48 protein-coding genes and 1 pseudogene are annotated in these 47,619 nt (G+C 72.7%); 26 read left to right on the top strand and 23 right to left on the bottom strand.

Going from position 1 to position 47,619, the window contains the following annotated elements:
- The 3 genes from ACFWPT_RS22605 to ACFWPT_RS22595 all read right to left on the bottom strand — a co-directional run.
- On the bottom strand, nucleotides 1-269 hold a 269-nt coding region (locus ACFWPT_RS22605), incomplete at its 3' end, for an ATP-binding cassette domain-containing protein (RefSeq protein ID WP_380483750.1).
- 194 nt (nucleotides 270-463) lie between these two features.
- On the bottom strand, nucleotides 464-2,608 hold the full coding sequence (locus ACFWPT_RS22600; protein ID WP_380483748.1) for a restriction endonuclease: 2,145 nt from the start codon (nucleotides 2,606-2,608) through the stop codon (nucleotides 464-466).
- Between the two features lie 136 nt (nucleotides 2,609-2,744).
- A complete protein-coding gene (locus tag ACFWPT_RS22595) occupies nucleotides 2,745-3,416 on the bottom strand; it encodes a maleylpyruvate isomerase N-terminal domain-containing protein (protein ID WP_380483746.1) in 672 nt (223 codons plus the stop codon).
- Nucleotides 3,417-3,504: 88 nt separating this feature from the next.
- Between ACFWPT_RS22595 and ACFWPT_RS22590 the strand changes: the two genes are divergently transcribed.
- Complete coding sequence (locus tag ACFWPT_RS22590) at nucleotides 3,505-4,443, top strand: DUF2797 domain-containing protein (RefSeq protein WP_380379003.1); 939 nt, start codon at nucleotides 3,505-3,507, stop codon at nucleotides 4,441-4,443.
- Nucleotides 4,444-4,491: 48 nt separating this feature from the next.
- On the opposite strand, the gene ACFWPT_RS22585 is transcribed toward ACFWPT_RS22590, so the two are convergent.
- The 4 genes from ACFWPT_RS22585 to ACFWPT_RS22570 all read right to left on the bottom strand — a co-directional run bounded on the left by ACFWPT_RS22585 (nucleotide 4,492) and on the right by ACFWPT_RS22570 (nucleotide 8,512).
- Nucleotides 4,492-4,794, bottom strand: a complete 303-nt coding sequence (locus tag ACFWPT_RS22585; RefSeq protein ID WP_380379004.1) for a hypothetical protein — start codon at nucleotides 4,792-4,794, stop codon at nucleotides 4,492-4,494.
- Between the two features lie 339 nt (nucleotides 4,795-5,133).
- Complete coding sequence (locus ACFWPT_RS22580) at nucleotides 5,134-5,871, bottom strand: succinate dehydrogenase/fumarate reductase iron-sulfur subunit (protein ID WP_363372913.1); 738 nt, start codon at nucleotides 5,869-5,871, stop codon at nucleotides 5,134-5,136.
- Nucleotides 5,868-7,811, bottom strand: a complete 1,944-nt coding sequence (locus ACFWPT_RS22575; RefSeq protein WP_380483744.1) for a fumarate reductase/succinate dehydrogenase flavoprotein subunit — start codon at nucleotides 7,809-7,811, stop codon at nucleotides 5,868-5,870. The genes ACFWPT_RS22580 and ACFWPT_RS22575 overlap by 4 nt, the downstream gene beginning before the upstream one ends.
- Nucleotides 7,808-8,512, bottom strand: a complete 705-nt coding sequence (locus ACFWPT_RS22570; protein WP_380379007.1) for a succinate dehydrogenase cytochrome b subunit — start codon at nucleotides 8,510-8,512, stop codon at nucleotides 7,808-7,810. The genes ACFWPT_RS22575 and ACFWPT_RS22570 overlap by 4 nt, the downstream gene beginning before the upstream one ends.
- Nucleotides 8,513-8,608: 96 nt before the next feature.
- Here ACFWPT_RS22570 and ACFWPT_RS22565 point away from each other — a divergent pair, with 96 nt between their 5' ends.
- The 3 genes from ACFWPT_RS22565 (at nucleotide 8,609) to ACFWPT_RS22555 (ending at nucleotide 11,040) form a co-directional block, all read left to right on the top strand.
- A complete protein-coding gene (locus ACFWPT_RS22565) occupies nucleotides 8,609-9,529 on the top strand; it encodes a LysR family transcriptional regulator (protein WP_380483742.1) in 921 nt (306 codons plus the stop codon).
- Nucleotides 9,530-9,691: 162 nt separating this feature from the next.
- Nucleotides 9,692-9,817 (top strand): hypothetical protein, encoded by a 126-nt coding sequence (locus ACFWPT_RS22560; RefSeq protein WP_380379010.1) that lies wholly within the window; start codon nucleotides 9,692-9,694, stop codon nucleotides 9,815-9,817.
- A 392-nt stretch (nucleotides 9,818-10,209) separates the two neighbouring features.
- On the top strand, nucleotides 10,210-11,040 hold the full coding sequence (locus ACFWPT_RS22555) for a glycosyltransferase family 2 protein (protein WP_380483755.1): 831 nt from the start codon (nucleotides 10,210-10,212) through the stop codon (nucleotides 11,038-11,040).
- A 646-nt stretch (nucleotides 11,041-11,686) separates the two neighbouring features.
- Here ACFWPT_RS22555 and ACFWPT_RS22550 read toward each other — a convergent pair.
- Entirely contained in the window at nucleotides 11,687-12,505 is an 819-nt protein-coding gene (locus tag ACFWPT_RS22550; RefSeq protein WP_380483740.1) for a class I SAM-dependent methyltransferase, read from the bottom strand.
- On the bottom strand, nucleotides 12,502-13,815 hold the full coding sequence (locus ACFWPT_RS22545; RefSeq protein WP_380483738.1) for a helix-turn-helix transcriptional regulator: 1,314 nt from the start codon (nucleotides 13,813-13,815) through the stop codon (nucleotides 12,502-12,504). The genes ACFWPT_RS22550 and ACFWPT_RS22545 overlap by 4 nt, the downstream gene beginning before the upstream one ends.
- A gap of 203 nt (nucleotides 13,816-14,018) precedes the next feature.
- Between ACFWPT_RS22545 and ACFWPT_RS22540 the strand changes: the two genes are divergently transcribed.
- The 6 genes and pseudogenes from ACFWPT_RS22540 to ACFWPT_RS22515 all read left to right on the top strand — a co-directional run.
- Nucleotides 14,019-14,513: an ATP-binding protein gene (locus ACFWPT_RS22540; RefSeq protein WP_380483736.1), complete on the top strand. Its 495-nt coding sequence runs from the start codon at nucleotides 14,019-14,021 to the stop codon at nucleotides 14,511-14,513.
- A gap of 178 nt (nucleotides 14,514-14,691) precedes the next feature.
- Nucleotides 14,692-14,832 (top strand): hypothetical protein, encoded by a 141-nt coding sequence (locus ACFWPT_RS22535; protein WP_380483734.1) that lies wholly within the window; start codon nucleotides 14,692-14,694, stop codon nucleotides 14,830-14,832.
- Between the two features lie 13 nt (nucleotides 14,833-14,845).
- On the top strand, nucleotides 14,846-16,033 hold the full coding sequence (locus ACFWPT_RS22530) for a cupin domain-containing protein (protein WP_380483731.1): 1,188 nt from the start codon (nucleotides 14,846-14,848) through the stop codon (nucleotides 16,031-16,033).
- Nucleotides 16,030-16,926 carry an aldo/keto reductase gene (locus ACFWPT_RS22525; RefSeq protein ID WP_380483729.1) on the top strand — a complete coding sequence of 299 codons (897 nt, stop codon included), beginning with the start codon at nucleotides 16,030-16,032 and terminating at the stop codon, nucleotides 16,924-16,926. The genes ACFWPT_RS22530 and ACFWPT_RS22525 overlap by 4 nt, the downstream gene beginning before the upstream one ends.
- Nucleotides 16,927-17,146: 220 nt before the next feature.
- Complete coding sequence (locus ACFWPT_RS22520; protein WP_380379023.1) at nucleotides 17,147-17,743, top strand: hypothetical protein; 597 nt, start codon at nucleotides 17,147-17,149, stop codon at nucleotides 17,741-17,743.
- A pseudogene (locus ACFWPT_RS22515) lies at nucleotides 17,740-18,114 on the top strand (GNAT family N-acetyltransferase); the annotation flags it as partial. The gene ACFWPT_RS22520 and the pseudogene ACFWPT_RS22515, both read left to right, overlap by 4 nt.
- Before the next feature lie 210 nt (nucleotides 18,115-18,324).
- Here the strand turns inward: ACFWPT_RS22515 and ACFWPT_RS22510 are convergent.
- The 3 genes from ACFWPT_RS22510 to gcl all read right to left on the bottom strand — a co-directional run bounded on the left by ACFWPT_RS22510 (nucleotide 18,325) and on the right by gcl (nucleotide 21,290).
- Nucleotides 18,325-18,813 carry a glutathione peroxidase gene (locus ACFWPT_RS22510; protein WP_363372928.1) on the bottom strand — a complete coding sequence of 163 codons (489 nt, stop codon included), beginning with the start codon at nucleotides 18,811-18,813 and terminating at the stop codon, nucleotides 18,325-18,327.
- An 83-nt stretch (nucleotides 18,814-18,896) separates the two neighbouring features.
- Complete coding sequence (locus tag ACFWPT_RS22505) at nucleotides 18,897-19,361, bottom strand: pyridoxamine 5'-phosphate oxidase family protein (RefSeq protein ID WP_380483727.1); 465 nt, start codon at nucleotides 19,359-19,361, stop codon at nucleotides 18,897-18,899.
- 147 nt (nucleotides 19,362-19,508) lie between these two features.
- Nucleotides 19,509-21,290, bottom strand: coding sequence for a glyoxylate carboligase (gene gcl / locus ACFWPT_RS22500; RefSeq protein ID WP_380379027.1), 1,782 nt, complete (start codon nucleotides 21,288-21,290; stop codon nucleotides 19,509-19,511).
- A gap of 821 nt (nucleotides 21,291-22,111) precedes the next feature.
- On the opposite strand from gcl, the gene ACFWPT_RS22495 reads away from it, so the two are divergent.
- Complete coding sequence (locus ACFWPT_RS22495) at nucleotides 22,112-23,596, top strand: SulP family inorganic anion transporter (RefSeq protein ID WP_380483753.1); 1,485 nt, start codon at nucleotides 22,112-22,114, stop codon at nucleotides 23,594-23,596.
- 128 nt (nucleotides 23,597-23,724) lie between these two features.
- Here the strand turns inward: ACFWPT_RS22495 and ACFWPT_RS22490 are convergent, their stop codons facing one another.
- Entirely contained in the window at nucleotides 23,725-24,210 is a 486-nt protein-coding gene (locus ACFWPT_RS22490) for a DoxX family protein (protein ID WP_380379028.1), read from the bottom strand.
- A 151-nt stretch (nucleotides 24,211-24,361) separates the two neighbouring features.
- On the opposite strand from ACFWPT_RS22490, the gene ACFWPT_RS22485 reads away from it, so the two are divergent.
- From ACFWPT_RS22485 to ACFWPT_RS22475, 3 genes are all read left to right on the top strand, one after another.
- Entirely contained in the window at nucleotides 24,362-24,943 is a 582-nt protein-coding gene (locus ACFWPT_RS22485) for a TetR/AcrR family transcriptional regulator (protein WP_380379030.1), read from the top strand.
- Nucleotides 24,944-25,060: 117 nt separating this feature from the next.
- Entirely contained in the window at nucleotides 25,061-26,518 is a 1,458-nt protein-coding gene (locus ACFWPT_RS22480; protein WP_380483725.1) for an MFS transporter, read from the top strand.
- The gene (locus ACFWPT_RS22475; RefSeq protein WP_380483723.1) at nucleotides 26,515-27,276 is read left to right on the top strand and encodes an SDR family NAD(P)-dependent oxidoreductase; all 762 of its coding nucleotides are present in this window, start codon (nucleotides 26,515-26,517) and stop codon (nucleotides 27,274-27,276) included. The genes ACFWPT_RS22480 and ACFWPT_RS22475 overlap by 4 nt, the downstream gene beginning before the upstream one ends.
- 103 nt (nucleotides 27,277-27,379) lie before the next feature.
- Here the strand turns inward: ACFWPT_RS22475 and ACFWPT_RS22470 are convergent, their stop codons facing one another.
- Complete coding sequence (locus ACFWPT_RS22470; RefSeq protein WP_380483721.1) at nucleotides 27,380-28,042, bottom strand: SMI1/KNR4 family protein; 663 nt, start codon at nucleotides 28,040-28,042, stop codon at nucleotides 27,380-27,382.
- Nucleotides 28,043-28,339: 297 nt separating this feature from the next.
- Here ACFWPT_RS22470 and ACFWPT_RS22465 point away from each other — a divergent pair, with 297 nt between their 5' ends.
- The 3 genes from ACFWPT_RS22465 to ACFWPT_RS22455 all read left to right on the top strand — a co-directional run bounded on the left by ACFWPT_RS22465 (nucleotide 28,340) and on the right by ACFWPT_RS22455 (nucleotide 31,622).
- Complete coding sequence (locus ACFWPT_RS22465) at nucleotides 28,340-29,260, top strand: carbohydrate ABC transporter permease (protein ID WP_063346087.1); 921 nt, start codon at nucleotides 28,340-28,342, stop codon at nucleotides 29,258-29,260.
- Entirely contained in the window at nucleotides 29,257-30,165 is a 909-nt protein-coding gene (locus ACFWPT_RS22460; RefSeq protein WP_079135349.1) for a carbohydrate ABC transporter permease, read from the top strand. The genes ACFWPT_RS22465 and ACFWPT_RS22460 overlap by 4 nt, the downstream gene beginning before the upstream one ends.
- A 65-nt stretch (nucleotides 30,166-30,230) precedes the next feature.
- Nucleotides 30,231-31,622 (top strand): ABC transporter substrate-binding protein, encoded by a 1,392-nt coding sequence (locus ACFWPT_RS22455; RefSeq protein ID WP_380483719.1) that lies wholly within the window; start codon nucleotides 30,231-30,233, stop codon nucleotides 31,620-31,622.
- Nucleotides 31,623-31,772: 150 nt separating this feature from the next.
- On the opposite strand, the gene ACFWPT_RS22450 is transcribed toward ACFWPT_RS22455, so the two are convergent.
- A complete protein-coding gene (locus ACFWPT_RS22450) occupies nucleotides 31,773-32,042 on the bottom strand; it encodes a helix-turn-helix domain-containing protein (protein WP_063346085.1) in 270 nt (89 codons plus the stop codon).
- Between the two features lie 140 nt (nucleotides 32,043-32,182).
- Here ACFWPT_RS22450 and map point away from each other — a divergent pair, with 140 nt between their 5' ends.
- Together map and ACFWPT_RS22440 are read left to right on the top strand one after the other, a co-directional pair.
- Entirely contained in the window at nucleotides 32,183-32,950 is a 768-nt protein-coding gene (gene map, locus ACFWPT_RS22445; RefSeq protein ID WP_380483717.1) for a type I methionyl aminopeptidase, read from the top strand.
- Nucleotides 32,951-33,131: 181 nt separating this feature from the next.
- Entirely contained in the window at nucleotides 33,132-35,558 is a 2,427-nt protein-coding gene (locus ACFWPT_RS22440) for a transglycosylase domain-containing protein (protein ID WP_380483715.1), read from the top strand.
- A gap of 72 nt (nucleotides 35,559-35,630) precedes the next feature.
- Here the strand turns inward: ACFWPT_RS22440 and ACFWPT_RS22435 are convergent, their stop codons facing one another.
- Both ACFWPT_RS22435 and ACFWPT_RS22430 read right to left on the bottom strand, forming a co-directional pair.
- The gene (locus ACFWPT_RS22435; RefSeq protein WP_380379817.1) at nucleotides 35,631-36,215 is read right to left on the bottom strand and encodes a hypothetical protein; all 585 of its coding nucleotides are present in this window, start codon (nucleotides 36,213-36,215) and stop codon (nucleotides 35,631-35,633) included.
- A gap of 31 nt (nucleotides 36,216-36,246) precedes the next feature.
- Nucleotides 36,247-36,795: an RBBP9/YdeN family alpha/beta hydrolase gene (locus ACFWPT_RS22430; RefSeq protein WP_380379820.1), complete on the bottom strand. Its 549-nt coding sequence runs from the start codon at nucleotides 36,793-36,795 to the stop codon at nucleotides 36,247-36,249.
- Between the two features lie 256 nt (nucleotides 36,796-37,051).
- On the opposite strand from ACFWPT_RS22430, the gene ACFWPT_RS22425 reads away from it, so the two are divergent.
- From ACFWPT_RS22425 to ACFWPT_RS22415, 3 genes are all read left to right on the top strand, one after another.
- Complete coding sequence (locus ACFWPT_RS22425; protein ID WP_063346079.1) at nucleotides 37,052-37,618, top strand: DJ-1/PfpI family protein; 567 nt, start codon at nucleotides 37,052-37,054, stop codon at nucleotides 37,616-37,618.
- A gap of 197 nt (nucleotides 37,619-37,815) precedes the next feature.
- A complete protein-coding gene (locus ACFWPT_RS22420; protein ID WP_380379823.1) occupies nucleotides 37,816-39,018 on the top strand; it encodes a serine hydrolase domain-containing protein in 1,203 nt (400 codons plus the stop codon).
- A gap of 77 nt (nucleotides 39,019-39,095) precedes the next feature.
- On the top strand, nucleotides 39,096-39,644 hold the full coding sequence (locus ACFWPT_RS22415) for a gamma carbonic anhydrase family protein (RefSeq protein ID WP_380379826.1): 549 nt from the start codon (nucleotides 39,096-39,098) through the stop codon (nucleotides 39,642-39,644).
- Here ACFWPT_RS22415 and ACFWPT_RS22410 read toward each other — a convergent pair.
- Complete coding sequence (locus tag ACFWPT_RS22410) at nucleotides 39,641-40,855, bottom strand: MFS transporter (protein WP_380483713.1); 1,215 nt, start codon at nucleotides 40,853-40,855, stop codon at nucleotides 39,641-39,643. The genes ACFWPT_RS22415 and ACFWPT_RS22410 overlap by 4 nt on opposite strands.
- A gap of 157 nt (nucleotides 40,856-41,012) precedes the next feature.
- Here ACFWPT_RS22410 and ACFWPT_RS22405 point away from each other — a divergent pair, with 157 nt between their 5' ends.
- The 4 genes from ACFWPT_RS22405 (at nucleotide 41,013) to ACFWPT_RS22390 (ending at nucleotide 42,902) form a co-directional block, all read left to right on the top strand.
- Complete coding sequence (locus ACFWPT_RS22405; RefSeq protein WP_350886016.1) at nucleotides 41,013-41,249, top strand: DUF2277 domain-containing protein; 237 nt, start codon at nucleotides 41,013-41,015, stop codon at nucleotides 41,247-41,249.
- Nucleotides 41,250-41,331: 82 nt separating this feature from the next.
- Nucleotides 41,332-41,568, top strand: a complete 237-nt coding sequence (locus tag ACFWPT_RS22400; RefSeq protein ID WP_063350858.1) for a DUF6296 family protein — start codon at nucleotides 41,332-41,334, stop codon at nucleotides 41,566-41,568.
- A 131-nt stretch (nucleotides 41,569-41,699) separates the two neighbouring features.
- Nucleotides 41,700-41,984, top strand: coding sequence for a DUF427 domain-containing protein (locus ACFWPT_RS22395; protein WP_363372965.1), 285 nt, complete (start codon nucleotides 41,700-41,702; stop codon nucleotides 41,982-41,984).
- Between the two features lie 36 nt (nucleotides 41,985-42,020).
- On the top strand, nucleotides 42,021-42,902 hold the full coding sequence (locus tag ACFWPT_RS22390; protein WP_380483711.1) for a hypothetical protein: 882 nt from the start codon (nucleotides 42,021-42,023) through the stop codon (nucleotides 42,900-42,902).
- Nucleotides 42,903-42,940: 38 nt separating this feature from the next.
- Here ACFWPT_RS22390 and ACFWPT_RS22385 read toward each other — a convergent pair whose 3' ends face one another.
- The 5 genes from ACFWPT_RS22385 to ACFWPT_RS22365 all read right to left on the bottom strand — a co-directional run bounded on the left by ACFWPT_RS22385 (nucleotide 42,941) and on the right by ACFWPT_RS22365 (nucleotide 47,272).
- Nucleotides 42,941-43,282: a hypothetical protein gene (locus ACFWPT_RS22385; protein WP_380483709.1), complete on the bottom strand. Its 342-nt coding sequence runs from the start codon at nucleotides 43,280-43,282 to the stop codon at nucleotides 42,941-42,943.
- A 100-nt stretch (nucleotides 43,283-43,382) separates the two neighbouring features.
- Nucleotides 43,383-43,547, bottom strand: coding sequence for a hypothetical protein (locus tag ACFWPT_RS22380; RefSeq protein ID WP_159398310.1), 165 nt, complete (start codon nucleotides 43,545-43,547; stop codon nucleotides 43,383-43,385).
- 410 nt (nucleotides 43,548-43,957) lie between these two features.
- The gene (locus ACFWPT_RS22375) at nucleotides 43,958-45,172 is read right to left on the bottom strand and encodes a cytochrome P450 (protein WP_380380224.1); all 1,215 of its coding nucleotides are present in this window, start codon (nucleotides 45,170-45,172) and stop codon (nucleotides 43,958-43,960) included.
- Nucleotides 45,173-45,317: 145 nt separating this feature from the next.
- On the bottom strand, nucleotides 45,318-45,536 hold the full coding sequence (locus ACFWPT_RS22370) for a ferredoxin (protein ID WP_063346071.1): 219 nt from the start codon (nucleotides 45,534-45,536) through the stop codon (nucleotides 45,318-45,320).
- Nucleotides 45,537-45,730: 194 nt separating this feature from the next.
- Nucleotides 45,731-47,272 carry an ATP-dependent DNA ligase gene (locus ACFWPT_RS22365; protein ID WP_380483706.1) on the bottom strand — a complete coding sequence of 514 codons (1,542 nt, stop codon included), beginning with the start codon at nucleotides 47,270-47,272 and terminating at the stop codon, nucleotides 45,731-45,733.
- Nucleotides 47,273-47,619 lie beyond the last annotated feature (347 nt).

Genomic DNA, 47,619 nt, shown 5'->3' with positions numbered 1-47,619 from the left:
AGCTGCTTGTCCTTGAGGCCGACGAGTTCGGTGTCGCCGATGGTGGTGGAGCCGGAGCTGATGGTGTCGAGGCCGGCCATGCAGTGCATGAGGGTCGACTTGCCGGAGCCGGAGGGGCCCATGATGGCGGTGTACTGGCCCTGCGGGAAGTCGACGCTGACGTTGTCGAGGGCCACGACGCGGGTCTCCCCGTCCCCGTAGACCTTGTTGAGGCCGGTGGCGCGGGCGGCCGCCAGGCCGGTACGGACGGCGGTTGCGGGGGTCGTCACGGGGGTGCTCCTGAGGGCGGGAACGGACAATCGGGTTCCGTTCCATCCTCCCAATCCGTTCGAGCGCGATGCGTATGTCCCGAGGAGGGGCGACCCCCGCCGTCTCGGCGGCTCGGCGGGGGTCTTCTCATCCTCAGGTATGACACCGATCCCTGAGGACCATGGTCCCTGTGCTGCGGACGATGGTCCCGGTGCTACTCCACCGCGACGCCGAACGCGCCCGCCAGCCCGAGCAGACCGTTCGTCACCGAGCGGCCCGACGGGCTGAACTGCCAACCGCCGCCCGCACGCTGGAACGAACCCATGAGCATCGCGCTGTCCGGCACGCCGCCGGTGCCGGCCGCCCACTCCGCCGGACCGGCCGCGCCCGGACCGTACGTCGCCACCAGGGCGACACCGTGCACGTAGCCGAGCGGCAGGGCCCGCGGCTCCTCCTCCTCGGTGGAGACGGCGACCACCACCTCGTCCACCGTGGCCGCCAGCCGCTCCAGGTCCAGGGTCAGCCGGACCGCCCGGGCCGGCTCGCCCGGCACCGAGTGGGTCGGGTGCAGCCGCACGGCGCCGTCCGGGTCCTGCGGGTTGTTGAAGAACACGAAGTGCTCGTCGCTCAGCACCCGCCCGGCGGCGCACAGGAACGCGGTGACGTCCAGCTCCACCGCGTCGCCGCCGGCCGTCCGGCTCTGCCAGCTGACCGTCAGGCTGCTGTGACGGTCCGTCGGCGCGGCCGCCGGTGCGGGCTTCTCCTGTTCCGCGGAGCCGCCGCCGAGCCGCCCCCGCAGCCCCTGCTCGGCCAGCAGCTCCACCAGCTCCGGCCCGCTGACCAGCGTCAGCGGCTTCCCCTCGATGTAGCTGTACGAGCCGCGGCCGAAGCCGGCGGTGGTCACCAGGATGCCCTTGTTAGCCCCGTGGTGCCGGACGGTCGACTCCAGGTCGCGCACGGCCGTCGGGGACACCGTCTTGCGGTAGCGCTTGGCCTGGATCACGATCTTGCCGCCGGTCACCGGGTCCAGGTCCTCGGCGACCACGTCCACCCCGACGTCGCCGCTGCGGGCCGTGGTCATCACCCGGAAGCCGCGCAGCCGGAACAGCTCGGCGATCAGCTCCTCGAACTCGATCGGGTCCATCTCGAACAGGTCCGGGTCGTCGTCGCCGCCGTGCCCGGCCAGGCTCCCGCCGACCGTCTCCGGCAGCCGGTCCGGCCGCACCTCGTCCAGCCGCTCCGGGCGTGCCGACAGCTTGCCGCCCAGGCCCTGGAAGCAGTCCACCGGCGCCACCCGGTCCAGCGCCAGCCCGGCGAACTCGGCCCGGGAGGCGGTCAGGGTGGCGAGGAAGCGCTCCGCCTCCCGGCCGGTCGCCGGGTCGATGCCGAGGACGAAGCCGTTCAGCACCACCGAGTCCAGCATCCCGTCCCGGTCCGCCCGGAACAGCTCCGCCGCCAGCCGCAGCGCCGACTGCGCCAGCACCTCCCGGTACAGCGCCTTGCGCTCCGTCGCCGGGCGGGCCACCTCCGCCTCGCGGTCGTCCGTCTTCACGTACCGGACCCGGCCGGCGGCCGGCACCACGTCCGGGCCGGGCAGCTCCCAGTTCACCACCAGCTGCCGGGTCGACGCCTCCCAGGCCGCCACCAGGCGGTGCGGGAAGCCCTCCGGCCAGGCCGCCGAGGCGTACAGGCCGGCGGTGAAGTACTCCTGCACCGCCTCCGGCTCGCCCGCGCGCAGCCGCCGCAGCAACTCCTCGGTACGGGCGGCGCGGTCCTCGTCCTGGCGGCGGCACTGCGCCGCCCAGGCCAGGTACTCCTGGTGGTACGCGGCCAGCCGGCGCTGCCGGTCGGCCTCCTGCGCCTGGGCGGCGTACCAGTCCTGCTCGAACCGGGCCCGGGCCTGCGCCAGGTACTGCTCGTACTGCCGCCGCACCCCCGGATTGCGCGCCTGCACCTGGTCCGGCGGCGGCACGTGGTACTTCGGGCCGCCCTGATCGGGCAGCTCCACCGGCCGGCCCAGCGGGCCCGGGTCGAACGGCGGCACCGGGCGCGGCGCCAGCAGCGCCTGCGGGCCGAACGCCGGAGCCGCCAGCCCGGCGGCCAGCAACCCGCGCAACTCCTCGACCCGGGCTTCCAGTTCGGCCGTCAGTCGGGCCGCCTCCGCCTCCCGGGACTGCTGGTAGGCCCGCTGTGCCTCCCGCTCGTTGCGGGCTGTCGCCCGCTGCTCATCCCGCTGCTCGCGCTCCAGCCGGCGCTGCTGCGCCGCCTCGGCACGCCAGCGGGCCTCCTCCCGGCGCTGCTGCTGTCGCTGCGCCTCCGCCCAGATCGCCAGCACTCCGTCGTTCCGCCGCCCCGCCACCGTCCACCCCTTCATTGCACGCCGGACCGGTCGCGCCGCACGCCTCCCGGCCGCGCCGCCAACCGCGCCCGCAACAATAGAACGTGAACACCCCACCGGGCCAAGCCCCGCGAGCAGCACGGCTGCACTGCACCGGTCAGTGCACCTGGGGCGCGTCCCCGGGCCGGGCGTGCCAGCGCCAGTCGGTGCGCAGCGGCCGGCCGGGCAGCGGGGCGCGGCCGGTGGCCCACAGAAGGGTCGGCCAGGGGGCGTCGGCGGCGGTGACGGGGACGTCGGGGAAGAGGCGGGCCAGGACGCGGCGGCAGAGGTCGGCCGGGGGGTCCCAGGGCAGGCCGAGGCCCTGGGCGACGTCGTGCAGGTGCACCAGTGTCTCGACCAGGCTCATCGCGACGAACCCGGCCGGGTCGGCGACACCCCACGGGTGGTAGGCGCGGACCTCGGGCGCGGCGGCGCGGGCGATCGCGACCATCAGCCCGCCGCTCGCCTCCAGCACCTCGACCAGCCCGTCGGGCCCGCTCGCGCGGTCGGCGCGGACGAAGTTGTTCGGCCCGCCGGGGAAGCGGCGCTCGGTGGCGAAGGGGACGTACCGCTCGCGCGGCGGGGCGGCCGGGCCGAGCTGGGCGCCGTAGGCGAGCAGGTCGTCGGCGAGGTGCTCGACGGTGGTCCAGCAGTCCCAGGTGACCGTCCCGGCGGGCCGGGACCAGTCGGCGTCCGCGGGCGCCGCGCGCAGGGTGGCGGCGGCGAGCCGGAGGACGAGCGCGAGGTCGTCAGCGGTGACGGGGGACTGGGCGGCGGGCTCGGGCGTCATGGTCGCGGAGGCTGGCAGGGGGCACTGTCACGGGAGCACTGTCAGGGGTGGCGGGTACTCTGCACTGGTTCGAGAGGGAGGGATGCCCGTGACGATCGCACCGCAGCACCACCCGGACCGGCCCGCCGGCTGGGTCTCCACCGGGCTGAGCTGGCACGAGGGCCGCGCCCTGCTCGGCGCCGTGCGCGGCGGCCAGACGCACGAGCGGGCCGTCACGCCCGGCGCGGAGGTCGGCTGGCTGCTGGGCGGGCCGCGCCGCTGCACCGGCGCCTGGCTGGCCGGGGCGACGGAGCGCACCCCGTGCCCGCACCACGCGGTGATCGCGCCGGACGGCGCCGCCGTGCAGTGCCCGGCCTGCCAGAGCGTCGACCGGGGCCTGGCCCTCGCCCGGGACCAGATCCTCGACGACGGCCGGACCTACCTGCTCTACCTCGCCTGGTTCGGCGACGGCCTGCTGAAGGTCGGCCTGACGGCCGAACAGCGCGGCGACAGCCGACTGCTCGAACAGGGCGCGCTGGCCTACGCGTTCACCGCCCGGGGCGGACTGCCGGCCATCCGGCGCGCCGAACTCACCGTCGCTGCCTCCGGGTTGGCCCGCGAGCGGTTCAAGGCCAGGCTGAAGACCGAGCACTGGTGGGCGCACGGCGACGAGCCGTACCGCCGGGCCGTGCTGGCCGAGGCCCGGGCCCAGGCGCACCGCCTGCTGGCCGGCCACGCGCTGGAGCTGCTCGCCGAGCGCCCGGTGGTCGACCACGTGGCGCGGTTCGGGCTGTCCGACGGCGCACCGGAGGCGTACCGGCAGGTCGGCGGCCTGGCCGACGGGGCGGTGATCGCGGGCACCCTGCGGCCGCCGGTGGGCCGCCACCTGTTCCTGGACCAGGCCGACGGCTCGGGGCCGCTGCTGCTGGACACCCGGCTGCTCACCGGCTGGACGCTCGCGCCCGTCTCCGGCCGTCCGACGTCCGGGGTGGCCCTGGAGGAGCGGGTCCGCCCGCCGGAGCCGGACACCCAGGAGGCGCTCTTCTAGAGTGAATCCGGGCTGGGGTGGTTCCCCGCGAGCCCGGGGGCTGAGGGCTCAGCCCAGCTTGCTGCGCACCCCGCCCGGGCCGGAGCGGGCCCGGCGGGACAGCGGCGGCCGGGACGGGCGGACGTCGGCGCGCGCGGCGGGCTCGCCCTCGGCGGTGCGCCGGGCGAGTGCGGCCCGGGCGGCGGCCAGGGCCACGCGGGTGAGCAGCGGGTCCTCCTGGACGCCGGCGGACCGTTTGGCCGCCTGGCAGTGCGAGCACCAGATCGGGGAGGCGGGCCCGTCCGGGTACGCCATGCTCTCGGGCGGCAGGTAGTGTCCGCCGCACTCGACACACTCGAAGACCAGCCTCATCCGGCGATCACCGTCCCGGATCCGTGGCACCGACCGCAGGGCGACCAGAAGGTGTGGATCCTCGGCACCATGCTCCCTTCCTCGTCCCGTTCGACCGTGGCTTCGGTCTTCTGGGTCCCCCCGGACCCGCCGCAACCGGAACAGGACTGAACCTCGGGCATATGCCGTCCTTCCGTAGCGGAGGACCACGGTAGCGCGAATTCCCGGGCGCGGGCGCGGGACCTGACGATCCACCACCCCTCGGGGGAGCGTGCGAATGCCCCACACGCCCCACTGCGCGCCGTCGGCCCCGCACCTGGGGGCGCGGGGCCGGGGCACGGGGCCGGTCGAAGCGGCCCGTCAACCGCGCGCGGCCCGCAGGAACTCGCGGTTCATCGCGGCGATGCTGGGCAGCGGGATGCCCTTGGGGCAGGCGGTGGCGCACTCGCCGGTGTTGGTGCAGCCGCCGAAGCCCTCGGCGTCCATGGCCGTGACCATGTCCCGCACCCGGGAGGCGCGCTCCGGCGCGCCCTGGGGGAGCACGTTGAGGTGGACCACCTTGGCGGAGGTGAACAGCATCGCCGAGCCGTTCGGGCAGGCCGCCACGCAGGCGCCGCAGCCGATGCACTCGGCGTGTTCGAAGGCGGTGTCGGCGGCCTCCTTGGGGACGGGCGTGGCGTGCGCGTCGGGGGCGCTGCCGGTGGGGGCGGAGATGTAGCCGCCGGAGCCGATGATCCGGTCGAAGGCGGAGCGGTCCACCACCAGGTCCTTGACCACCGGGAAGGCCGCCGCCCGCCACGGCTCGACGTCGATGGTGTCGCCGTCCCGGAAGTGCCGCATGTGCAGCTGGCAGGTGGTGGTCCGCTCGGGGCCGTGGGCCTGGCCGTTGATGACCATGCCGCAGGCGCCGCAGATGCCCTCGCGGCAGTCGTGGTCGAAGGCGACGGGCTGGTCGCCGCTGGTGATCAGCTCCTCGTTGAGGCTGTCGAGCATCTCCAGGAAGGACATGTCGGGGCTGATGCCGCCGACCTGGTAGGTCGTCATCGACCCGGGGGCGTCCGGGCCCGGCTGGCGCCAGATGCGCAGGGTGAGGTTCATGCGTAGCTCCGCTGGGTGGGGTGGACGTACGCGAAGTCGAGGGCCTCGCGGTGGAGGACGGGGGCGGCGCCGGTGCCGGTGAACTCCCAGGCGGCGGCGTAGCCGTACTCCTCGTCGCGCCGGGCGGCCTCGCCGTCGGGCGTCTGGCTCTCGGTGCGGAAGTGGCCGCCGCAGGACTCGGCGCGGTGCAGGGCGTCCAGGCACATGAGCTCGGCGAGCTCGAAGTAGTCGACGAGCCGGTTGGCCTTCTCCAGCGACTGGTTGAGCTCCTGCCCGGTGCCGGGCACCTTGATCCGGCGCCAGAACTCCTCGCGCAGCTGCGGGATCCGCGCCAGGGCCCGGCGCAGTCCGGCCTCGTCGCGGGCCATCCCGCACTCGTCCCAGAGGAGTTCGCCGAGTTCGCGGTGGAAGGAGTCGGGGGTGCGGTCGCCGTCCACCGCGAGGATGAGGTTCAGCCGGTCCTCGACCTCGGCCTCGGCCTCGGTGACCGCCGGGTGGTCGGCGGGGACGGCGGGCAGCGGGTTGCGGGCCAGGTAGTCGTTCAGGGTGGGCGGCAGGACGAAGTAGCCGTCGGCGAGGCCCTGCATGAGCGCGCTGGCGCCGAGCCGGTTGGCGCCGTGGTCGGAGAAGTTGGCCTCCCCGACGGCGAACAGGCCGGGGACGGTGGTCTGCAGGTCGTAGTCGACCCAGAGTCCGCCCATCGTGTAGTGGATCGCGGGGTAGATCCGCATCGGCACCCGGTACGGGTCCTCGGCGGTGATCCGCTCGTACATGTCGAACAGGTTGCCGTACTTGGCGGCGACGGCGTCCCGGCCCAGCCGGCGGATGGCGTCGGCGAAGTCCAGGTAGACGCCCTGCCCGCCGGGGCCGACGCCGCGGCCCTCGTCGCAGACGTTCTTGGCGGCCCGGGAGGCGATGTCGCGCGGCACCAGGTTGCCGAAGGCCGGGTAGATCCGCTCCAGGTAGTAGTCCCGCTCGTCCTCGGGGATCTCGGCCGGCGGCCGGGTGTCGCCCTGCGCCTTGGGCACCCAGATCCGGCCGTCGTTGCGCAGCGACTCGCTCATCAGGGTGAGCTTGGACTGGTGGTCGCCGGAGCGCGGGATGCAGGTGGGGTGGATCTGGGTGAAGCACGGGTTGGCGAAGTGGGCGCCGCGCCGGTGGGCCCGCCAGATCGCGGTGGCGTTGGAGTTCTTGGCGTTGGTGGAGAGGTAGAAGACGTTGCCGTAGCCGCCGCTGGCGAGGACCACGGCGTCGGCGGTGTGGGTGCTGATCGCACCGGTGACCAGGTCGCGGGCGACGACGCCGCGCGCCCGGCCGTCGACGACCAGCAGGTCGAGCATCTCGGTGCGCGGGTGCATCTCCACGTTCCCGGCGGCGATCTGCCGGGACAGCGCCTGGTAGGCGCCGAGCAGCAGCTGCTGGCCGGTCTGGCCGCGCGCGTAGAAGGTGCGGGAGACCTGCACGCCGCCGAAGGAACGGGTGTCCAGCAGGCCGCCGTACTCGCGGGCGAACGGGACGCCCTGGGCGACGCACTGGTCGATGATCTCGACCGACACCTGGGCGAGCCGGTGCACGTTGGACTCGCGGGCGCGGAAGTCGCCGCCCTTGACGGTGTCGTAGAACAGCCGGCGGATCGAGTCGCCGTCGTTGCGGTAGTTCTTGGCCGCGTTGATGCCGCCCTGGGCGGCGATCGAGTGAGCCCGCCTCGGGGAGTCCTGGAAGCAGAACTGGACGACGTGGTAGCCCTGTTCGGCCAGCGTGGCGCCGGCCGCGCCGCCGGCCAGGCCGGTGCCGACCACGATCACGGTGTGCTTGCGCCGGTTGGCCGGGTTGACCAGCTTGGCCTCGAACCGCCGCTGGTCCCAGCGCTGTTCGATCGGCCCGGCGGGGGCCTTGGTGTCGGCGACGGGCGCGCCGACGGTGTAGTCCAGGTAGCTCATTTGACGACTCCGAACATCACGGCCACGGGGACGGACAGGAAGCCGACGGTCAGCACGAGCGCCAGGCCGTTGGCGGTCAGCTTGAGCACCCGGTCCCGGCGGGCGTTGTTGGCACCGAGGGTCTGCGCGGCGCTCCAGAAGCCGTGCCGGATGTGCAGGCCGACGGCGAGCATCGCGACGATGTAGATCACGCAGCTGTACCACTGGCCGAAGGAGGCCACGATGTTCTGGTACGGGCGGCCGTGCTCGGCGGCGGGGTTCACGGTGAGCGTGGTCAGGTCGAGGATGTGCCAGACGATGAACAGTGCCAGGATCACCCCGCCCCAGCGCATGGTCCGGGTCGCGTAGCTCGCCCGGCGACGCTTGTGGACGTACTTGCTCGGCCGGGCGGCGAGATCGCGGCGGCTGAGCTGGTAGGCCGAGACGCCGTGCAGCACGACGGCGGCCAGCAGGCCGAAGCGGGCGATCCACAGGAACCACTCGTGGCCCAGGAACGGCTGTCCGATGGTGCGCAGCCAGGCCGCGTAGCCGTTGATGTCGTCCGGGCCGGCGAACACCTTGAGGTTGCCCAGCATGTGCGCGACCAGGTAGAGCAGCATGGCCAGTCCGGTGACGGCCATGACCGCCTTCTTGCCGACGGTCGACCGCCAGAGCGTCGCCAGGGTGGACGGATGCCGGGCCGTCCGAGTCGCGGTTGTCATGGCTGCAACGGTAGGGACGGCCACCAGGGTGCGTCCAAGACATGCTGCGGCTCGTGACGATAGCTGTGGCCTATCGATGCGGCCTATCCTGGTCGGGTGCAGCTCCAGCAACTCCGCTACTTCCTGGCCGTCGCCGAGACCCGCCACTTCACCCGGGCCGCCGAGGCGGCACACGTCGCCCAGCCCTCGCTCTCCCAGCAGATCAGGTCACTGGAAAGGGAGTTGGGCGCCGAACTGTTCCACCGCACCCGGGGCAACATCGCCCTGACCGACGCCGGGGAGGCGCTGCTGCCACTGGCCCGGCGCATCCTCGCGGACACCGAGAGCGCCCGGCTGGCCGTCCAGGAGACGGTCCAGCTGCGCCGCGGCCGGGTGCGGCTCGGCGCGCCGCCGAGCCTGTGCACCAGCCTGGTGCCGGACGTGCTGCGGGTGTTCCGGGACCGCCACCCGGGGGTGGCGCTGGCGGTCCGGGAAGGCGGCTCGCGGGACCTGGTCCGCTCGCTGGCGGCGGGGGAACTGGACCTCGCGCTGATCATCACCCCGCCGAGCGGGGAGGCCACACCGGCGCTGGCCGTCACCGAACTGCTGCACGAGGAGCTGGTACTGGTCTCCGCCGAGCGGCAGACCCGGCGCAAGGCGCGGGTGGCGGAGCTGCGGGGGCGCCCGCTGGTGATGTTCCGGGAGGGCTACGACGTCCGGGAGGCGACCCTGGCGGCCTGCCGGGCGGCCGGCTTCGAGCCGGAGTTCGCGGTGGAGGGCGGCGAGATGGACGCCGTCCTCGGCTTCGTCCGGGCCGGACTCGGCCCCGCGGTCGTCCCCGGAATGGTCGCGGCCCGCTCGGGACTGTCCGTCACACCCTTCGCCGCCCCGGGCCTGGGCCGCACCATCGCCGTCGCACACGGCCACGAGGTGCCGCTGACCCGAGCGGCGGAGGCCCTGCGCACGACCCTGCTGGCGCACCTGCACCATGCTGCCGGTTCCGGTGAACTCCCGCCGGGGACGCGCCTGTTGCTGTGACGTGGACTTCTCGAAATTCTGATGTTCCATCAGGTCGCGAATGCTGTCGACTAGTCGGCATCGACAGGGCTCCCTCTGATCTGTCAAGGCTGATAGTTCGGTGACTGTCAGTCATGGCAGGATCGGTGCGGGTCGACAACGTGTCGAACTGAAGGAGGAGACATGGCTGAGGACAGCAAGGACAAGACTCCGTCTGGCACGTACGCAGGCACTGAAATCACGGTCGACGGTGAGGAGCACGTCATTATCCGGGAGGACCAGGTCCCGGTAGGCACCGACGGCGAGTGATACGCCCTCGCCCACGCTTCGGTACGGGCTGATCTTCGCCCGTTCCGGAACGGGGTGCTGCGCAGCTATGCGAAGGGGCCCTGTCGGTCGCCGCCGACAGGGCCCCTTCTGGTGCGTTTTCGCAGTTCGGAGACTGGTAGTACCAGGTGACGTCCGGTACCGACATGAGCGGCGAGTGTGGCAGGGTGGGCGGCGCGGCGAAGACCTCGGGCCGCATCCCGGCGATCCGGTTCAGTGTGGGCTGGTCCATGACCTGGTGGTCCGGAAGCATCCGCCTCTCGGCGAGTTCCCTGAGCGACGCGGCGCCCGAGCGGTGCGTTCGTCGGGTCATGTGTGCTTCCTCGAAGGGATGAGTTTCGGTGGGCGTCAAGCTGGGCGTGGCAGTCCTGACCATGGGCACGCGGCCGAAGGAACTGGCCGAGCTGCTGGCCTCGGTGGAGATGCAGACCGTGAGGCCGGCGCGGACGGTGGTGGTCGCCCAGGGCTGCCCGTTGCCGGAGCTGCCGCCGTGGGTGGAGGGCGTCGAGCTGGCCGAGAACCTCGGGGTGACCGGTGGCCGGAACGTGGCGCTGGAGCACCTGCGCGACGTGGACGTGGTGATCGACCTGGACGACGACGGCCTGCTCGTCGCCGACGACGTGTTCGCGAGGATCGAGGCGCTGTACGAGGCGGACCCCGGGCTGGGCATCGTGTCCTTCCGGATCGCCGACGAGACCGGGCTTACCCAGCGCCGCCACGTTCCCCGACTGCGGGCCGGCGATCCGATGCGCGGTGGCGAGGTGACCAGCTTCCTCGGCGGCGGCCATGGTCTGTCGACGAAGATGCTGCGGCAGGTCGGGGACTGGCCGGACGCGTTCTTCTTCGCGCACGAGGAGACCGACATGGCCTGGCGGGCAATCGACGCGGACTGGCGGGTGCTGTACGCACCGGAGCTGCTGCTGCAGCACCCGCGGACCAGCCCGACCCGCCACTCGTTCTTCTACCGGGTGAACGCCCGCAACCGCGTGTACCTCGCGCGCCGCCACCTGCCCGCGCTGCTGGTGCCGGTCTACCTCGGCGTGTGGGTCGCGCTCACGGTCGCCCGCACCAGGAACGCCACCGGGTTGAAGGCCTGGTTCTCGGGCTTCGCCGAGGGCTGGCGCACACCGTGCGGTCGGCGAAAGCCGATGCGCTGGCGCACGGTGTGGACCATGACCCGACTCGGTCGGCCCCCGATCATCTAGGCCGCAGCCGCCTGGTGCATCCACTTCCCGGGGAACGACGGACCGGCCCGGGGCGGGTGCCCGGGGCCGGTCCGTCGGTGGGTGGATCAGGCCGGCAGGACGGCCTCGATCGCGGCGGTCAGCTCGGCCGACTCCGGCTCGACCCGGGGCCGCAGGTGGGCGACGACGGTGTCGGCTCTTCTTCTTGAATGGCGATGACAACGTGAAGGTTCGTCATGAAATAACCAATGCGAGTAGACGCCGTGTCGACCGGGAGAAGGGGGCATGGCCGAGGGGAGCAAGCTGGAGGTGAAGGCCGGGGACCGCCTTCTGTCTAGCAAGTACGCAGCAGGCCGACGCCATGTAACACATCGTCATAGGCCGACGCCACAGCGGCTGCGGTCAGCAGATCTGGACTGGCTCACATTATCGAGCCAGTAGGCGGGGCCACTTGGAAGTCTCTGCGCCGAGATTGGAAAGATGGATGCGGGAACCGCGTGGATAGAGCTGCACAGCGGCAATCATCCTAATTTCATCCGAGACACAAAGAAGGCATATGAATGACTGCTCTTTCCGTCCTGGAGGAGGCCGGATGAGTCAGAGCAGTCATGATGGCGCGAGGAAATCACCTTGTCATTTTAGGCAGCGACCACCTCGCTTGGCCGTCTTACCGCCTGCAGGTCAGAATGCCACCGAGGCACGTGATCTTGAATGAGCCTTCTGTCTTGATGGCGGCGGCAGCGATCTCTGCTGCCCGACTGACCGTCTCGCGGAAAGGGACGCCGCATTGGTCAGCCCACGCTTCGTAGGAGGCGAGGTGGGAAACGATCGGCGCAGGATCGGTGATCTCGATGGCGCCAGGTAGTTCCCGCACCCGGATGTCCTTGAACGCTGTCCCGAGGTAGCCGGGGGCTTTCTCCAGGGAGAAGCGGGAGCTGAGGGAGACCCGCGCCGGCCCCTCGGGGATCCCGAGGATGTCGCCTGCGGCCCGGGCCCAGAGCCGGTCCAACTCCTGTTTATCGGTGTCGCTGTTGGTCGAGGCGATGAGCACACCGCCAGGTCGGAGGACGCGGGCCAGTTCCTTGATCGTGGCCTCGATGTCACCGACGTGGTACAGCATGTGTAGGGCCAACAAGGCGTCGGCGCTATTGTCGGCGAAGGGCAGGAACTGGGCGTCGGCCACCAGAACCGGCTTCTCGACGTCGGCGAGGATGCCCGTCGAGATGTCCATCCCGATGACCTGAAGGTCCGGACGGTCCTTGTGCAGGCGACTGACGAACTTGCCGTTGCCGCAGCCGACGTCGAGGACGATCCCGCTTGTGCCGGCCAGCTCTTCGAGGACGATCCCGGGCAGGTCGTAATGCGGTTGCTGCCACCGGTAGATGGACTGGCGGGCGGCCAAGTGGCGTCCGTCGGCGTAGGCGCTGTTCGCGAGGATGGACTTGTCGGCGATTGCGGCGTCCTGCTGTGCGGTGTTGCTCGTCACTGGGGCAGCTCCGGAGGATTCGTGAGTGCGGGTCGAGAGCAGGCTTCTCTGACATTCTCACGGAGACTCAGGACGATCGGGGAGCCTGCGTAGGCGGGCTCGGCAAGACGAGTGCTCAGCGCCCGAAGGCGGCTGGAGATGCTCGCTGTTCGCCGGTCCGGTGCGGCGTCCAGCACCACCGAGAGCTTCTCCTGCACGCCGTCGAGGTCGCCGTGGGCGAGGTGGGCGTTGGCGAGGTCAAGGCGGGCGGCCAGCAGGTCACCGGAGGACTGTTCCTGCCGCGGTGCAGACTCGTACAGGTCGATGGCCCTGGAGGACGCCTCGATGGCGCGGTTCACATGTGACCGGGCGCCCAGGGCAAGGAGGGCGGTGCCGGCGTAGGTCCACTGCTTGGCCTCGGGAAACGTGAACACACCGGGAAGATCCACGGCGGCTACTGTGCTCCGCGCCGCCTCGGCAGCTTCCACGGCTCGTAGCGCGCTCGCGCTGTCGCCGAGCGCGGCGGTGGCCCGTGCTTCGAGGCTGAGCAGGCGGGCTGCGATCGTCCCGCTGTCCGCGTACGGCAGTCCGGCTCTGGCCAGCTCGGCGGCCTGGCGGTGGTCCTGCTGCCAGTAGGCGATCAGGGACTGGACGGATCGGATCCAGGCCCGGAGACCGTTGTGGCCGGCTGACTCCGCGCAGCGCCAGGCCGTTCGCGAATGCGTAGCCGCAGCTGCGTACTGGCCGAGGTCGAGGGCGACATGGGTGGCCAGGCCACAGAGGCGTCCGGACTGCAGGTAGAGATGGCTTGTCTGGTAGGGGTGTTGGCGGCCTCGGAGTAAGTCGAACACTCCTCGCCGGAGGGCTCCGATGTCGTGGAAGAGCTCGGATACCGGCTTGCTCACGTAGTCCCCTGCCAGCCTCGCGATGTCCGCGTCGATCTGTTCGAGCAGCGTGTCGTCCACGTTGGAGGCGCTCGCGAAGCGGAGGAAGAGTGCGGACTCTGCCGAGTCGGCTGCCACGGCCATTACGAGATCGTTGTGGCGTTCTGTGCGCTGGGCAGGCACAGGAGGCGAAGCCTCGCCGCCGCTGCTGGGCGGTGGAACTGCTTCGGCGGCTGCCGGGGGTGCTGTCAGCAGGTCGGCCAACTGGTCGACCGAGAGTTCCAGGGCGCGGGCGAGCTTCGGCCGCATCCAGGGCTGTGGGGCACCCCTGCCGCTCTCCCATCGCCCCACGGTCGTACGGTCCACATCAAGGGCTTCAGCCAGGGATTCCTGGGTGTGGCCGACCGCCTCCCTGCGCTGGATCAGCCGGGACCTCCTGGATGCCATCGCGCGTCCTCCAGAGGTACGTCAGTTCGTCTGCAGCCGTAACAGGCCAGGTCATGCCCGCATTTGCAGCACGGATGCCTCATTTCCGCTTCAATTCTGCTCTGGTTCACCGGCGTTGGAGGCGGTTCTGTAGATACCTGCCGGGTGAATCCCGGCGCGAATCGGCCCGCTGCCGACCTCGTCCCGGTGAAAGGTCCGCACTCATGTCCGTCACCACTCGCCAAGCGGTCACCCCTGCCCCGTTCGGCTTTCGCGTGCTGCCCAGTGCCGAGGCCGTGCCGGACGCACGGCGGCGGGTGATACGGGCCGTGCGTGGTTGGGGCCTGCCGCTGGCGGAGGACGCGCTCCGCGATGTCGAGTTGCTGTCCAGCGAGCTGATCACCAACGCCGTGTCCCACACTCACGCCCCGTGCGTCGTGTGCGTGTCCTGGGACGGTGAACGGTTGCGCGTCGAAGTGACGGATGTCGGCCACGAACTGCCGGCTATCGGCGGGATCGATCTCGATGCCACCGACGGGCGAGGGCTGTTCCTGGTGGCAGCGCTCGCGACGAACTGGGGCGCCGACCCGGACCCCGCCGGCAAGCGGATCTGGTTCGAAGTCGGCACCACCACTGCCGTCTCGGGCGACGAGCGACTCACCACGCTGGTGAGGGCCGCGGCCCCGAAGGCACGGGACGTCGTCCCGACCAGTGCATGACAAGACTTCCTCCCGCCCTGACGCGGGTTGGGGGGATGCAGGTGGCCGCGCGAGCCAACAGCCACGCGGCAATCGCCTGAGGTTCCTTGCCAGCGACTTGCCCTGGCAACGGATCCACCGCTGCACCCACGACGGGGCTGAGCAGTCGGCCCGCCCCATGAAACCGAAGGAGTACTTCATGCTCGAGAACCTGACGACCAGCACCGAGCCGGAGGGCGACGGCCTGCTGGTCGCCCGTACGAAGGTCGCCGCGGCCCGCTCGCGTGGCGAGCAGCCGTCGGACGGCGGCTCCACCGGCCGAACCGACACCAACGACTGACGGCTGTATCACGATGACCGCCGAGCACTTCTCGGTGGTTGAGCGTCTGGGCGGGGATGACTTCCTCGCCCAGACGCTCGGCCGCAGCTTCAAGGTCGCACGCGGCGAATCCGCGTCGCTCGCCGGACTCATGTGTTGGGATGACCTCAACACCATCCTGACCCACCACCGGTTCGAACCGCCTCGCTTCCGCCTCGCCGCCAATGGGGAGCAGGTGTCCGCGCACACGTACTCCCGGCCGATCACCACCCGGCGGAGCACCGTCTGGTACCAGCTCCAGCCCTCCGAGCTGCACAAGAGGCTCGCCGAGGGTGCCACGCTGGTCCTGGATGCTGTCGAGGAACTTCACCCCGGCATCGGTGCTCTGGCCAGCCAGCTTGAGCGCCGGCTGCGAACCGGCGTGCAGGTCAACCTGTACGCCTCCTGGACCGGGATCGAGGGCTTCGGCGTCCACTGGGACGATCACGACGTGGTCGTCGTCCAGCTCGACGGCGCGAAGCGCTGGCGCATCTACGGTCCCACCCGCACGGTGCCGATGCACCGTGACGTCGAGACGCCCGAGCCGCCGCCCGAAGAGCCCGTCGCTGATCTGGTTCTCACCGCTGGCGATGTGCTCTATCTGCCTCGGGGCTGGTGGCACGCCGTTGCCGCCTCCGAGGGCCAGCACTCGCTGCACGTCACGTGCGGGCTGCAGAGCACGACGGGTGCCGACTTGATCACCTGGCTGTCGGAGATGTTGCGTGCCCACGAGACCGTCCGGGCGGACGTCCCGCGCTTCGGGGCCGCCGAGGAGCAGCGCGCCTTCCTCGACACAATCGGCAAGCTCATCGCGACCGAGCTGGAGAGCGACGACCTGATCGCCCGCTTCTCCTCCGCTCGCGACGCCACCGAGCGAGCCCGGCTCGTGCCGTCGCTGCCCCACATCATGGCGGCCCCGCCGGATGCCGACCTGCAGGTACGCCTGGTCACCACGCGGCCCGTGCTCAGGGCTCTGCCCGACGACACCGTCCGGTTGACCGCTGGCGGCGAGGAGTGGACGTTTGCCGCCAGGGCCGAGCCGATGCTCGCGCTCCTCGCCGATGGGGAACCTCACCGGCTGGCCGATCTCGCGCAGGCCGCGGGCGTTGCTCTCGGACAGGCGGCCGGTGTCGTGACGGAGCTGGTCGACGGCCAGGCCGCCGCGATCGGAGGCCTACGATGACCGCCCGGCTGGGCCTCGGCACCTACCGTTGCCTCGATGTGGCCGAGGCAGCGTTGATGGCCGCCTCCCGAGGTGCCGACTGGGTGGACACGGCGCCCAACTACGCAGGCGGCCGGGCGGAGGCGTCGCTCGCAGTGGCTCTGGCTGCCTACCCGAATCTGTGCGTCTCCACGAAGGTGGGCTTCGTCCCGGTCGGCACCAGGCACATCGGGGTACGAGCCGGTGCCCTGTCCGCGGCGGACGCCCAGCGCGGGTACTGCCTCACCCCGGACTACATCGCCTGGCAGCTCGCGCGCTCCAAGCTCATGCTCAGCCGGGTACCCGACCTGGTGTTCGTCCACAACCCCGAGCACGCCTGCCCGGACGGCGAGATCACCGGCCGGCTCTACAACGCCTTCCTGGCTCTGGAGGAGGCGTGCAGCCAACAGATCATCAGCGCCTATGGTGTGGCGACCTGGCGCGGCTTCAGCAGTGGCCTCTTCGAAGTACCCATGCTGATCGAACTCGCGATCAAGGCCGGCGGGCCGAATCATCACCTGTGGGCCATCCAGCTCCCGGTCTCCCTCGTCCACCTCGTGCCCATCGCTCAGGCTCTCGACGGACACGGCCCGTTGGCCGATGCCCTGGATGCGGGACTGGAGGTGTTCGCCTCCGCCCCGCTCCACGGCGGGGAGATCCCGGGCCTGGCCACTCCTGAACTGTCCGAGCTGATCGCCCCGGGCAAGACCAGTGTCGAGACCGCCCTCGCCGTCGTTGCTTCAGCCCCAGGGGTGAAGCGTGTACTCCTGTCGACGGGGAACCCGGAACACTGGATGGGGGCCGTCGAAGCTGTCGGCCGACCGCCGTTGTCTCCGGACGTACTCCGAAGGGTCGTTGATGTACTCGGAACCTGAGCCGGACACCGCCAGGCGGATGCGTGAGATGCACGCCGTAGCAGCAACCGTTTTCAACGCGAGGCCGATCGGCTCCCGCGAAGCGTGGGGCTGGCGCGGACGCACCCTCAGCCGCCCGGTTGCCACGGCGTCCGGCGAGGGCTGGCTCCGCATGGTGTCCGCTCCGGCCGACAAGGCCGGCGGAAAACTCTGGGAGGGACCGCAGGAGGCAGAACGGCTCATGCCTTCTGCGGTACCCAGGCCACGCCTGCGGGAGCGGCGTACCTGGACCGAGGGCGAGCACGGCTACCTGGCGGAGCTGTACGACAAGATCACCGCCTCCACCATCGCCACCCACGAGCCGATCCTCCGGGAAACACCTGACCTGGACCACACCTGGTGGGACGGGCTCAGCACCGCCCTCGACGCCATCGCCGCCGTCCCCAGCGACCGGGTGGCGGTCCGACAGGAATACCTGGACCGCGCCATGCCCCAGTACTTGGGCATCCCGATCGACACCAGGGTGCCTGCCTGGACGACGGCCCACGGTGACCTGCACTGGGCCAACCTCACGGGCCCGACCCTCACCGTCCTCGACTGGGAAGGCTGGGGCGTCGCGCCTGCCGGGTACGACGCGGCACTGTTGTACTCGTACAGCGTCCTCGTGCCGGACACCGCCGCCCAGGTCCGTCACCGACTCGCCCACATCCTCGACACGCCAGCCGGGCAGTTTGCCGAACTTGTCGTCATCACTGAACTGCTGCAGACCATTACTCGAGGCGACAACCTCGACCTGGAGGAGCCCTTGCGAAGGCGGCTCTCCGCGATCACCAGATGACTGGCCCTCGACCCCCCGGTCGAGGGTGGCGCGTTGGGCAGCCCTTGGGATATCCAACGCGCCAATGTGCTCCGCCCCAAGGGGCGAGGACCGGGGTAAGGATGACGGCGAAGGACGGCCCGAGGACCGAGTACGGCCTTGTTGTCACCCACCTCGGTGAGCATCGACTGATCGGCTACGCCCGATTGGCCACCGAGCCGCAGCAGGCCGCCACCGTCGGCTTCGCCCTCCATCCCGCCGAGTGGGGCAAGGGCCTCGGCACGGCGACCGTCCATCTGCTGTGCGCGCTCGGCTTCGACGTCCTGGGAATGCACCGCATTTGGGCAGCCCGATCCCCGCTCAATGAGGCCTCCGCACGCACCCTACTGCGAGCGGGCATGACTGAGGACGGGCGGATCCGCGATCACGTCTTCGTCCACGGCGCCTGGCGTGACTCGATCACCTACTCGATCCTGGAGCACGAGTGGACACCGATGGAGGGCTGGGATCAGCAGCGCCAGTGGGTGATGCCGGCCGGGCCGGGAACGGAACAACGGACCGGCCCCGGGCGGGTGCCCGGGGCCGGTCCGTCGGTGGGTGGATCAGGCCGGCAGGACGGCCTCGATCGCGGCGGTCAGCTCGGCCGACTCCGGCTCGACCCGGGGCCGCAGGCGGGCGGCCACGGTGCCGTCCGGGGAGACCAGGAACTTCTCGAAGTTCCAGCTGACGTCACCGGTTTCGCCCTCGGCGTCGGCGACCTGGGTCAGCTGCCGGTACAGCGGGTGCCGGTCGTCGCCGTTGACGTCGATCTTCTCGAACAGCGGGAAGGTGACGCCGTAGGTGGTGGAGCAGAAGGTCTGGATCTCCTCGGCGCTGCCCGGCTCCTGCCCGGCGAACTGGTTGCAGGGGAAGCCCAGCACGGTGAACCCGCGCGCGGCGTACCGCTGCTGGAGCTTCTCCAGGCCGGTGTACTGCGGGGTCAGGCCGCACTTGGAGGCGACGTTGACGATCAGCAGCGCCTTGCCCTTGTACTCGGCCAGCGAGGTGGGCTCGCCGGTGAGGGTGCGCAGCGGGATGTCGTACAGGCTCACGGGGGTGGTCCTTTCGGCAGGTGTGTGGAACGGAGTCTCGCCGAGCCACCGTAGTGGCCGCGACCACCTGGACCGGGCCCGACCTACCGGTCTTCCGGCAGATCGGCCCCGAAGGCGGAGAAGTCGGCGCTCGACCAGTGCTCGGGGCGCATCCGGAGCGTGATGTCGGCGGCCAACTGTTCCCGGGCGGAGGCGAGGTAGTCGCGCGCGGCCTCGGGTGGCAGGTAGCGGTTGGCGAGGGCGGCCCACTCGTCCGGGTCGAGCCGGTCCTCGATCGCCACCACCGGGCCCTCGACGCTCACGTACGCGGCCGGGTGCTGCTCGTGCTGGGCACAGAGGGTGAACCGCCCGGCGGCCCGGATCCGTCGGGCCTTGACGGAGTCGCGGCCGGTGATGACGGTGAGCAGGCCGCCCGGGACGTAGGAGTACCAGACCGGTACGGCCAGCGGGCCCCGGTCCGGTCCGGTGCCGGGGTCGACGGCCAGCACGCCGACGTGCGGTGCGGCGAGGAACCGCTCGCGCTCGGCCCTGTCCATGGTGAAGGGCATGGTGTCTCTCCCGGGGTTCCGGGCCCGTGCGGGGCGGTCGCGGCTGGGCGGTCGCGTGCGGGCGTCACCCGGTTGGTACCCGGTGGGTTCGCGGGCCACTCGGGGCGGGCGCAGGGCGGCGCCTGCCCCGAGTGGCCCACGGCGGGCTCAGAGCGCCAGCGGCTTGACGGCGGTCGGCGCGTGCTCGGGGAGGGTGGCGATCTCCTCCCACTCGTTGACCTTGTCGATGTCGGCGGCGGCCATCGAGATGTTGGTGACCCGCTCCAGGATCGCCTCGACGACGACCGGGACGCGGAACTCGGCGGCCAGCTTCTTGGCCTCCTCGAAGGCCGGCAGCAGGCCCTCGGGCTCGGTGACCCGGATCGCCTTGCAGCCCAGGCCCTCGGCGACCCGGACGTGGTCCACGCCGTAGACGCCCAGCTCCGGCGCGTTGATGTTCTCGAACTCCAGCTTGACCTGGAAGTCGATGTCGAAGGTGCGCTGCGCCTGGCGGATCAGGCCCAGGTACGCGTTGTTCACGAGCACGTGGACGTACGGGATGCGGTGCTGGGCGCCGACGGCCAGCTCCTCGACCATGAACTGGAAGTCGTAGTCGCCGGAGAGCGCGACGACCTGGCCCTCGGGGTCGGCGGTGGCGACGCCGAGCGCGGCCGGGATGGTCCAGCCGAGCGGGCCGGCCTGGCCGCAGTTGATCCAGTGCCGCGGCCGGTAGACGTGCAGCAGCTGCGCGCCGGCGATCTGGGAGAGGCCGATGGTGGTGACGTAGCGGGTGTCCGGGCCGAACGCCTTGTTCATCTCCTCGTAGACGCGCTGCGGCTTGAGCGGCACGTCGTCGAAGTGGGTGCGGCGCTGGAGCCGGGCCTTGCGGTCCTGGGTGGCGGCGGCCCACGCGCTGCGGTCCTTGAGCCGCCCGGCGGCCTTGAGCTCCTGGGCGACCTGGAGGAAGAGTTCCAGCGCGGCCTTGGCGTCGGAGGCGATGCCGAGGTCGGGGGCGAAGATCCTGCCGATCTGGGTGGGCTCGACGTCGACGTGGACGAACGTGCGGCCCGCGGTGTAGACGTCCAGGCCGCCGGTGTGGCGGTTGGCCCAGCGGTTGCCGATGCCCAGGACGAAGTCGGAGGCGAGGAAGTTCTCGTTCCCGTAGCGGTGCGAGGTCTGCAGGCCGACCATGCCGGCGTTCAGCTCGTGGTCGTCGGGGACGATGCCCCAGCCCATCAGGGTCGGGACCACCGGGACGCCGGTCAGCTCGGCGAACTCCCGCAGCAGCTCGGCGGCGTCGGCGTTGATGACTCCGCCGCCGGCGACGATCAGCGGGCGCTCGGACGCCTGGAGCAGCGCGAGGGCCTTCTCGATCTGGATCCGGTTGGCGGCCGGCTTGTAGACGGGGAGCGGCTGGTAGGCCTCGGGGTCGAAGTCGATCTCGGTCAGCTGGACGTCGATCGGCAGGTCGATCAGGACCGGGCCCGGACGGCCGGAGCGCATCAGGTGGAAGGCCTGCTGGAACACGCCGGGGACCTGTGCGGCCTCCAGCACGGTGGTGGCGGCCTTGGTGACGGGCTTGGCGATCGAGGCGATGTCGACGGCCTGGAAGTCCTCCTTGTGCAGGCGGGCGACGGGGGCCTGGCCGGTGATGCACAGGATCGGGACGGAGTCGGCGATCGCCGAGTACAGGCCGGTGATCATGTCGGTGCCGGCCGGGCCCGAGGTGCCGATGCAGACGCCGATGTTGCCGGCTTTGGCGCGGGTGTAGCCCTCGGCCATGTGGGAGGCGCCCTCGACGTGCCGGGCCAGCGTGTGCCTGATCCCGCCGGAGGCCTTGAGCGCGGCGTAGAAGGGGTTGATGGCTGCGCCCGGCACGCCGAACGCGACCTCAACGCCTTCGAGCTTGAGGATCTCCACGGCCGCGCGGGCGGCTGTCATACGAGGCATCGGGTCTCTCCTGCGTCGGCCCGCAGTGGGTCGGAGGGCTCATCTCCAGAATTCCACCATACGGAAGAACGGTTTCTGTATGCGGAAATACGGTACGACTGGGCTCGGCGGGGCGTCAAGGGGAGGTTCAACAGAATGTGGAAGCCGGCCCAGGGGGTGAAACCGCAGGTCGCCGCAGGTGTCCGGGGGAGGGGAGGCGGAGCCGGGTTCGTACAAGTGAGCGCTGATCGTGCTGGTGTACCCGGGGAACCGGCCGTTCCGCGGCGGAAAGCGCGGCCGGTGTGCAGTGCGGGTGAAGGGACGGTGCCCGAGGTCGGCCCACCCCGCACCCCTGGGTACCGTCGGTGGCACGCCGGGTCCGTGATGTCCAACTGAGGCCGCGGCAAGGGGGATTCGGGACGGTCCGGGAGCGGGGGAGCTCCGGCGGCCGGTCCCGTCCAGGACCAGCGTGCCCGGTCCGCCGCACCCGAGCGAGGGACGCACCCCCTGGCCGCACCGACCCGACACCCGCCGCCGTCCGGTCCGTCCGGACCTGCGGCCGTACCGCTGTCGCCCCCGTGTGGTCCACCTCCCTTCCCTCTCCTCGCCTCCCCCGCGACCTGCTCACCGCCCTGCGACCTGCTCACCCCCCTGCGACTTCCTCACCCCCCTGCGACGGCGTGCCCGCAGAGGCGGGCGCGCGAAAGGAACGCCGCCATGCGCTGTCTCCCTGCCCGCCCCCCGGTGGTGACCGGGTGAGCCGAACGCCCCGCCGCCGCAAGGCCCCGCCGGGCCACCCCGGCAAGGCCGCCCCGCCGGGCCGCCGCCGACCCCCGCTCGCCGTGCTGCGCGCCGTCCCCTGGCGCTACGACCTGCCCGCCTCGCTGGTGGTGTTCCTGGTCGCCCTGCCGCTGTGCGTCGGGGTGGCGGTCGCCTCCGGCGTCCCCGCCGAGCTGGGTCTGGTCACCGGCGTCGGCGGCGGCCTGCTCGTCGGCGTCCTGCCCGGCAGCAGCCTCCAGGTCAGCGGCCCGGCCGCCGGGCTGACCGTCCTGGTCTACGAGGCCGTCCAGCGCTTCGGCGTCACCGCCCTCGGCCTGCTCGTCCTCGGCACCGGGCTGCTCCAGATCGCGATGGGAGCGCTCCGGCTCGGCCGCTGGTTCCGGGCGATGTCCGCCTCGGTGGTGCACGGCATGCTGGCCGGCATCGGGCTGACCCTGCTGTTCGGCCAGCTGTACGCGCTCGCCGACCGCCGCGCCCCGGCCACCGGACCGGAGAAGATCGCCGGACTGCCCGACCTGCTGGCGGACGTGGTCACCGGCGTGGCCACCCCGAGCGCGGTCGCCCTGGGCCTGGCCACCCTGCTCGTGCTGGTCGGCTGGAAGTACCTGCCCGGGCGCGTCGCCCGCGGCGTCCCCGCGCCGCTGGCCGCGGTCGGGCTGGCCGCCGCCGTCACGGCCGCCGTCGACCTGCCGGTGGCGAGGGTCCGGGTGTCCGGCCTGCTCGATGTCGTCCACCTGCCCGACCGTGCCGCGCTCGGCGCGGTGGCGGGCACCGCCGGCCTCGGTACGGTCGTCGCCTTCACCCTGATCGCCTCCGCCGAGACGCTGTTCAGCGCCGCCGCCGTCGACCGGATGCACCACGGCCGGCGCACCGACTACGACCGCGAGCTGACCTCCCAGGGCATCGGCAACACCGTCTGCGGGCTGCTCGGTGCCCTTCCGATGACCGCGGTGATCGTCCGCAGCGCGGCCAACGTCCAGGCGGGGGCGCGGACCAAGGCCTCGCGCACCCTGCACGGGCTCTGGCTGCTGCTGTTCACCGCGCTGCTGCCCGGCGTGCTCGGGCTCGTCCCGCTCACCGCGCTGGCCGCCGTCCTGGTCCACGCCGGCGCCAAGCTCGTCCCGCTGCGGCGGATCGCCGCGCTCTGCCGCGGCCACCGGGGCGAGGCGCTGGTGCTCGCGGTGACCACGGGCGCCATCATCGCCACCGACCTGTTCGAGGGTGTGCTGATCGGCATCGGCCTGGCCGTGGCCAAGTCCGCCTGGCAGACCTCGCACCTGCAGATCGGCCTGGAGGAACTGGTCCTGCCGTCCGGCGAGGCCCTGCAGCGCGTCCGGCTCAGCGGCAACGCGACCTTCCTGCGGCTGCCCCGGCTGCTGGACGCCCTGGAACGGCTGCCGGCCGACCGGCCGGTGGAACTCGACTGGTCCGGGCTGCGCCACCTGGACCACGCCTGCACGGTGGCCCTCACCGCGTGGGCCGCCCAGCACCGGGCCCGCTCCACCGCTCCGCTCGCGGTCGAACCGCCGCTGCCGACCGTGGTGTGAGGACGGGCGGGCGCGGCCCGGGCCACGACGGGGCCGTCGACGGACTGACCCCGCACAGTCAGTCCGTCGTGCCGTCCGTCGAGCCGTCCGGCGGCCCGGTTCTCAGCCGTCCGCCGGGCCGGGGGCGCTCAGCCGGTCGGCCCCGGGTGTGCCCCGGCCGCGGCGGGCTGGGCGGCCGGCTCGGCCGTGGTGCGCCGGGTCAGCAGCCGGTCCAGGGCGTACGGGCCGGAGCCGAGCACCGCGATGGCGAGGAAGGCCCAGCAGAACATGACGGAGGGTTCGCCACCGTTCTGCAGCGGCAGCAGGGAGTGCTCCTGGTGGACGGTGAAGTAGGCGTACGCCATCGAGCCGGAGCAGAGCAGGGCGGCGGTCCGGGTGCCGATGCCGAGCAGCACCAGGGCGCCGCCGACCAGTTGGATCAGTGCGGCCCACCAGCCGGGCCACTGGCCGAGCGGGACGGTGCCGCCGCCCTTGGCGCCACCGAGGACGCCGAAGAGCGAGGCGGCGCCGTGGCAGGCGAAGAGCAGCCCGACGACGACCCGGAAGGCCGTCAGGACGAGCGGGCGGGCGGCCTCGGCCGCCTGCTGGGGAGAGGCGGGAAGGTTCGCGGGCATGGGGAAACGCCTCCTGTGGGGGGAGGAGGAGGTACGGGGCGGTAAGGGTAGCCTTGGTCTAGTCCACTTGGCAATGCTCCGTCAGATCCCACGTGTGCGACCTTCGGGGAGGATCTTGACCGATCGTTCTGGAAAGGGTTAGCGTTCACCCATGGCGCGAACGAAGGAATTCGACCCGGACGCCGTGCTCCAGTCGGCCCTTGAGCTGTTCTGGCGGCGCGGCTACGAGGCCACCTCGATGGCCGACCTGGTCGAGGAGCTCGGGATCGCCCGGGCGAGCATCTACGCCACCTTCGGCAGCAAGCACGAGCTGTTCCTGCGGGCGCTGGAGCGGTACGGCGAGCAGGCCGACCCGGTGCTGCTGGCCGAGCTCTCCCAGCCCGGCCCGGTGCTGCCGGCCGTCCGCGCGCTGGTCCGCCGGTTCGCGGCGGAGTCGGCCGGGGACGGCCGGGAGCGCGGCTGCTTCGTCACCAACACCGCCGTCGAGCTCGCCCCGCACGATCCCTCGGCGGCCCGCCAGGTGGGAGCCAGCCTCGCCCACCTGGAGACGGTGCTGACCGCCGCCCTGGTGCGTGCCGAGGCGCGGGGGGAGCTGCCCGCCGGGCGGGAACCCCGGGCGCTGGCCCGGATGCTGATGGTGTTGATGCAGGGCATGCGGGTGATGGGGAAGACGGCCGACGGCGCGTCCCGGGTGCGGGACGCCGCCGAGCAGGCGCTGGTGCTGCTCGACTGACGGATCGACTCGCGGATCGACTGACGGTTCGTGGGGCGACGGTGGGGCGATGGTGGAGGCCGCCTCTTGCTGTCTCGATACTGGACCGAACGGTCATTTTGGGGAAGGGGGGTTTCCATGAGTGTCGCCACGGCCGACCGGCCCGGCTTCGCGCTGCTCGGCGGCGTGCAGGCCACGCTGATCTTCACGATCATGATCCTGTCCGTGCCGCTGCCCCTGGTGGCCCGGGAGTTCGGGCTCGGCCCGTCCGGCGTGCTGCTGCTGAGCGCCGCCTACGGACTCTCCTTCAGCGCTCTGCTGCTCCTCGGCGGGCGGCTGACCGACCGCCACGGCGGCCGCAGGCTGCTGCGGGTGGGCCTGGCCCTGCTCGGCGCCGCCTCGATCGCCTGCGCCCTCGCGCCCGGCTACCCCGTCCTGCTGGCGAGCCGCTTCGCCCAGGGCGTCGGCGCGGCCCTGGCCGCCCCGGCGGCGGTCGCCGTGGTCCGGGTGCTGCGGCCCGAACCCGCCGACTACCGGCGGGCGATGGCCGCCTGGGGCGGCCTCTCGGTGCTCGGCGCCACGGCGGGCAACCTGCTCTCCGGCGCCGTCGCCGCCTGGGTCTCCTGGCGCTGGCTGTTCGCGGTGCCCGTCCTGGTCGCCCTCGTCGGCCTGGCCCGCTCCGGCTCGCTGCCGCCCGCCGACCCGGCCGGTCGACCGCCCGCCGACCCGCCCGGCCGACCGTCCGCCGACCGCCGGCCGGCCCTGGACCTGCCCGGCGCCGCGCTGGCCGCCGCCGGTGTCTGCGCGGCCAGTTACGGCCTGGTGGCGTCCACCGAGCACGGCTGGCGAAGCCCCGGGACGCTGCTGCCGCTGGCCGCCGGGCTCGCCCTGCTGCTCGCCTTCGCCGCCGTCGAACGGCGCACCGCCGACCCGCTGCTGCCGCCCGGCTTCCTCGCCGACCGCCGCCGGGCCACCGCCCTCGCCGCCGTCATGGCGACCGCCGCCGGCACCGCGCTGACCTTCCTGCTGCTCGCGCTCTACCTCCAACAGGTCCGCGGCTGGGGCGTGCTGGCCACCTCCGCCGCCTTCCTGCCGTACGCGGCGGCGCTGCTGACGGCCGGCCGCCTGGCCGGGCCGCTGACCGCCCGCTACGGCGCCGTCGCGGTCACCGCCGGAGGGCTCGCCTTCGCGGCGGCCGGGCTCGGCCTGCTGGCGGGCCTCGCGTCCGGCAACGACTACGCCACCGGGCTGCTGCCCGGGTTGCTCCTGCTGCCCGCCGGGGCCGCGGCCGCCTTCGCCGGCGCGGCCGTGCTCGCCACCGCGGGCGTGCCGCCCGAGCGGACCGGTCTCGCCGCGGGCGTGCTCAACACCGCGATGGAACTCGGCCCCACCGCCGGGGTGGCCGCCCTGATGGCGCTCGCCGCCACCCGCCCGAGCGTGGTCGGCGGCTACGCCACGGCCTTCGCGGCGGCGGGCGCCGCCCTGGCCCTCACCGCCCTCGCCGTCGCCACGCTGGCGCGGGCGACTCCCGAGGCCGCCACAGATACCGACACCGCCCCAGAACGCACCATCCAGATCAAGGAGCACCTCTCATGACCACGCGTTTCACCGACAAGTCCGTCCTGGTCACCGGCGGCGGCAGCGGTATCGGACGGGCCGTGGCGCTCGCCTTCGCCCGGGAGGGCGCCCGGGTCGCGGTCGCGGGCCGCAGCGCGGGCCCGCTCGCGGAGACGGTCGAGCTGATCGAGCGGGCGGGCGGCAAGGCCGTCGCGCTGACCGGCGACGTGGCGGACGGTCAGGACGCCGCCCGGCTGGTCCGGGAGACCGTCGAACTCCTCGGCGGTCTGGACGTCGCCGTCAACAACGCCGGGGTGTTCGGCGCGGTCGGCCCGGTCGCCGACATCGACGAGGACGAGTGGCACCGGGTGTTCGCGGTCAACCTGACCGGCACCTGGCTCGCCATGAAGCACCAGATCGGCCACATGCGGGCCCACGGCGGCGGCGCGATCGTCAACGTGTCGTCCAATCTCGGCGTCCACATGCGGGTGCCCGGCCTCGGCGCCTACGCCGCGAGCAAGGCCGCGGTCACCGCGCTGACCCGCAGCGCCGCCCTCGACCACATCGCGGACGGCGTCCGGATCACCATGGTGAGCCCCGGCCCGGTGGACACCAGCATGTCCACCCGGCCCGGCGAGAACGCCGAGGACAAGGCCGCGCGGATGAAGGACAGCCTCCCCGTCGGCCGGGCGGGTGCGGTCGAGGAGGTCGCCGCCGCAGTGCTGTACCTGGCCTCGTCCGAGGCGGGCTTCACCGTCGGCGCCGACCTCGTCCTGGACGGCGGCGCCACCGCCTGACCCGCCGACGGCCCAACGACCGCTCGGTGCCCCGTCGTTGGGCCGTCGCCTGATCCACCCGTGGCCCAACGGCCGGGCGGCACCCAGGCGTTGGGCCGTCAGGTCACTGCTCGGCCAGCGCGTCCCGGGCCTCCTCGGTCCGGGCCCGGGCCACCACGAAGTCCTCGTCGAGCTCGACGACCAGCACGTCCGGCCCGGTGAACCAGCGGCAGCCGCGGCCGAGCCGGGGCAGCTCCGCCAGCCCCTCCGGCACCTCCGCCCCGGACTCGGCGAACACGCTCAACTCGTCGTCCTGCAAAAGCTTCTCCACCATCACCATCACCGCCGCGGCCGTCGAGAAGCGCTCCTCCCAGGGCTCCCAGCACTCCGCCGACTTGTCCGCGAGGTCGAGCCGGCCCACCGTCGGCGGATCGTCCTGGTCGAGGTCGGCCAGCAGGACGCCCCAGTGCACGCACGCCTGGTTCTCCTCCTGGTACACCAAAGCGCCCTCCAGGACGAACAGTTCCTCCGGCGGCAGCAGCCGGTTGTGGTTGCCGGTGAGGTCCTCCCGGCGGCCGAACAGCCGGTACGCCTCGCGCAGCGCGGCCGGCAGCCGCAGGCCCAGGCGCCCTTCGGCGGCGTCGAGTTCGGCGTCGGTGAAGCCGTCGTCGGGCCGCAGCGGCTCGCCCCAGTAGGCGGCGAAGCCCTCGACCAGCGCCCGGGTGCCCGTGCGGCCCCGCAGGGATTCGGCCATCGCGGCCCGGATGTCGAATTCGGTGTCGTCCATCCGGGAACCGTACGACGCCCCACCGACAGTCCCGCCCCACCGACAGTCCCGCCCCACCGACAGTCCGGGGCCACCGGAGGGCGTACCGGAACGGGCGGGGGCGCGCCGCACACCTCGCCCGCCCGCGACCGGCCGGGGACGCGTCCCAACGCCCGTCCGCCCACGACCGGCCGAATCTGACGCGAACGCGTAATCCCACCGACACCCGTTGCTCACCGTGGGGTTTCCAACCCGTCGTGTGGGCAGGACACGGTTTCGGCCGGAACCGACGCAACGAAAGGCGGGACGCGCAAACCCATGCCGACCGCACCGCACACCAAGCCCCACCCGGGCCGCCGAAGCCGCTGGGGTGAGCACGGCCTCGCCTGGGCCTTCCTGCTGCCCTCCCTGGTGGTCTTCGTCCTCTTCATCGGCTACCCGCTGGGACGGACCGTCTACCTGAGCGGACACGCCAACGACCTGTTCGGCGCGCCCTCCCGCTATGTCGGGCTGAAGCACTACACCGAGCTGCTGACCTCGGCGGACTTCCGGCGCACGCTCGTCACCACCGCCCTGTTCACGCTGCTCACCGTGGTGCCCGGCGTGCTGGGCGCGCTGGTGCTGGTGCTGCTCCTGGAGAACCGGATCCGGGGCGTGCGGCTGCTGCGCTCCGCGTTCGCGCTGCCCTTCGCCTTCTCGGTGGCCAGCGCGTCCGTGGTCTTCGCGGTGTTCTTCAATCCCGCCAGCGGGGTGCTCAACGGCCTGCTCTCGCACGTCGGGCTGGGCCCGATCGGCTGGCTGACCGACTCCCGGTACGCGCTGGTCTCGGTGGCCGTCACCACGGTGTGGATGAGCCTCGGCTACAACGTCCTGGTGCTGTCCGCCGGCATCGGCTCGATCCCCGGCGAGATCCTGGAGGCCGCGCGGATCGACGGCGCCTCGGGGCTGCGGCTGGCCCGTTCGATCACCGTGCCGATGCTCGGCCCGAACCTGTTCTTCCTGACCGTGGTCTCCACCGTCCACTCGCTGCAGAGTTTCGGCCAGATCCACATCCTCACCAAGGGCGGCCCCGACGGCGCCACCCGGACCCTCGTCTACTCCGTCTACGAGAAGGCCTTCGCCTACGGCTCCAGCGACTTCGGCACCGCGAGTGCCCAGGCCGTGGTGCTGCTCGTGGTCGTCCTCGCCTGCACGGCCGTCCAGTTCGGCGTCCTGGAGCGGAAGGTGCACTACGCATGACCGTGACCGCCACCGAGGCCGGGCCCGGGGCCCAGGACGGGGCCGCCGCGCCGCGCCCGCGCCCCCGCGTCCTGGCCGGCCGCTCGCCGCGCGACCTGCTCGGCCGCGCCGCCGTCTACCTGCTGCTCGCCGTCGCCGTCGTCACCGTGGCCTTCCCGGTGTACTACGCGATCGCCGGCGCCTTCATGAGCCCGTCCGAACTCTCCTCCTACCCGCCGGCGCTGGTGCCCCACTCGGTCACCGGGCGGAACTTCTCCGGCGCCGTCGACACCGTCCCGCTGGCGAGGCAGTACGCCAACTCGGCGATCGTGGCGACCGTCATCACGCTCGCCCAGCTGTTCACCTCGGTCCTCGCCGCGTACGCCTTCGTGTTCCTGCCGCTCAAGGCGCGGGCCGTGGTGTTCGGGGTGTTCCTGGCGACGCTGATGGTCCCGTGGGAGGCCATCATCATCCCCAACTACCTGACGCTGTCCGGCTGGGGGCTCGGGAACACCTACTTCGGCCTGGTGCTGCCCTTCCTCGCCTCCGGCTTCGGCACCTTCATGCTGCGGCAGGCCTTCCGGCAGCTGCCCGGCGAACTGCGCGACGCCGCGCGGATCGACGGCGCGGGCCACTGGCGGTTCCTGTGGCGGATCGTCGTCCCGCTCAACAAGCCGGCCCTGGCGGCGCTGTCGATCTACGTCTTCCTGTCCGCCTGGAACCAGTACTTCTGGCCGCTGATCATCACCCGCACGGCGAACATGCAGACCCTGCAGATCGGCCTCACCTCGCTGCGCGACTCCGAGATGTCCGACCCGGGCCTGATCCTGGCCGGCGTCGTGCTCTCCCTGCTGCCCACGCTCGCCCTGGTGGTCTTCGGCCAGCGCTTCATCGTCCGCGGTCTCACCGCGGGCGCCGTCCGCTGACCCGCTGCGCCGCCTCCTCCCGCTCCTTCGAGCACGTCCCTCCCGAACAGAGAGAGAACCCTCCCGTGAAGAAGAGTGCCCGCGCGCTCGCGGCCCTGCTGGTGGCCGGCCTGTCCCTGACCGCCTGTAGCTCCGGCGACTCCACCTCCGGCTCCGGCGGCTCCTCCGACGCCGCCCCCGGCGCCCAGGCGCTCGACCAGGCCTCGGGCGTCACCGGCGTCGAGTTCTGGCACTCGATGACGGGGAAGAACGCCGAGGTCCTCACCGGGCTGGTCGGCCAGTTCAACGCCGCCCACCAGGGCAAGATCGAGGTCAAGGCGCAGTTCCAGGGCAAGTACGACGACCTGGTCGCCAAGTACAAGGCCGCGGTGCAGCAGAAGGGCACCCCCGCCCTGGTGCAGGTCTACGACATCGGCACCCGGTTCATGATCGACTCCAAGCAGACCGTCCCGGCCCAGGCCTTCGCCGACAAGGACGGTTTCGCCCTCGACGACCTCGACCCGAACATCCGCAACTACTACTCCGTCGGCGGCAAGCTCGTCTCGATGCCGTTCAACTCCTCCATGCCGCTGCTCTACCTCAACGCCGACGCCTTCAAGGAGGCCGGCCTCGACCCGGCCCAGCCGCCCAAGGACCTCGCCGAACTCGGCGAGCTGGCGAAGAAGCTGACGAAGAAGGACGCCGACGGCAAGACCGTCCGCTACGGCTTCGGCGCCGCCATCTACGGCTGGTTCGTCGAGCAGCTGCTCGCCGAGTCCGGCACCATGTACTGCGACCAGGACAACGGCCGCAGCAACAAGGCCGGCAAGGCCGTCTTCGACTCCGCCCAGGGCGCGCAGATCGTCCAGTGGTGGGCCGACCTCGTCAAGGGCGGCTACGCGGCCAACACCGGCCGCAACACCGACGACGCCCAGGCCGCGTTCAAGGCCGGCACCGTCGCCATGCACCTGGAGTCCACCGGCGTGCTGCGCGGCTACACCGAGGCCGCCAAGTTCGCCGTCGGCACCGCGGCCTTCCCCAAGGTCGCCGCCGCCGACCAGGGCGGCCCGGTCATCGGCGGCGCCTCGCTGTGGATCAGCGGCCCCGGCCACTCCGACGCCGAGAAGCGCGCCGCCTGGGAGTTCGAGAAGTTCGTCACCGCCCCCGAGCAGCAGGCCGCCTGGCACACCGGCACCGGCTACTTCCCGGTCAACCGCAAGTCCCTGGACGACCCCAAGGACAAGGAGTGGGTCGCCAAGTACCCGCAGTTCCAGACGGCCATCGAGCAGCTCAAGGCCACCAAGCCCTCCCCGGCCACCGCCGGCTGCCTGCTCGGCGTGATGCCGCAGGCCCGCAAGGGCGTCGAGACCGCCATCGAGCAGACCATCGCCGGTTCCAAGACCGCCCAGCAGGCCCTGGCCGACGCGGCCAAGGAACTCCAGCCCGCCATCGACAGCTACAACAGCTCCGTGAACTGACCACCTCCCTGCCCACCGGCCACCGGCCCGCCCCACGACGGCCCGCCCGGCGCAGTACGCGCCCGGCGGGCCGCCGCCGTCCGGGACCATCGCCCGGGAGCGCCGGTCGGGGCTCAGCCGTCGGCGTCAAGGCGCTAAGGCGCTGAGGCGTCACGCCGACAGGGCTTCGCCGTCCTCCGGGAGCGCGCACACGGCCGCCAGCTCGTCCAGCGACAGATCCAGTGCGAACGCCAGCGCGGCGATGGTGAAGAACGACGGCGTCGGCGCCCGTCCGGTCTCGATCTTGCGCAGCGTCTCCGCCGAGACGCCGGCCACCGCCGCCACCTCGACCATGCTGCGTGCGCCGCGCGCCTCGCGCAGCAGCGCCCCGAAGCGCTCCCCGCGCTCGCGCTCCCACGGGGTCAGTGGAGTCCTCACCATGCCTTCGATACTAGGCCCTCCCCGCCGGGGCCATGCCGCGTGCCCCGCCCCGGTGCCCCCGTCCGGCCGCGCGGCCGCCCCACCTTCGACCGTGATACAAATACCGGTATAAGAATTGGATCGAGGGGAGACGACCCACCATGGTCGAAATCAAGTCGGACGCCGCCCTGGACGCGATGCGCGAGGCCGGGCGAGTGGTGGCGGACGCGCTGGCCGCCGTGCAGGACGCGGCGGCCGTGGGCGTCAGCCTGCTGGAGCTGGACGAGGTGGCGCACGGCGTGCTGCGGGCGGCCGGGGCCACCTCGCCGTTCCTCGGCTACCGGCCGTCCTTCGCGCCCGTGCCGTTCCCGGCCGTCATCTGCGCCTCGGTGAACGACGCCGTCGTGCACGGCATCCCGGGCGGCTACCGGCTGCGCGACGGCGACCTGGTGAGCATCGACTGCGGTGCCCTCCTGGACGGCTGGGCCGGGGACTCCGCCGTCAGCTTCACCGTCGGCGCCGCCCGGCCCGAGGATGCGGCACTGATCGACACGACCCGGCGCGCCCTGGAGGCCGGGATCGCCGCCGCCGTGGTCGGCAACCGGATCGGTGACATCGCGCACGCCATCGGCAAGGTCGCCCGCGCCGGGCGCTACGGCCTGCTCGAAGGCTTCGGGGGGCACGGCATCGGGCGGAGCATGCACGAGGACCCGCACGTGCCCAACGAGGGCCGCCCGGGCCGGGGTTACCCGCTGCGCCCCGGCCTGGTGCTGGCGCTGGAGCCGATGCTGACGGCGGGCGGCCGGGACGACTACCGCACCGACCCGGACGGCTGGACGCTGCGCACCCTCGACGGCAGCCGCGCCGCGCACATCGAGCACACCGTCGCCATCACCGAGGACGGCCCGCGTGTCCTGACCCTCCGGTAGCCGGAGCACTGCGGGCGGGTGCGCATCCGGGCGGGAGCAACAGGCCGTAGGCGAACGGTCCTTGTCCGAACCCGGGCGCCCGTCCGACCGGCTGGAATGAGCCGAATCTGTGGCGGATTTGTGACAAAGCTTCGCCAACACCCTGCCCTGGCACGGTATTCGCGGCCGTAGTGTTCCAGTTATGTCACCGAAGAGCCGCATACCTGCCCCGGACGCGGGCGACACCTGGGTGCCGCGCCCGCGGCGCCGTGAGACCCCGATCGGATTCCTGGGTCACACGGTCACGTTCCTCGGCTGCTGCACTCTCGGCGGTGTCCTGCTGGCCGGCCTCATCCTTCCCGCGGCGGGCGCCGTCGGGCTCGGGGCCAAGAGCAGCGCCGAGGGCTTCGAGAGCATCCCCGACGACTTCAAGGCGCCGGCGCTGACGCAGGCCACACAGGTCTTCGACGCCAAGGGCGGCCTGATCGCCAAGGTCTACGAGCGGGACCGCACGGTGATACCCGCCGAACAGATGTCACCGCTGATGCGCCAGGCGCAGGTGGACATCGAGGACGCCCGTTTCTACGAGCACGGCGCCGTCGACCTCAAGGGCATCCTGCGGGCGATCACCAAGAACGCGGAGAGCGGCGCCGCCGTCCAGGGCGCGTCGACGCTGACCCAGCAGTACGTGAAGAACGTCAACGTGGAGAAGGCCGGCGACGACCCGGTGGCCGTCCTGGAGGCGCAGCGCAAGACGCTCGGCCGCAAGATCCAGGAACTCCGGTACGCCATCAAGCTGGAGGAGGACCTGACGAAGGATCAGATCCTCACCAACTACCTGAACATCACCTTCTACGGCCATCAGGCGTACGGCATACAGGCGGCCGCCCAGCGCTACTTCAGCAAGGACGCGAAGGACCTCGCCCTCCCCGAGGCGGCCATGCTCGCCGGGCTGGTGCAGAACCCGTCCCAGTACGACCCGAAGCTGCACCCGGTGGCCGCGCAGAAGCGCCGGGACACCGTCATCGACAAGATGGTCGAGAACAAGCACATCACCGCGGACCAGGCCAAGGAAGCGAAGGCCGCCCCGCTGGGCCTGAAGTACCGGGACCCGCAGAACGGTTGCATCACCGCCCAGGCCGGCATGGGCTTCTTCTGCGACTACGTGCGCCACGTGGTCAAGCAGGACCCGGTGTTCGGCAAGAGCGCCGCCGACCGCAAGAAGCTGTGGGACACCGGCGGCCTCAACATCTACACCACGCTGGACCCGGAGAAGCAGGCCGCCGCCCAGAACGCCGTCTCCGAGCAGGTGTACGTGACCGACCCGGTCTCGGCGGCGATGACGATGGTCGAGCCCGGCACCGGCAAGATCCTGGCGATGGCGCAGACCCGCCCCTACGGTCTGGCGAAGGAGAAGAACCAGACCGTCGTCAACTACAACGTGGACGCGGCGATGGGCGGCGGCATCGGCTTCCAGCCCGGCTCCAACTTCAAGCCGATCGTGGCCGCCGCCGCCCTGGAGGCCGGCCTGCCGCCCACCCAGCGGTACGACTCGCCCAACCGCATGGACTGGCCGACGATGAGGACCTGCGACGGCACCTGGAAGAACCTGAGCAAGGGCAAGAAGGAGGGCAGCATCCCGAACGAGAGCGCGCGCGAGGTCGGCCCGTACGAGCTCAAGGAGGCGATGGCCCTCTCGGTGAACACCTACTTCGTGCAGATGGAGCAGGAGATCGGCCTCTGCGCGGTCAAGCAGATGGCCAACAAGCTGGGTGTCACCGGCAAGGCCGGCGGTGACCCGTTGCAGGAGCTGCCCGCCCTCGGCCTCGGCACCCAGGAGGTGAGCCCGTTGACGATGGCGAACGTGTACGCGAGCTTCGCCGCCCGCGGCACCTACTGCGCGCCGCTGGCGATCAACAAGATCTCCACGGTGGACGGCAAGGACGTCCCGGTGAGCCCGGCCAAGTGCACCGAGGCGATGTCCACGGACACCGCCGACGTGATCAACAGCGTGCTGCTCGGCGTGACGGAGAAGGGCACCGCCAAGGACCTCAGGCTGGACGACCGCCGGCAGATCGCGGCCAAGACCGGGACGACGGACGAGAAGAAGTCGGCCTGGTTCACCGGCTACACCGGCAACCTGGCCGGCTCGGTCTGGCTGGGCAGCCCGGGCACCAAGGTGCCGATGAAGAACATCCGGATCGGCGGCCACTACCAGCAGGAGGTCTTCGGCGCGACCGGCCCGGGCCCGATCTGGGAACAGGCGATGAGCGACGCCGTCCGGAACATGCCGGAGAAGGAGTTCCCGACGGTCTACATCCCGGACCCGCCCAAGCGCGACCCGAACTGCGCCACCCCCAGCGGCTCGCCGACCGGCACCTGCGGGAGCGGCTCGGGCAAGCAGCGCCCGAGCAGCCCCGGCAACCCGAGCAGCCCCGGCAACGCGAGCACTCCGGGCAACGCGAGTACCCCGGGCAGCACGGGCAACCCGGTCGGCCCGCTCAACCCGAACAGTCCGGTGGGCCGCTCCGCGCCGTCCGGGCAGTCCACGCAGTCCACGCAGTCCGGGCAGTCCACCCCGCTGGCCCCCGCCGCGCCGGCCGACCCCGGCGACAACCAGGACCAGTGAACCGCCCGGCCCCGCCTGAGTACCCGTACTCAGGCGGTTCGCCCACGCGGTGGGGCTGCCGTAGCGAGGACGCTACCGCGCCTCGACCGGCTCGCCGGTGTCCTGGTCCAGGTTGAAGACCCGCCGGTAGGAGTCGGTGACCACGGTGATCTGGTCCCGGCCGGTCCAACTCGCCTCCACCAGCCGGGCGTCGTCCGGTGCCCGGCCGATCTGGGCCAGTGACCAGCGCCGCGCGGACCAGCCCGCGCCGACCTCCAGCAGCACCTGCCAGTCGTCGTTGTCCTTCGGCGCGGTGGCGTACGAGCGGTGCACCACGACCAGCGCCAGCTCCTGGCGGGCCGGGGCGGTCTCCCGGCTGCGCGTCTCGGCCGCCGAGACCTTGTGCGCGGCCAGCACGCCGAGCAGGAACACCACCCCGGCCGTCACCGTGACCGCCCGGGTGGCCGTCCGTACGGCGGTGCGCCGGTCGCCCAGCCAGGCGGCGGCGATCAGCGCGGCCAGCGCCGCGCCGAGCAGCAGCTCGGGCCGGTTGAGCAGGTCGGCGACCAGCATCAGCCCGCCCGAGCGGCTCTCCCACTGCCCCTCGGTGTAGAGCAGCACGGCCGCCGCCCCGCCCGCCAGCAGCAGCCGGACCAGGGTGCGCCTGGCCTTCGGCATCCGGTTCCTCATCGTCCCCCCGTCCGATGCGTCACAGCTCTGCGAGCAGCTTGCGGCCCTCCGGCCAGTCGCCCAGCCCGGAGCCCGAGTTGAGGTGCCCGTACGCGCCCGGCTCGACGTACCGGGCGCCCCACGCCCCGGCGAACAGCCGGGCCCGCTCGGGGCTGACCCACGGGTCGTCGGTGCTGGCGACGACCACGGCCGGGAACGGGAACGGCGCCAGGGCCACCGGGCGGAAGCCGGTCAGCTGCGGGACTTCGGCGGTGTCGATGTCCGCGGGGGCGACCAGCAGCGCGCCGCGCACCGCGGCGGTCCGCCCGGCGGGTGCGGCGGCCACCCAGCGGGCCACCGTGACGCAGCCGAGGCTGTGGGCGACCAGCACCACCGGCCCGTCGGCGGCGGCCCCGGCCACCGCCGCGTCCACCCGGGCGATCCAGTCGCTCTGGTCGGGGTGGTCCCAGTCCGCCTGCTGGACCCGGCGGAAGGCGTCCGGTTCGGCGGCCTCCCAGCGGGTCTGCCAGTGCTCGGGGCCCGAGTCCTGGTAGCCGGGCAGGACGAGGTAGGTGGTGCGGTCCGGCATGGGCTCCTCCGGTGTGCGGTCGTGGCGGGCAGCAGGAGTCTAGGACGCGGGCAGCCGCGGCCCGCAGCCGGGCGGTGACCGGGCGCGCACGACCCTCGGCGGGCGCGTACGCCCGGTGACGCGCCGCAGTACGCCCGGTGCGCCCTGTTGCCAACGGCGCGGCCGGTGCGGGAGGTTGGTCCGGGCCCGCGGCCGGTGGCCACCGGCCGGGGTCCACGCCGTGTCGGACGCTCGACCATGTGGAGGGATGTCGGCGATGACATCGAAGATCCTGCTCGTCACCGGGGACGCCGCCGAGTCGCTGGAGGTGTTCTACCCGTACCAGCGGCTGCGCGAGGAGGGCTACCAGGTCGACATCGCCGCCCCGACCAGGAAGCGACTCCAGTTCGTCGTCCACGACTTCGTCGACGGCTACGACACCTACACCGAGAAGCCCGGCTACACCTGGCCCGCCGACCTCGCCTTCGCCGACGTCGACCCGGCCGACTACGTCGCGCTGGTCATCCCCGGCGGCCGCGCCCCCGAGTACCTGCGCAACGACCCGGACGTGCAGCGGATCGTCCAGCACTTCTTCGCCGGCGACAAGCCGGTCGCACAGATCTGCCACGGCCCGCTGATCACCGCCGCCGCCGGGGTGCTGTCCGGCCGCCGCAGCTCCGCCTACCCGGCGCTGGCACCGGACGTGAAGGCGGCGGGCGCCGAATTCGTCGACGGCGAGGCGGTGGTGGACGGCGTGGTCGTCTCGGCCCGCGCGTGGCCCGACCACCCGGCGTGGCTGCGCGCGTTCATCGAGATCCTGCGCACCAAGGCACCGGCCTCCTGACCCGCCCCGGCCCGCCGCCCCCCCGACCCGTCTCGGGGGCGCGGCTCCGGGACCCCGTCAGGGTCACGCCCCTCCCCAGGTAGCAGACGTGCTGCCCCGGAGGCTGACGACCGCCCCGCAGTCGCCCTGCCATGGTGTCAAAGACCATGGCAGCGGCGGATGTTGACCGCCCTGCCGACCGGACCAGGGAGGACGTCATGACCACCGACCCAGCCGCCACCACCCCGCGCCGCCGACGCGGGCCGGCCCTGCGCGCCGCCGTCGCGGCCCTCGCGGGCGCGGGCCTGATCGCCGCGCTCGCCCCGGCCGCCGCCGCCCAGGACGCGGCCCGCCCGGCGAGTGCCACCGAGCGCAGCACCGACTGGACGGCCCTCGACACCGCCCTCGCCGACCTGACCGCGAAGAACGTCGCCACCTCCTCCCTCGCCGGCGTACGGGAGAACGGCCGGCTCGTCCACCGCGCCGCCGGCGGCGTCGCCCGGCTCGGCGCCGACACCCCCGCCGACCCCGCGGGCCGCTTCCGGATCGGCAGCACCACCAAGACCTTCGTGGCCACCGTGCTGCTCCAACTCGTCGGCGAGGGACGACTGGGACTGGACGACCGCGTGGAGAGCCTGCTGCCCGGCGCGGTGCCGAACAGCGCGGACATCACCGTCCGCGAACTCCTCAACCACACCAGCGGCGTCGCCGACTACACCCAGGACCCGGCCTTCAACTCCTACGACCAGAACTGGCTCGACACCGGCCGCTACACGTCCTACAGCCCGCAGGACCAGGTGGACCTCGCCGACAAGTACCCGCCCGCCTTCCGCCCCGGCCAGGACTGGCAGTACTCCAACACCAACTACGCCCTGGTCGCGCTGATCATCGAACACCTCACCGGCCACGGCTGGAACGAGGAGGTGGAACGCCGGATCATCCGCCCGCTCGGCCTGACGGGCACCTCGATGCCGCTCTACTCCCCGGTCATCCCCGGCCCGCACGCCCACGCCTACCTCAAGCTCGACAGCGGCCCGGCCGACGTCACCGCGCTCAACCCCTCCATGGCCGGCCCCTCCGGCGCGGGCATCTCCACCACCGCGGACCTGACGACGTTCATCCGCGCCCTGCTCGGCGGCCGGCTGCTGCGCCCCGCCGAACTCGCCGAGATGCAGAAGACCACCGCCCACGGCGGGGGCCAGGCCTACGGGCTCGGCCTCCAGCGGGTGGACACCCCGTGCGGCGCGTTCTGGGGCCACGCCGGCGGGATCCCCGGCTACAGCACGATGATGCTCGGCTCGCTCGACGGGAAGCGCCAGTTCGCCAACAGCACGACCTTCTACGACACGCCGGATCCGGCCGCGGCCCTCGCCGCCTGGCAGCGGGTGGTGAACGCCGGCGTCTGCGGCGGGCAGGGGTAGGGCGTGGGCCGCGGGTCGGACCGCCCCCTACGCTGTCCGGCGACAGGAACGGCCGACCGTCACCAGGAGGACGAGACATGGCAGAGCCGCTGATCGCCGCAGTCGGGGGCAAGGCGCCCACCGTCGACCCGAGCGCCTTCCTCGCACCGAACGCCGTCGTGGTCGGGGACGTGACGATCGGCTCCGGCGCGGGCGTCTGGTACGGGGCGGTGCTGCGCGGCGACGCCGAGTCCATCACCGTGGGCCAGGACAGCAACATCCAGGACAACTGCACCCTGCACGCCGACCCCGGCTTCCCGCTGGTGGTCGGCGAGCGGATCTCGGTCGGGCACAACGCGGTGCTGCACGGCTGCGTGGTCGAGGACGACGCCCTGGTCGGGATGAACGCCACCGTGCTCAACGGCGCCCGGATCGGCGCCGGTTCGCTGGTCGCGGCGGGCGCGGTGGTGCCGCAGGGGATGCGGGTGCCGCCCGGCTCGCTGGTCGCCGGAGTCCCGGCCAAGGTCCGCCGCGAGCTGACCGAGGACGAGAAGGCCGGCATCAAGGCCAACGGCGAGGGCTACCTGCTGCTGGCCGCCGCCCACCGTGAGCTCGAACCCCTGGCACAGCCCCAGCCCCAGGCCTAATTCTGGACGCCGACCGGAGCCGTCGTGGCCGGAACCGCCGCGGCCCGCTCGGGTGCGGCGGGCACGGGCCGGCGCCGGTCGGCCGCCCAGGCGAGCACCGCGATCAGCGCGCCCGAAGCGGCCAGGACGGCGCCCACCAGGGTCGGCGCCGTCCAGCCGAACCCGGCGTCCAGGGCCAGCCCGCCGAAGTAGGCGCCTTGCGCGTTGGCCAGGTTGAACGCGCCCTGCACCGTCGCCGAGGCCAGCGTCGGCGCGCTGCGCGCCTTCTGCAGGACCAGCGTCTGTACCGCCGGCACGATCGCGAAGCCGAACAGTCCGATCAGCACCACCGTGACGGCGGCCGACCAGCGGGCGTGCGCGGTCACCGCGAACAGCGCCAGGGTGGCGGCCAGCAGCACGAAGGCGGCGCAGACCGTCGGGCGCAGCGCCCGGTCGGCCGCGAACCCGCCGATCACGTTGCCGATCGTCATCCCCACCCCGAACAGCGCCAGCACCAGCGTCACCGAGCCGGTGGCGTACCCGGAGACCTCGGTGAGCAGCGGCGCGATGTAGCTGTAGCAGGCGAAGAAGCCGCCGCAGCCGAACACCACGGTGGCCAGCGCCAGCCACAGCTGCCCGTCGCGGAAGGCCCGCAGCTCGTGCCGCAGCCCGGCCTGGCCGGGGGAGGGCAGCGACGGCACCAGCCGGGCGATGGCGAGCGTCCCGGCGGCGGCGATCAGGACGACCACCAGCATGGTCGCCCGCCAGCCCAGGTGCTGGCCGAGCAGCGTGGCGGCCGGCACGCCGACGATGTTGGCGATGGTCAGGCCGGAGAACATCACGGCCACTGCCCGGGCCCGGCGGTCGGGGGCCACCAGTTCGGCCGCGGCCACCGCGCCGGCCCCGAAGAACGCGCCGTGCGGCAGTCCGGTGACCAGTCGGGCGGCGGCCAGCGTCCAGAAGTCCGGTGCGAGCGCGCACAGCAGGTTGCCGGTGGCGAACAGCCCGGCGAGCGCCACCAGCACCGCCTTGCGCGGCCGGCCGGAGGCCAGCGCGGTGAGCAGCGGGGCGCCGATGACCACGCCCAGCGCGTACGCGGATATCAGCCAGCCGGCCTGCGGGATGGAGACGTGCAGATCGTCGGCGACCTGGGGGAGCAGCCCCATGGCGGCGAATTCTGTGGTGCCGATGGCGAACGCGGTGACGGCCAGCGCGAGCAGCGCGAGAGGCAAGGGGGTGACTCCGGGGTGACGCCCGCGGACGGGGAGGCGCGGCGGGACGGGGGGGATTCGTTCGTCCGGCATCCTAATCCGGCCGGATGACGCCGCCGTGAGGTGCGTGTGACGGGAGGGGGTCGCCAGTACGGCGTCCACGCGCGAGACTGGGTGCATGTGCCGCAACATCAAGACGTTGCGCCCGCCGGTGACGCTCGACGCCGACGAGGACGACTTCCGCGCCGCCGCGCTGCAGTACGTCCGCAAGGTATCCGGGTTCCGCGCCCCGGCGGCGCACAACCGCGAGGCCTTCGACCGGGCCGTGGACGCGGTCGCCGAGGCCACCGCCCGGCTGCTCACCGAGCTGGAGGTCCGCGGCGCGCCCGCCCGGGCCGCCGAGGCCACCGCGTAGGCCGACCGCCGTTGGGCGGGCCCGCCGACCGCGGCCGCGCATCGGGACCAGGAGATCGGGACAATCGGGACAGGAGATGGAGATGACCCCCGCGAACCGTTACGTGCTCACCTTCCCCGGCACCCCCGGCACCCAGGCCCCGCAGGACGTCGTCGTGGTCGTCCGCACCAGCGCGACGGGCCCGGGCGGACACCCGGTGTACGAGGACGCCAGCGGCATCGTCCGTGCCGAGATCAGCAACGCCGGCGAGGTCCGGATGCTCGCCAGCGGCGGCCACCAGTCCCCGCACCTGCCGGTCCACGCCGAGCCGCTGCCCTGACGGCTGCCCTGACGGCTGCCCTGGCCGTTGCCCTGGCCGCTGCTCTGACCGCCGTCCTGGCCGTCCGGCATCCGCGGACGATTTCCGCGAACCACCGGGGTGCCGTCCGCCCCTGGGGCAGAATCGGCGGCATGACCACAGCGCGCTGGCAGGGCACCGTCGTCGCCGAGAGCGACGAGACCGTCGTCGTCGAGGGCAACCACTACTTTCCGGTCGAATCCGTCCGGACCGAATTCCTGCGTCCGTCCGACACCACCACCGTCTGCGGCTGGAAGGGCACCGCCGGTTACTACACGCTGGACGTGGACGGGCGGACCAACCCCGACGCGGCCTGGTACTACGCCGACCCGAAGCCGGAGGCCGAGGAGATCCGCGGCCGGGTGGCGTTCTGGCGCGGGGTCGAGATCACCGGGTAGGGCGTACCCCGGGGGCGGAGGGGGTACCGGACATCCATGGCAGTCTTCCGTAAACCCGGACGTTCCAGGCCTGTCCCCGAGCCCGCCCCGACCCCCGTGCCCGACGCCGGCCTGGCCGGCGAGCTCGCCGAACTGGTCGAGCAGGCCGAGCAGCCCGAGGGCGAGTGGCAGATCGCCGAGTACCGGGCCGGCCGTGGCCGCGGCCGGGCCCTGGTGGCGAACGTGGCCCACCTGCTCGGCCGGGGTGGCCGGGTCGCCGCCAAGGGTGCCGCGTTCGGCGGCCGGGCCCTCACCGAGCAGCTGGTGCAGGCCGCGCCGCGGATCCCCGTGCGCGACCTCGCCACGCTGCGCGCCCAGCACCCCGGCGCGGCCGACCCCGAGGCGCTGGCCGACCTGCTGGTCACCGGCGCGGCCCGGGCCTCCGGCGCGCTCGGCGCCGGCGTGGGCGCGGCGGCGATGCTGCCGGTGCCGCCCGCGATGCCGGTGGAGATCGCGGCCGAGACGCTCGCCGTCGCGGCCGTGGAGATCAAGCTGATCGCCGAACTGCACGAGGTCTACGGCGCCCGGGCGCCGGGCAGTGTCACCCAGCGGGCCGGGGCCTACCTGAGCGCCTGGGCCAACCGCCGGGGGATCGACGCGAAGCTGCTGTCCCGGCCGGCCGGGTTCGCCGCACTGGCGCTCGGGGCGGAGGTGCGCCAGCAGCTCAGCCGCCGACTCACCCGCAGCTCGCTGCGCCGCCTGCCGTCGCTCACCCCGCTGCTGGTCGGCGCCGGCATCGGCGCCACCGTCAACCGGCGCGACACCCGCCGGCTGGCCGGCGAGGTCCGCGCGGACCTGCGTGCGCGTCCCCCGGTCGACCGCGCCTACTGGGCCGCCGCAGCGCCGGTGGTGCGGGGCGAGGTCGTCCCGGGGGACTGAGGTTTCTGGTTGGGTCCTGTCCGGCGGGGGGCTCCTGGCTAGAGCCTGTCCGGCGGGGCCGGGGCGGCCGCGCCCCGGCCGGCCTTGACGCCGTTCACCATCGCCTGGTGTATCGCCCGCGCGGTGGTCTCGTCGGCCGCCGGGACGGGGCTGCCGGTCACCGTGTACCAGTCCAGCGCGCCGGAGTACTGGACGGTGAGCCGGGCCTCGCCGTCCACCCAGGTGGTGTGCACGGTGAGGTCGCCGGAGATGGGGCCGATCTCGGTGGTGGTGACCCCGCCGGGTCCGCTGATGATCGACTGCGTGGTCCAGGTCGCCCACGACGTGCGCGGGTCGACGGGCGGTCGGGCCTGCCTGCCGGTTTGATCGTGTTCGGTCATGCGCTTATCCTCCCCCGCCGGTGAGCCGCTGTCCGGGCAGCGACACCTGCGGTCGCGAAGACCGCCCGGTCCCACCGGGCGGTCGGGTGCTCACAGCTGTTCAGCGGTCCGGACCGGACTCCTCCAGGGTGGGCTCGCCCTCCGCCTGGGAGGTGTCCTGCGCGTGCAGGTTCTGCATCGAGGTGATGCCCTCTTCGGGATCCGCGGCGCGGACGTCCTCGTCACGGTCCGTGCTCATCTCGGCCCGTTCGCTCATGTCGGTCATGGCGGGCTCCGTCTCCTCGGCCGGTCCGGGCGCGCTCCGAGCCGGGGTGCGGCAGGGCCGGGTCTGTCTCTCACCCCCCAGCCTGCCCCCGCCCCGGCCCCGGGGCCAGCCGAACGGCCTAGGGGCTCTCTTTCGGATCATGCCGGGCGCGCGACGCCGGAGCACGCACCTCGCCGCGTTGTCGTCGGTCGCCGATGGCCCCCAGCCTCCGGCCGGGAGGTGCCCCCACCGCATGGACTCCCTCCTCCGCCTTGCGATGCACGCACTCCGACGCCGCGCGCTGATCCGACGTGATCCGAAAGAGAGCCCCTAGACCCTGTCCGGCCGATCTTGCCGGGCGCCAAGATCGACCGGACAGGACCTGGACCCTGTCCGGTCGCCGGCCGGCCCCGCCCTCTGTCCGACGGCCGTCACCAGGTGACGGGCAGCGACCGCATTCCGTAGATGAACGCCTCCGAGCGGAACTTCCGGCCCTCCCCGGTGGCCGCCGGCCGCAGGCCGGGCAGCCGCCGGAACAGGGTGGCCAGGGCGATCTGGAGCTCGGCGCGGGCGAGCGGCTGCCCGAGGCACTGGTGCACGCCGAAGCCGAAGGCCATGTGCCGCCGGGCGTCCCGGTCGAGGTCGAGCTCGTCGGCCGGCCGCAGGTCGGCGCCGCCGAACATCTCCTCGTCCTGGTTGGCGGTGGAGATCAGTGCGATCACGCCCTCCCCGGCCTTGATCACGGTGCCGCCCAGCTCGACGTCCTCCAAGGCGACCCGGGGCAGCCCGTGGTCCACGATGGTCAGGTGGCGCAGCAGTTCCTCGACGGCGCCGGGCAGCGCGGCCGGGTCGGCCAGCCTGGCGATCTGCTCGGGCTGGTCGAGGAGCAGGGCGGTGGAGAGCGAGATCATGTTCGCGGTCGTCTCGTGCCCGGCTATCAGCAGCAGGATGCCGGTCGTGGCGACCTCGTCCGGCGTGAGGTCGTCCCGGACGGCGAGCCGGCTGAGTATGTCGTTGCCCGGCTCCTCCCGCTTGCGGGCGGCCAGGCCGCCCAGGTACTCGCGCAGTTCGTCCGAGGCGGCCTGGACCTCCTCGGCCGAGCTGTGCTTGTTGAGCAGGGTCCGGCTGAGGCCCTGGAAGCGGTCCCGGTCCTCGTACGGGACGCCGAGCAGCAGGCAGATCACCAGCGAGGGGACGGGCAGCGCGAAGTCGGCGACCAGGTCGGCCTCGGTCCGGCCGTCGGTCATCCGGTCGAGCGCCTCGTCGACGATCTGCTGGATGCCGGGGCGCATCGCCTCGACCCGCTTGACCAGGAAGTCGCCGGTGACCATCCGGCGCTGCCGGGCGTGCTCGGGGTCGTCGAGCCGCAGGAAGCTCGGGTTGGCGAGGAGGGCCTCCCGGCGGCCGGGCACCAGCATCGGGAACCCCGGGTGGCGGGCGTCCGCGCTGAACCGGCGGTCGGACAGGATGGTGCGGACCTCGGCGTAGCCGGTGGCCAGCCAGCAGGACTCGCCGTCGGGCAGGGCGGCGCGGGTGATGGGCGCCGTCGCGGCGGCCTCGGTGTAGGCGGGCGGCGGGCTGAACGGGCAGCCGGCGTCGCGCGGGGCCGGCATCGGGAAGGTCCGGGCGGTGGGTGTGCTCGTCAAGGTGGGGTCTCCTTGCGTCGCAATGTCCTCGGGTGGGTGGGGTGGCGCCGGGGTCTACGGTTCGCGCGACGGCGGCCGGGAGCGGCGGTCGTAACGGTGGCCGGGGTCGGCGCGGGCGGGGGACCGTCGGGAGCCGGTGGGGGCGTCAGCCGGCGTCCTCGGCGGAGTCCTCCTCGGTGACGGTGATCGCGCCGCCCGGGCAGAGCTCGGCGGCGAGCCTCAGCACCGCGAACTGCGGGGGCTTGAACTCGGTCTGACGGAGGATCACCAGACTGTCCTGCTCGTCCTGGTCGAAGATCTCCGGAGCGTTCAGGACGCACATCCCGGAGCTGCAGCAGCGGTCCCGGTCGACGCTCACCTTCATGGTCGAGCACCTCTCGCCAATGCGGCGCCGGGCGTCCGGCGGCCGCCTCTCGTTGTCATTGCCAACCTAACCGCCACCCTTGCGTCCACGGAGGGGCGATGCGGGGATCGTCCAGAATGGCCGATTCGGTTCGGAGCCGGTCCAGCGCCGCCGCAAAGGGGTTTGAAATTGACGTTACTCCGCCAAAGGGCGGCTCACAGCCCCTCGGCGGCGGCGATCTCCCGGACGGTGGCGACGGTGTCGGCCTCGGCCGTGCCCTTGTCCGGCCGGTAGCGCACCACCCGGGCGAACCGCAGGGCCAGCCCCGCCGGGTAGCGGGGGCTGCGCTGGAGACCGTCGAAGGCGATCTCGACGACCAGTTCCGGCCGGACCCGCACCGTCCAGTCGTCCCGCCCGCTCTCGCGGGCGAGGAGTTCGGCGGTCTGCCAGGCGAGCGTCTCGTCGGTGAGGCCCTTGAAGGTCTTGCCGAGCATCACCCACGGGCCAAGTCCGGGCTCGCCCGCCGCCCGGGCGCCCAGGTGCAGATTGCTGAGGAGACCGCGCCGCCGGCCGCTGCCCCACTCGGCGGCCAGCACCACCAGGTCCAGCGTGTGCCGGGGCTTCACTTTTATCCAGCCGGCACCGCGCCGCCCGGCCGCGTACCCGGCCGCCGGGTCCTTGACCAGGACGCCCTCGTGACCGCGGGCCAGGGTCTCGCGGAAGAACGCCAGTGCCCGCTCGCCGTCCCCGGTCTCGGTGCGGGGCACCCGCAGGCCCTCCGGCACCGCCCCGTCCAGCGCCGCCCACCGCTCCCGGCCGGGGCGGTCCACCAGGTCCTCGCCGTCCCGGTGCAGCAGGTCGAAGAAGAAGGCGCTGAGCGGGACTTCGGCGCGCAGCCGCTCCGGATCCCGCCGGGAGGCGGTGCGCGCGGCGGTCTCCTGGAACGGACGCGGCCGCCCGTCGGGCCCGAGCGCGATCGCCTCGCCGTCCAGCACCGCCGAGCGCAGCGGCAGCGCGAGCGCCGCCTCGGCCACCTCGGGGACGCGCGCGGTGATGTCGTCCAGGCCGCGGGTGAACACCGCGACCTCCGCGCCGTCCCGGTGCACCTGCACCCGGACGCCGTCCAGCTTCCACTCCAGCGCGGCCGGGCCGGTGCGCTCCAGCGCCGAGGCCACGTCGGGCGCGGAGGCGGCCAGCATCGGCCGCACCGCCCGGCCCACCTCCAGCCGGAACGCGGCCAGCGCGGGCGCCCCGCCGGTCAGCGCCGCCTCCGCCACCGCCCGGGCGGAGCCACGGAACATCAGCGCCCGGCGCACCGCCGCCGCGGGCACCCCGGCGGCCTGGGCGACGGCGTCGCCGACCAGCGCGTCCAGCGCGCCCTGGCGCAGCTCGCCGACCAGCACCGCGCGCAGGAACGCCTGCTCGACCTCGGTCGCCCGGGCGAACAGCCCGGCCAGCAGCCGCCGCCGCTCGGCCTGCGCGCCGGGCCCGTGCACCCCGGCGATCCGCTCCAATTCCCGTTCGGTCTCCCGGACGCCGAGCGAGGCCTCGGCGGCGGGCGGCGGCAGGTCGCGCAGGCCCGCCGGGCCGACGCCGGTGCGCAGCCGCTGCGACTCGCCCGACAGCAGGCCCACGGCCGCCGGGGCCTCGGCCGGGCCCAGTGCGCGCAGGCAGTCCGCGAGCAGCGCCGTCTTGGCCCGCCGTCCGGGCTCGGCGGCGACGGCGCGGGACGTCTGGGCCAGGTGCCGCAGCCGCATGGCGCTCCTCGGGTGGTGCGTGGCCGGGCGTCCAGGATCGGCCACCCGACCGGCCGGCGCACGGCGGGCGGCGCGCCCGTACCGCGCCGGAGTGGAGTGCGCGGGCGGCCGGTCTTGGCCGTGGTGGAGTTCGGCGCGGAGCCGATGGCCCGTCATGCTGGCGCCACACCGCGGCCCGGCGACCCCGGGGCCCGCCCGACCGAGGGAGACCGAGTTGACCACCACGACCCGCTGGAGCGTCGGCGCGCCCGGGCGCGCCGACAACCCCCCCCGGCGCGGACACTTCCGGGGGCGGTGTCTTATAAACAAAATAAGCAGCCGACGAAAGTGCAAGGGTTTATATAGGG

The organism is Kitasatospora sp. NPDC058478, from assembly GCF_042720345.1.
In the GTDB taxonomy this organism is placed as follows: domain Bacteria; phylum Actinomycetota; class Actinomycetes; order Streptomycetales; family Streptomycetaceae; genus Kitasatospora.
Note: the sequence above shows the minus strand (reverse complement) of the source record. Positions and strands in the feature narration are given on the sequence as shown.

Coding starts and splice junctions, on each gene's coding strand:
- ACFWPT_RS22595 (WP_380483746.1), bottom strand. CDS start 3,416: ATGACGCCCGAGCCCGCCGCCCAGTCCCCCGTCACCGCTGACGACCTC.
- ACFWPT_RS22585 (WP_380379004.1), bottom strand. CDS start 4,794: ATGAGGCTGGTCTTCGAGTGTGTCGAGTGCGGCGGACACTACCTGCCG.
- ACFWPT_RS22580 (WP_363372913.1), bottom strand. CDS start 5,871: ATGAACCTCACCCTGCGCATCTGGCGCCAGCCGGGCCCGGACGCCCCC.
- ACFWPT_RS22575 (WP_380483744.1), bottom strand. CDS start 7,811: ATGAGCTACCTGGACTACACCGTCGGCGCGCCCGTCGCCGACACCAAG.
- ACFWPT_RS22570 (WP_380379007.1), bottom strand. CDS start 8,512: ATGACAACCGCGACTCGGACGGCCCGGCATCCGTCCACCCTGGCGACG.
- ACFWPT_RS22560 (WP_380379010.1), top strand. CDS start 9,692: ATGGCTGAGGACAGCAAGGACAAGACTCCGTCTGGCACGTACGCAGGC.
- ACFWPT_RS22555 (WP_380483755.1), top strand. CDS start 10,210: ATGGGCACGCGGCCGAAGGAACTGGCCGAGCTGCTGGCCTCGGTGGAG.
- ACFWPT_RS22545 (WP_380483738.1), bottom strand. CDS start 13,815: ATGGCATCCAGGAGGTCCCGGCTGATCCAGCGCAGGGAGGCGGTCGGC.
- ACFWPT_RS22540 (WP_380483736.1), top strand. CDS start 14,019: ATGTCCGTCACCACTCGCCAAGCGGTCACCCCTGCCCCGTTCGGCTTT.
- ACFWPT_RS22535 (WP_380483734.1), top strand. CDS start 14,692: ATGCTCGAGAACCTGACGACCAGCACCGAGCCGGAGGGCGACGGCCTG.
- ACFWPT_RS22530 (WP_380483731.1), top strand. CDS start 14,846: ATGACCGCCGAGCACTTCTCGGTGGTTGAGCGTCTGGGCGGGGATGAC.
- ACFWPT_RS22525 (WP_380483729.1), top strand. CDS start 16,030: ATGACCGCCCGGCTGGGCCTCGGCACCTACCGTTGCCTCGATGTGGCC.
- ACFWPT_RS22520 (WP_380379023.1), top strand. CDS start 17,147: ATGCCTTCTGCGGTACCCAGGCCACGCCTGCGGGAGCGGCGTACCTGG.
- ACFWPT_RS22505 (WP_380483727.1), bottom strand. CDS start 19,361: ATGCCCTTCACCATGGACAGGGCCGAGCGCGAGCGGTTCCTCGCCGCA.
- gcl (WP_380379027.1), bottom strand. CDS start 21,290: ATGCCTCGTATGACAGCCGCCCGCGCGGCCGTGGAGATCCTCAAGCTC.
- ACFWPT_RS22490 (WP_380379028.1), bottom strand. CDS start 24,210: ATGCCCGCGAACCTTCCCGCCTCTCCCCAGCAGGCGGCCGAGGCCGCC.
- ACFWPT_RS22485 (WP_380379030.1), top strand. CDS start 24,362: ATGGCGCGAACGAAGGAATTCGACCCGGACGCCGTGCTCCAGTCGGCC.
- ACFWPT_RS22480 (WP_380483725.1), top strand. CDS start 25,061: ATGAGTGTCGCCACGGCCGACCGGCCCGGCTTCGCGCTGCTCGGCGGC.
- ACFWPT_RS22475 (WP_380483723.1), top strand. CDS start 26,515: ATGACCACGCGTTTCACCGACAAGTCCGTCCTGGTCACCGGCGGCGGC.
- ACFWPT_RS22470 (WP_380483721.1), bottom strand. CDS start 28,042: ATGGACGACACCGAATTCGACATCCGGGCCGCGATGGCCGAATCCCTG.
- ACFWPT_RS22465 (WP_063346087.1), top strand. CDS start 28,340: ATGCCGACCGCACCGCACACCAAGCCCCACCCGGGCCGCCGAAGCCGC.
- ACFWPT_RS22460 (WP_079135349.1), top strand. CDS start 29,257: ATGACCGTGACCGCCACCGAGGCCGGGCCCGGGGCCCAGGACGGGGCC.
- ACFWPT_RS22450 (WP_063346085.1), bottom strand. CDS start 32,042: ATGGTGAGGACTCCACTGACCCCGTGGGAGCGCGAGCGCGGGGAGCGC.
- map (WP_380483717.1), top strand. CDS start 32,183: ATGGTCGAAATCAAGTCGGACGCCGCCCTGGACGCGATGCGCGAGGCC.
- ACFWPT_RS22440 (WP_380483715.1), top strand. CDS start 33,132: ATGTCACCGAAGAGCCGCATACCTGCCCCGGACGCGGGCGACACCTGG.
- ACFWPT_RS22435 (WP_380379817.1), bottom strand. CDS start 36,215: ATGCCGAAGGCCAGGCGCACCCTGGTCCGGCTGCTGCTGGCGGGCGGG.
- ACFWPT_RS22430 (WP_380379820.1), bottom strand. CDS start 36,795: ATGCCGGACCGCACCACCTACCTCGTCCTGCCCGGCTACCAGGACTCG.
- ACFWPT_RS22425 (WP_063346079.1), top strand. CDS start 37,052: ATGACATCGAAGATCCTGCTCGTCACCGGGGACGCCGCCGAGTCGCTG.
- ACFWPT_RS22420 (WP_380379823.1), top strand. CDS start 37,816: ATGACCACCGACCCAGCCGCCACCACCCCGCGCCGCCGACGCGGGCCG.
- ACFWPT_RS22415 (WP_380379826.1), top strand. CDS start 39,096: ATGGCAGAGCCGCTGATCGCCGCAGTCGGGGGCAAGGCGCCCACCGTC.
- ACFWPT_RS22405 (WP_350886016.1), top strand. CDS start 41,013: ATGTGCCGCAACATCAAGACGTTGCGCCCGCCGGTGACGCTCGACGCC.
- ACFWPT_RS22400 (WP_063350858.1), top strand. CDS start 41,332: ATGACCCCCGCGAACCGTTACGTGCTCACCTTCCCCGGCACCCCCGGC.
- ACFWPT_RS22395 (WP_363372965.1), top strand. CDS start 41,700: ATGACCACAGCGCGCTGGCAGGGCACCGTCGTCGCCGAGAGCGACGAG.
- ACFWPT_RS22390 (WP_380483711.1), top strand. CDS start 42,021: ATGGCAGTCTTCCGTAAACCCGGACGTTCCAGGCCTGTCCCCGAGCCC.
- ACFWPT_RS22385 (WP_380483709.1), bottom strand. CDS start 43,282: ATGACCGAACACGATCAAACCGGCAGGCAGGCCCGACCGCCCGTCGAC.
- ACFWPT_RS22380 (WP_159398310.1), bottom strand. CDS start 43,547: ATGACCGACATGAGCGAACGGGCCGAGATGAGCACGGACCGTGACGAG.
- ACFWPT_RS22370 (WP_063346071.1), bottom strand. CDS start 45,536: ATGAAGGTGAGCGTCGACCGGGACCGCTGCTGCAGCTCCGGGATGTGC.
- ACFWPT_RS22365 (WP_380483706.1), bottom strand. CDS start 47,272: ATGCGGCTGCGGCACCTGGCCCAGACGTCCCGCGCCGTCGCCGCCGAG.